Below are 55,084 nucleotides of genomic sequence, written 5' to 3' on the forward strand. Positions count from 1 at the left end.
GTTGCTGGAAGTTCATGGGGATCGCCGACGCCTAGCCGAGAAATGCCAATTGATTGCCGCTGGGATCCTTGACGTACATGACGCGCGGCGAAGCGTCCGGCAGCGAGCAGACCGGGTGATAGCCGGCGTCGCGCAGGCGCAGCAGAATGTCGTCGTAGGCGCGGGTGCGCAGGGCCAGGTAGTCGGCCCTGACCTCGCGGTTGACCTCGGCCACCGGCGACAGCGACAGGGTCGCGTCGCCCAGCGCGAACAACAGGCGCCCGTCCGGCACCGGCACTTCATCCAGCCCGAGGGTGCCGCGGTAGAACTCGCGCACGGCATCCAATTGCCGCGCCGCGAAGGAAAGCTGTACCGATCCGATCGAAGAAATAGAAGACATGCCCTGCCGCCAACCGTGGAACAAGGCAAATTCTAGACCCCGGGGGTACAACCGGACAAAGAGGTTGTAATTGCTTCTACATAATCAGAATCCCTAAGGAAACGCGGTCATTTGCATATGCTTCAGGCGCTGCGGCGCAGGCCGTCGCGGACCACGCCGAAGGCGCGGTCGAGATCTTCGACCAGGTCCAGCGGATGCTCCAGGCCGATGTGCAGGCGCACCACCTCATGGCCGCCCTGCCACACGCTGTGCTCGGCCAGCCGTTCCGGCGCCGCTTCCAGCGCCAGGCTTTCGTAGCCGCCCCAGGACGCGCCGATGGAGAAATAGCGCAGCGCGTCGATGAAGCGCGCCGCCGCGCCCGGCTGGCCGGCCTTGAACGCGAACGACACCAGGCCGCTGGCGCCGCTGAAATCGCGCCGCCACAGCGCGTGGCCTGGATCCTGCGGCAACGCCGGATAAAAGACCCGCTCCACGTCGCCATGGCGCGACAGGTATTCCGCCACGCTCAGCGCGTTCTGGTGGTGGCGCGCCAGGCGCACATCCAGCGTGCGCAGGCCGCGCAGCGTCAGGTAGGCGTCGTCCGCGCCCACCGCCAGGCCGAGCGCGTCGTAGGTGGCGCCGACCTGCCGCGCCAGCTCGGGGCTGTCGACCGTGACCACGCCCATCATCACATCCGAATGCCCGGCCAGGTACTTGGTGGCGGCCTGGATCGAAATGTTGGCGCCCAGCGCCAGCGGCTGGTAGTAGAGCCCGCCGCTCCAGGTGTTGTCGGTGGCCACCAGCACGCCGCGGCTGCGCGCCTGGGCCGCCAGCGCCGGCAGGTCCAGCACCTCGAACAGCAGCGAACTGGGCGACTCCAGGTACAACAGGCGGGTGTTGGGACGGAAACGTCCGGCCAGGTCGTCGCGGCCGGGCGAAAAATACTCCACTTCGATGCCGTAGCGCCGCAACAGCGCCTGGTCGACGCGCCGCACCGGCGAATAGACGCTGTCGGACACCAGCGCGTGCTCGCCCGGCGCCAGCGTGGCCAGCAGCACCAGCACGATGGCCGACAGGCCCGACGGCGCCAGGATGCTGCGATGGCCGCCTTCCAGCGACGCCACCGCCGCCTCCAGCGCCTGGTGCGTGTCCAGGCCGTGGCGGCCGTAGGTGGCGACGCGCTCGCCGGCGCCGCGCCGCGCATTCAGCGCGGCATGCGTGGCGGTGTCGGCGAAACGCACGGTGCTGGTGCGCACCACCGGCACGTTGACCGGGCCGGCGCCCTGCGTCAGGTCGGGGCTGCCGGCGTGCACCAGGCGGGTCTGCACCCGGGCGTGGTCGAGGCTCATGCGCGCTGCTCCTGGCCGGGTTTCATCTGGGTGGCGTTGTAGTTGACGATCTCGCCGGTGGCCAGATCGATGCCGATGCGGCCCGACAGCGTCTCCAGCGGCTGGCCGTAGAGGTGGAAATGCAGGGTCGGCGCGTCGCCGGTGACGTGGATGCTGTGAATGTCCTCGGGCAGGAACGACACCGATTGCCCCGGCTGCACCACCACCTCGCGCACCTGCTCCAACGTGGCGCGGCCGGGCTGCGAGCCGTCGTCGCTGCGGCGGTAGACGCGGTTCAGCTCCTGGCCCGACAACGCCACGATCACTGCCCAGGTGGTGTGGTTGTGCGGTAACGTGGTCTTGCCGGGGTTGATCGAGTTCAGATAGAGCGCGGGCGCGCCCGCCTCGTCGTCCGGGTTGAGACGGTAGCGGGTCGAGGCGCCCAAGCCCTGCCCCGCCGCCGGCGGCGCGAATTCGGCCGCGGGGAACAGCGCCCGCTGTTGCGCCAACTGCTCCAGGCGGGAGGTGACCTGCGCGAGCAGTTCGCGGGTCAGCGGCGCGGCGGCCAGCAGCTCGCGGATATCGCCCAGGGCATCTCGCACCTGCTGCCGGCGTTCATGGGAAACGGAAGATTCGGTCGTCATAGTCGGCTCCGGAAAGCACAAAGGGATCACACCGCGAGGCGCAGCGGATCGAAACTCAGATAGGCGTCGATCGGGTCGCGGCCGGCACGCCGCGGCGGCGGTTCGGCCGAGGTGCGTTGCAGGAAGGCGCGGGTGCGCTCGCTCGCCGGCTGGCCGAACAGGCGCGCCGGCGGCCCGTGCTCGACGATGCGACCGGCCTCGGTGAAGTACACCGCGTCGCTCACCTCCTGCGCGAAGCGCATCTCGTGCGTCACCAGCACACAGGTCAGGCCGTCCTGCACCAGGTCGCGGATCACCGTCAGCACCTCGCCCACCATTTCCGGGTCGAGCGCCGAGGTCACCTCGTCGAACAGGATCAGCTCGGGCCGCAACGCCAGCGCGCGGGCAATGGCCACGCGCTGCTGCTGGCCGCCCGACAGCTCGCCCGGATAGGCGTTTTCCTTGTGGTCCATGCGCACCTTGGCCAGCAGTTCGCGCGCCAGGGCCTGCGCCTGGGCGCGCGGCTGGCCATTGACCTTGATGGGCGAGATCACCAGATTCTCCAGCACGCTCAGGTGCGGGAACAGGTTGTACTGCTGGAACACGAAGCCGACGCGTTTGCGCAAGGCGATCAGTTCGGTCTCGGTCTTCAGTGCGTCGACGCGCACGCCGCCGACCTCGATGGCGCCGTGCCGCGGCCGCAGCAGGCCGGTGATGCAGCGCAGGATGGTGGACTTGCCCGAGCCCGACGGGCCGATGATCGAGACCGCGTGGCCCGGGCGCACCTCCAGGTCGATGCCCTTGAGCACCTCGGTCTGACCAAAGGCCAGGTGCACGTCCCGCAGGCTGACCAGCGGGGTCTCGGCGGCGGCCCGGCCGCCGTTGTCAGTGATGCGCATAGCGTCGTTCCAGATGGCGCGTCCAGCGCGCGATGGGATAGCAATAGGCGAAGAACAGCGCCAATAGCGTGAAATAGACCAGCACGGTGAAATCGCTGCGCGCCACCGTGTTGCTGGCCACGGTGGCGGTGTCGACCAGGTCGTGCACGCCCACCAGCGAGGCCAGCGAGGTGCTCATGGTGATGCTGGCGTACAGGTTCATCCACGACGGCAGCATGCGCCGCACGCACTGCGGCAACACGATCATGCGGAAGATCTGCGCGCGCCGCAACGCCAGCGACTGCGCCGCCTCCCATTGCGCGCCGGGAATCGACTGGATCGCGCCCCGGAAGATCTCGGCGACATTGGCGCTGGCCGGCAGCCCCAGCCCGATCACCACCTTGATCCAATCCGGGAACGGCAGGTTCCAGCCGCCCAGGTTCAGTTCGAACGGGAACACATAGGTGGTGAAATACACCAGCACCAGAATCGGGGCGTTGCGAAACGCCAGCACATACACGCGCATCAGCCGCCGCAGCAGCGTCGACGGCGACAGCGACAGCGCCCCCACCACCAGCCCCAGCGCCGTGCCCAGCGTCATGGCCAGCACGCTGATCTGCACGTTCATGCCCAGGCCGCGCAGCAGCGCCGGCGACCAATGCCACAGGTGGCGCACCGCCGCCGGCGCGCTGTCGGTCAGCGCCCAGGCGCTGCCCAGCGCGGCCAGCGCCAGCAGCAGCACCACCCACGGATCGCGCAGCAGCGCCAGCCAGCGGCCGCCCGCGCGGCGCGTCGCGGCCGCGTTCCATGCCAGGTCATTGGCCATAGCCGGGCATCCTCAGGCGCGCTTCCAGCCAGCGTCCGGCGACGCTCACCAGCCAGGTCAGCAGGCCGAAATACAGCAGGATCAAGAGCAACAGCTCCAGCACATTGTCGCGGTGCGACCAGATCATGATGGACTCGTAGGTCACATCGCCCACCGCGATGGCCGAGGCGATCGCGGTCATCTTCACCAGATCCACCAGGTTGTTCACCAGCGCCGGCAGGGCAAAGCGCAGCGCCAGCGGCAACTGCACCTGCGCCAGGATCTGGCGGCGCGAAAAGGCCAGCGAGCGCGCCGCCTCCAGCGTCACCGCGGGCACCGCCTCGATGCCGGCGCGCAGCGCCTCGGCATGGAACACGCCCTTGTGCAGGGCTACCACGATCACCACCCACATGAACGGCGTGACCGGGCTGCCGCCGCCCAGCTTCTGCGTGATCAGCATGTTCAGCACCAGGAAGGCGCAATACAGCTGCACCAGCGTCGGTGTGTTGCGGGTCAGCTCGACGAAGGCCTGCAGCGGCCGCGCCAGCCAGGCCCGGCCGCTGGTGAGCCCGGCCGCGATCAGCACGCCGAACAACAGGCTGACGGGGATGGCCCAGGCGCACAACTGCAACGTTACCCAAAGGCCGTGGCCGAACGCGGACAATTCGCCCGGATCCAGCACGAAACCGTAGTTCAGGCCCAGGGGCTTGAAGCACCGCACCCAGGCTTGCAATGCCTGTTCGATCATGCGGCCGCCTCCCGCGCCGCCGGCCGCAGGGCCGCCACCGCGCGGGCAATACGCGCGACGGCTTCGCGCAGTTGCTCGTCCGAGGCCGCGAACGACAGGCGCAGGTAGGGCGACAGCCCATAGGCCGCGCCGCGCACCACCGCCACGCCTGCGGCGTCCAGCAACCAGTCCACCACGTCGCCGTCGTCGGCGATGATGGCGCCATCCGGCCGCGCCAGGCCGATCAGGCCGGCCACGCCGATCCAGGCAAAGAACGCTCCTTGCGGCGCGCTCACGCTCAATCCGGGCACGGCTCCCAGGCCATCGACAATCAGCCGCGCGCGGCGTGCATAGGCCTGGCGCGCGTGCTCGACGAAATCGTCGGCCACGCCCTGCACCGCCGCCAGCGCGGCGGCCTGGCCCAGCGAACTGGGGCCCGACGACACCTGCGACTGCACCGCCTCCAGCACCCCGACCAGCGCCGCCGGCCCCACGCCCCAGCCGATGCGCCAGCCGGTCATGGCGTAGGCCTTGGACACGCCGTTGACGGCCAGCGTGCGCCCGGCCAGGTCGGGCGCCACGCGCAGCAGGTGCGGCGGCGCCTGCTCGAACCAGATCTGCTCGTACATCTCGTCCCACAGCACCAGCACCGCCGGACGCTCGCGCAGCACCGCCGCCAGCGCCGCCAGTTCATCCTGGCGGTAGACCGCGCCGGAGGGGTTGCCGGGCGAATTCAGAATCAGCCACTTGGTGCGCGGCGTCAGCGCCTGGCGCAGGCCCTGCGGCGTCAGTTTGAAGCCGTCTGCCTGGGCCGTCGGCGCCAGCACCGGCGTACCGCCGTTGACCCGCACCGCGTCAAGGAAGGTGGGCCAGTATGGCGTCGGCACGATCACCTCGTCGCCTTCGTCCAAGGTGGCGGCCAACGCCAGGAAAATGACCTGCTTGCCGCCATTGGAGATGATGACGTTGGCGGCCTCGGCCGGCAGGCCGTGGCGCCGCCGGTAGCCGTCGGCCACGGCGCGCCGCAGCGCGGCAGTGCCGGCCGTCGGCGTGTACTTGGTCTGGCCTTGCGCCAGCGCCAGCGCGGCGGCGTCCTTGATGGCCTGCGGTGTGTCGAAGTCGGGTTCGCCCGAGGTCAGCGCCACGATCGAGCGGCCGGCGGCCGCCAGGCGCGCGGCGCGCGCGCCGGCCGCGGCGATGGGCGACAGTTCCACACCGCGGGCGCGGCGCGAGAACACGCCGGGAAACAGGGATTCAGTCATGCGGAACGCTTCTCGAAGGTCGATGGAGGAAGGCGGGCCGGCCCGTTCAGGTTCAGGCCCGCCGCATCATGGCCGCGCCTGGGCCTCGGGCGGCGCGCTGTCGAACTTGCCGGCCTGCGCGTCGCGGTTGGCCTGTTTCAGATAGTCGGCCGGCACGCCGAACCTGTCGGCCTGTCGCACCAGCAGCCCGGAGCGGTGCCAGTCGCGGATCACGCCATCGACCAAGGCGCGGGTGTCGGCCTCATTGCGGCGGGTCCAGATCACCGTGGGCGACGGAATCAGCTGATCGGACGTCGCCAGTTCGAAGTCGCTCCACTCCTTGCCGTTGGGGCCGTGCAGCGTCTCGTACAGCGCCGGCTGGATGTGCACCGAGGCGTCGCAGCTGCCGCCCTTGAGCGCCAGCAGCGATTCCGGGATGTTGCGCAGGCCCTTGACCACCGCGCCGTAGGTGTCCTGCAGCGGCTTGGCGAAATTGCTGCCCTGGGACACGCAGGCCACCTTGCCCTTCAGGTCTTCCCAGCGCTTGATGCCGCTGCGCCTGGACACCATGGCCGCGCCGCCCACCAGGTTATAGGGCGTGGGCGCGTAGCTCAGGATCTCGCTGCGCTCCTGGGTCCACTGGATGTTGGCGATCAGCAGGTCGACCTTGCCGGCCTGCAGGAACTGCACCCGGGTCGCGGCGGTGACCGGCACCGTCTCCAGCGCCACGCCCAGGCGGTTGGCGATATCGCGGCCCAGTTCGGTCTGGAAGCCGCCCACCTTGCCGGTGGCCGGATCCAGCAGGCCGAACGGCGGGCTGGCGCCATCCACGCCCACCACCAGCTTGCCGCGCTGCTTGACGCGGTCCAGGGTGGCGTCGGCCTGCGCCGCCGTCGCCAGGCCGGCCAGCGCCAGCGCCGCGAGCCCTATGATTGCTTGTCGGTTCATCGGACTTTCCCCCCTTTGCGCCCCGGACTCAATTGCCCTGCTTGTATTTGTCGTGCAGCGCTTGCAGCAACGGCTGCGCCGGCTGGATGCCCAGGCGCTTCTCGGTGGCGATCAGCCAGCCGCTGCGGTGCCAGCCCTGGATCACCTTGTCGACGGCGGCGATGGTGTCGGCCTCGCCCTTGCGCGTCCAGACCACCGAGTTGGCGGGCAGCACCTCGCTGGCGATCGGCGCGTGGTACTCGGCCCACTCGGGGTTGTCGCGCAGCAGCGGATGGATCAGGGTCGAATCGTGCACGGCCGCCACGCACTGGCCGCCGCGCAGCGCCAGCAGCGAATCCGACGAGCTCTTGTAGCCCTTGACCACCGCGCCGTAGTCGGCCTGCAACGGGCGCGCGAAGCTGCTGCCCTGCGATACGCAGACCGGCTTGCCGCGCAGGTCTTCCCACGTGGCGATGCCGCTGTCCTTGCGCGTGGCGGCGGCCCCGCCCACGCGGAAAAACGGCGTCGGCGCGTAGCCCAGGATCTCGGCGCGCTCCGGATTCAGTTCCATCGAGGCGATCAGCAGGTCGACCTTGCCCGAGATCAGGAACTGCGTGCGCGTGGCGGTCTGCACCTGCACCAGCTCGGCCTTCACGCCCAGGCCCTTGGCCAGTTCGCGCGCCAGCTCCGGGTTCCAGCCCACCAACTGCTGCGTGGCGGGATCGATCGAGCCGAACACGCCGCCGTTGGCCAGCACGCCGATGGTGACCGTGCCGCGCTGCCTGATCTTGTCGAGCGTGGCGTCGGCCTGGGCGCTGGCGGCGGCGGCCGCCAACGCCAGCGCCAGCGCGCTCTTGAGGATCCAGCCCGGGGAATTGCGAGTTTTCATGTTGTCGTGTCGTCGGCATTGAACAGGGTTCCATGCTGCGGCCCGGCGCCGCCCAACACAACGAAGACTTTCAGATATGAATATGAAACCGCTGCCGCGACCCGCTATCGCCGCGGGCCTACTGGAGCTTGACATCGGCCGTGGCGATCACGCGCCGGTAGGTCGCGATGTCGTCGCGCACGGTCTGATCCACGGCCTCGGGCGTGCTGGCGGCGATGGCGAATCCCAGGTTCTCCAGCAACGCCGCCGTATCCGGCTCGCGCAGCACCGCCACCACGTCGCGATGGATGCGTTCGACCAACGGCCGCGGGGTGGCGGCCGGCACCACGAAGCCCTGCCAGCTCTCGACCGCGTAGCCGGGCAGCCCGGCCTCCTGCATGGTCGGCACCTCGGGCAAGGCCTTCGAGCGATACGGCGTGGTCACCGCCAGCGCCACCAGCTTGCCGGAACGCACGTTCTCGGTGGCCGCGGCCAGGGTGATCAGCATGGCATCCACGTGCCCGCCCAGCACGTCGAGCGTGGCCGGGCCGCCACCGGGATAGGGAATCTGGTTGGTACGCGCGCCGATGCGCTGGTTCAGCAGCTCCACCGCCAGATGCTGCAAGCTGCCATTGCCGCCAGGCAGGGCCAGCGAGATCTCGCCGGGCCGGCTGCGCACCAGCGCCACGAACTCCTGGAACGTCTTCACGCCCAGCCCCGGCCGCACCACCAGCAGTTGCGGATTGACTACCGCCTTGGTGACGCCTTGCAGGTCGCGCAGCGGATCGTAGAGCGGCTTGCCGGGCTGCAAGGCATTCAGCGATAACGCGTCGCCGCCCAGCAGCAGCGTGTAGCCGTCGCCGCGCGCATGCGCCACGGCGGCGTTGCCGATGGCGCTGCTGGCGCCCGGCAGGTTCTCCACCACCACGCTCTGGCCCCACCTTTCGCCCAGCTTCTGCGCCACGGTGCGCGCCAGCTTGTCGGCGCTGCCGCCGGCCGCGATCGGCACGATCAGCTTGACCGGCCGGCTGGGATAGCGGCTGGCCTCATCCGTGGCGGCCGGCGCCGCGCCCGTCCGGTTGCTCAACAGGCCCGCGCCCGCCAGCACGCCCGCCGCCAGGCCGAAGGTGGCCTTGAGTACGGCCCTGCGTCGATTGCCCATCATCCCGCTCCCTGCGCAAAAAAAACATGCAGGCCAGGATAGGAGCGCTTGCGGCGCGCACCAAATACCGATGCGCAATGTGGAAATACCGCGGCGTGCGCCGCCGCGTGGCGGCCTCAGTTGGCCTTTTCGTCCTCGCCGGCATAGCCGCTGATGTACGGCCGGCCCGAGCAGCGCACCATCGCCACGCAATGGGGCGAGCCGGTCTTGGCGCCGCACAGGTTGCGCGCCGCGTCGCGCGCGGTCTTGGGATCCGGATCCAGCGCGGTGAAGCTGGTGCCGCGCCCCTTGGAGCCCTTGGCCCAGGCCATGCCGACGCAACTGTCGCGGTAGGTCAGCACCTTGGTGCAGCCGGTGCATTCATCCCAATCCAGCAGTTGACGGAGCGCATCCTTCTCGTTGGGGTAGCCATCGGAGTAGGTGAGATCGCCCGATTCCTTTTCGGCCACGGCGCCCCAGTACTCGCGGTCGTTCAGCTTGGCGGACAGGGCCTCGAGCTGGGCCGGCGTGGCATTGCGTGCCGCCTGCACGTCAGCGGCGCTGTAGCCCGGCCCGACGCACAGCGGCAGGGTCGTCAGCCAGCACTTGCCGTTGGGACTGCCGGCGGTGCAGCGGCGCATCGCCTTCTTGGCGGCCATTTCCGGCGACACGCTGTTGCCGGGGAACAGGTCATTCGACGTGTTGCGAGCGTAGGTCATGCAACTGTCCGAAAACCAGCTCAGCGATTTGCAGTCCTTGCCGCCGCCCCGGCGGCAGGCCGCCAGCGCCGCCGCCTCGGCCGCCTTTTGGGAGTCCTCCGGCAAGGCCCAATAGACCTTGGCGTGTTTCCCGTCGGTGGCGATACCGCCATACAGGGCATCCGCCTGGGCCTGCGGCGTCCACAGACCCGCCATCAACGCCCACGCGCCGAGCGCCGCGCGGATAATCGGAGAAAATCGGGAAAATATCATTTTCGGTTTCCGGATCGGTGGATTCAGCGGCCACGATCTTAGCAAAGCGAATTACCCGGCCCGTCCCCTTGGCCGCCCCAGGCCCGGCATATTGCGTAACAAATTTCACCGCTGGCCGCGAGAAACCGCCCCCTTTTTTCGGTAAAAATGGCGGACATTTCGTAAGCCCGCTGTCAGTCTGTGATCCGCCCCGGGCCGCAGACGCAAGCCGCCGGGGCTGTCACGAAGAGAAACAAAACGCCTGGCGCAGCCGCCCCTCCCGGCGCCGCGCCCCACCGCCACGGAGCCCGACCGCACGCCATGACGTTTCCCCCGTTTCCCTCCCTTCGCCGTCCGCCGCTGCGCCTGGCCGCCGGCCTGCTCGCCGCCGCCGGCCTGGCTGGCTGCGCGCCGATGCCCACCGGCGGCAGTTCTTCGCTGCCGTCGCTGAGCCGGGTTTTCTCGGAAGGCCTGTCGTTTTCGCCCAGCGTCAACGTCGCCCGCAACATGCAGGGCCGCTCGATCGATGACGCCATCGCCGCGCTGGGCGAGCCGTCGCGCAAGCGCGCCGTCGGCAACACCATGGAACTGGAGTGGTCGGATTACCAGGCCGCCCCGTATCAGGAATGGGTGACCACCGGCACCAGCCAGCAGGTGGTCGGCATGATACCGGGCGGCCGCAACAGCGCGCCGACACCCGTGTTCCAGCAAAGCTCCAGCGGCTATTACCAGGGCCGCACCCGCATTTATGAATGCAAGGTGCTGATGCGCATGAAGGACAGTGTCATCGTCGATTCCACGGTCGACGGCAACGTCTGCCCCGAATTCATTGCCGCGCTGCGTAAATGGGCCGGCGAAAACGAGGCAAAGAACTATGTCGTGAAATAACCTCGCCGCCAGGCGCGGCGGCGCGCGCGGAATATCAATCCGGTGCGCGCCGGATATTCCCGGGCCTGCAATTGCCGCACGGCAATGGCCACAATTCATAATGTCGACAAAATGGGCATTGCGCCCTAAAAAAACGTCCATTAATGCAACGGCCGATTAATTTCCGGCCGCGCCTGCCGTTAGTCAATCTGATACTCCCCGGCACGTCTCATGGGCAGCCGTCGCCCGCCAGGAAGACCCCAGACATGACAACGATTTCCGCCTCCGCCCCGCTGCTCGTCATTGCCCCGCAGGCGCCCGCGACGGGCGTGTCCCGCGTTGCCACGGTCAACCGCGCCCCAGATCTGCCCGCCTCCACCTCGGTGACCCTGGGCCAGGCGGCCACGATGCTGACCTACTCCCCCGGCACGGTCGCGGCCAACGCGGCTGGCCAGGCGCAGGAACCCGACGCGCTGTCGTCGCTGATGTCCGACAACGTCCGCGCGGCGTCGCTGACCGGGCAGTTCAAGGGCCTGGCGGCGGCGCTGCTGGGCCGCTTGCAGGCCGATGGCGGCAACTATTCGCTGTCGATCCCCTCGGCCCGCGCCGCCGCCGTCGATGGCATTGCCGCGCCGCAGGGCCCGGCGCGGGCCGACAACGCGATCTCGCTGCGCATCACCACCGCCAGCGGCGCCCAGGTCACCGTCACGCTGGAAAGCAATGAAAAGGGCCTGGGCGTGCAGATCGACGTGGGCGACGCCAAGCTCTCCGAAGCCGAACGCAATGCCATCGCCGGCCTGTCCAAGTCGTTCCAGGAGGCCGTCGACGGCTTGGCCGCGGTGCCGCCCAAGCTGGCGCTGGGCGCGCTGGCCAAGTTCGACAGCGGCGTGCTGGCGGCGGTGTCGCTGCAAGCCTCGGTGGGCGCCGAAGGCCCCGACCGCGTCAGCTTCAATTTCCAGGCCGATGCCGGCCAGCGTTCGCTGACCGTCAAGACGGTCGCCGGTTCCGCGCAGATCAGCGTCGATGCCAGCAATCCCGCCCAATTCGGCAGCGCCCAGCAACAATCAGCCGCCATCGCCAACTACCTGTCCCGCTTCGACAGCGCGCAAAAGCGCGGCGAAGGCGATGCCAACCTGATGGCTCTGTTCAAGTCGGGCTTTGCCGACCTGCACAAGAGCTACGGCGACTGGGCGCCGCAAGGCAAGACCACCACGCGCCTGGGCCTGCCCGCCGACGTGCATCGCACGCTGCTGTCCGGCCTGGCCGATTTCTCGGCCTCGATCAACCAGACGCCGATCGCCTCCAATCCGCTGCAGCCGCGCGAGCTCGACAGCTTCTCGTACGAGACCTCGCAGAACACCCGCGCCAGCGGCAGCCCGCGCCTGGACCTGGCGATCTCGCAGCAACAGCAGTCGTCGCTGGCGGCCAGCTACCACCGCGCCCTCACGCCCGGCCAGCAGTTGAACCTGACCACCGATCCCGAGACGCAGAACTACGCCTTCCACCAGATCCGCGACAACAGCCACAACCAGACCGACATCGCCTACGCAGACGGCGAACTGGCCAAGGCCTCGTTCACCGAATCGAGCACGATGTCGACCCGGGTGAGCAAGTTCATCAAGGGCAAGCTGGTCGACCAGAGCAGCATCACGCCCACGACCCAGACGCGCACGCAAGACCTGATGACCCTGCTGCGCGCCGCCGACCTGAAGGCGCCGCTGGAGGACACCCGCACGCCGCGCGACCAGATCGAAGCCGCGCTGATCCGCAAGCAGGAAGACCTGGCCCAGGCCGTGGCGCGCCTGCGCCGCTGAGCCGGCAGCCGCGCCGTTCTGGCCGCCATCAGGCGTCTTGCGGCAGTTTCGCGATCACCTTGATCTCGAAGTCAAAGCCATACAGCCAGGTCACGCCCACCGCCGTCAGCGTCGGGTGCGGCGCCTGCCCCCAGTATTGCGGCACCACCTTCCAGATGGCCTCGAACTTCGAGGCCGGGTCGACCATGAATATGGTCACGTCGACCACGTCCTCGAAGCTGGCGCCAGCGGCCTTCAGGATCGCGTTCAGGTTGTCGAACGCTTGGCGCACCTGGGCCTCCAGCCCCGGCTCGGGCGAGCCGTCCTCACGGCTGCCCACCTGACCCGAGACGAACAGGAATCCGTTGGAACGGATCGCCGGCGAATACCGGTTGCGCTCGTACAGCGCCTGGCGCCCGGCGGGGAAAACCACATCACGTGTTGTCATGCTCTTGCTCCGGCTGCGGGCCGTGGCCCGGATTGATCGTGCAGGCACTTTACGGACACGCGGGCCGGCGATAAACAGGCAGGCCTGTCCATCACTGTTTGTAAAATGCAAACAATCCCATGAATCCTGGAGGGACGCGATGGATCGTTTCGACGCGATGCTGGCCTTTGCCCGCGTGGTGGAAACCGGCAGCTTCACCAAGGCGGCCGACACCCTGCACATGAGCAAGACCAGCGTCACCCAGTTGGTGCAGCAGTTGGAGGCGCGCCTGCGCGTGCGGCTGCTCAACCGCACCACCCGCAAGGTCAACGTCACCGCCGACGGTGCCGTCTATTACGAACGCGTGCTGCGCCTGCTGGCCGACATGGATGACGCCGAGACCAGCCTGTCCGGCGCCGCTGCCGTGCCGCGCGGGCGGCTGCGGGTCGACGTGCCGAGCCCGCTGGCGCGCATGCTCCTGGTGCCCGCCCTGCCCACCTTCCACGCGCGCTACCCCGACATCCAGCTCGACATGGGCGTGAGCGACCGCATCGTCGACGTGATCGGCGAGAATGTCGACTGCGTGGTGCGGGGTGGCGAACTGACCGACCAATCATTGGTGGCGCGGCGTGTCGGCGACCTGCGCTTGCGGGTCTACGCCGCGCCCGGCTACCTGCAAGGCGCCGGCGCGCCCGTCCATCCGCGCGACCTGGAAAACAGCCATCACCGCATCGTCGGCTTTCTCTGGTCGCGCAGCGGCAAGCCGCTGCCCTACGCCATGCGCCGCGGCGAAGAGAGCGTCCATGTGCACGGACGCTATATCGTCGCCGTGGACGACGGCAACGCCTACCTGGCCGCGGGCCTGGCTGGCCTGGGCGTGCTGTGGCTGCCGGACTACATGGCGCGCGAACACGCCGCGCGCGGCGAGCTGGTGGCGCTGTTCGAGGACTGGCAGCTCGACGCCATGCCACTGTACATCGCCTTCCCGCCCAACCGCCATGTCAGCGCCAAGCTGCGGGTGTTCATCGATTGGGTGGCGGAACTGATGGCCACGCATGCGCCGGTGGCCGCAGCGCGGCCGGCGTGATCGGGCCCGCGCCGGCATAAATTCGCTAGCATTCTCCGCCAACGCCAAACCACGAATCGAGGAACCATGAGCGAATGGAACGAGATCAAGGCGCGCTTCAAGCGCCCGCTGAGCGCGCTGTTCATCGCCGGCATGCTGCTGCTGTTTTCCCGCGGACTGTTCGACGCCGCGGACCGGGCATTCCTGCCGCCAGATCCCGCCACGCTGCACGCCATCACCGTGCGCGTGGACAAGACGGGCGAATGTCCCTACACGCGGACCTCAAGCCGGCGGCAGAACAGTACCTATAGCCCCGGCTGCTATCGCTCGAACGACTATCCCGGCGTGGCGTTCGAGAAGGCCGGTGCTGTCGCCGGCCTCGATATCGCCCTGCCCCAACGGCTGGAACTGCTGATCGACCGCGAGCCGGGCGACCTGAAGAACTTGTACGAAGGCCAGATGTTCAGCGTGTTCGTGCCCATCAAGATCCATGGGGTACGGCGCGAGGATGGCACCGTGCTGGCCGACCCCGCGGTCAGCTACGATAACTATTGGTCGTACAAGCAGCGCAAGAAGGCCTATGCCTGGATCGTGGTGCTGATCGCGCTGGGCTGCGCCGGTTACGCCTGCGTCAAGATCAGGGCGATCCTGCGCGATCCGCATCTATGACGTGATGGCCGGCCGTCCCGCCGGGTTCCGGCCGGCCTGGCCGGCCACACCGTCGCATGGCCGCAGCCGGCATCCCAGTGCAGATGGCGCGGAAAGCGCGCCCGAATACAGCTCGTATTAAGGCATGGCCCCTACAATCGCTCAGACTGCCCGCTTGCACTGATCCCTATCCTGTCCGTCGCTTTCCGCTTCGTATTCCATGCCGTCTTCCCCGCAGCAGCACCTTCCAGACCCGGGCGGAATCGTCATCCACGCCGCCGGCGCGCTGGCGACGACGCAACGCTTCCTGTCCGGCCTGGGTCTGCGCGCCGCCGCCCGGTGCCAGGCGCGGGCGGGCGCCGTCCCCGGCGTGCACGCCACGCTCACCCCCGGCTTCGCCACCCGCTACCTGCCCGGCCACGACACCACCGGCGTGGCGCGCGCGCTGAGCCTGCGCACCGACGCCGACGACGCCGACCTCGACCGCGAGATCCTGCTGACCATGCTGGCCAGCCCGGTCGCCTTCACCTTTCCCTCGGTCGCGGAACTGGAATCGGCCGTGCGCATCCGCCGCTACATCGTGCGCGCCGCCAGCAGGACGGCATTGGCCTTCGACACCGAACATGCCGAACGGCCGGCGGACTACTGGCGCTACGACGAGGCGCGCGGTTTCACCGTGCTGCCCGGACGCTCGCTGATCGACGGCTTGCGCAAGGCCACCCAGCCCGAGGCCTCGGGCCAGCTGTATTCATTCTCGTGCTACCGCGCCACCGAATACGTCACCGTGCTCGCCATCGCGCAGGAACTGCAGACGGCCAACCCCGACCTGGGCCGCCGGCTGCAACGCCAGTGGGAAACGCGCGCGGTCATGTCCGGCAGCTTCCACGACACCTTCCTGCGGGAATACGGCACGCTGGACGCGCCTCTGCCGCAGCGCTTTTACGTGCCGGGCGACCGCCTCTGGTTCCGCAATCCCGATGCCGCGTCGTCGGACGTGGAAGGCTACGAGGGCTCCTGGGTGTTCTACCTCGGCGGCGGCCTGTTCAACAATTTCTGGGAGCGCGGCGCGCCCTACACGCTGACCGCCAAATGCGTCGAGATCCACCACTGGCGCCACGGCCTGCGCAGCGACGCGGCCGGCAAGCCCTATATCGACGAAGCCGCCGTCAAGGCACGCGTGCAGCAGACCCTGGCCGATCCCGAGGCCACCGCCGCCGTCCTGGCGCGCATGATGCGGATCCGCGATCCGCAGGGGGTCTACGCCGAGGGCGGCTGCATCGACGCCACGCGCGAACGGGTACGTTGGGTGCGCCCGGGCCATAGCGACATCGTGCTGCCGGACTGCCCCGGCGGGGCGCACGGCCTGTCCATCGCGGCCTGAGCCGCAGACGCTGGCGCTGGCCATCCCCGGACTGGCCACCAACGCGGTGAAATATGGCGCCCTGAACTACGACACCGGGCGCCTGGACATCCCGTGGCACCTGGCGCGCCAGGACGCCCGCGAGCTGATCGAACGCTCTGTCAGCCCTTCGCCAGCCGCGCCGCCAGCGCCAGCGCCTGCGCCAGGAACGGCGAGGCGTCGTCCTTGCGGTAGCTGGCGATCACCGCTGACACGAAGGCCTCGGCGTCGATGCGCACGTGGGCCACGTCGCGCCGCTGCAGGCGCTGCACCGAGGCCGGCACCACCGTCACCCCCAGGCCGGCCGCCACCAGGCCGATGGCGGTCTGCAATTCGTTGGCCTCCTGCGCCACCTGCGGCGCATGGCCGGCGGCGCGGAACAGGCCCAGCACATGGTCGGCGAAATTGGGCCGCGGCCGGGCCGGATACAGCACGAACGGCTCCTGCGCCAACCTCTCGACCGAAACGCTGTCACAGCCGGCCAGCGGATGGTGCAGCGGCACGGCGGCCATCAGCGGCTCGGTCATCAGAATGCGCCGCTCGATGGCCGGATCGTCCAGCAGGATACGGCCGATGCCCAGGTCGATGCGGCCGGCCTTGAGCGCCTCCAGTTGCGGCAAGGTGGTCATCTCGGCCAGCCCGACCTCGACCTGCGCGTCGGCGCCGCGCAATTGCCGGATCAGCTCGGGCACGAAGCCATACAGCGTCGACGGCACAAACCCGATGCCGAACCAGCGGCGCCGCGCCTGGCCCAGCCGGCGCGTGCCTTCCAGCACCTCGTCCAGCCGCGCGGTGAGCAGGCGCGACTGTTCCAGCAGAAAGCGCCCGGCCTCGGTCAGCCGCAGGGCGCGGGTGGTGCGTTCGAACAGCGCCACGCCCAGTTCCTCTTCCATCTGGCGGATCTGGCGGCTGAGCGGCGGCTGGGCCATGTGCAGCGTTTCGGCGGCGCGGGTGAAGCTGCCCTCGCGGGCCACCGCCTGGAAGTAGCGCAGGTGCCTGAATTCCATGAATTATTCAAACCTTAAAGGTATCAATCCAGACCCATATAGTCTTGGACTTGGCGCCACGACGCAAGCGATACTGCGCTTCACGTCAAGAACCTGCTTTGGAAAGTATGAATCCGGTAACGATAAACTCGGTCGAGGCGATCCTGGTGGATCTGCCGACCATCCGCGCCCACCAGTTGGCCATGGCCGTGATGCAGCGCCAGACGCTGGTGATCGTGCGCCTGCGCTGCAGCGACGGCATCGAGGGCACCGGCGAAGCCACCACCATCGGCGGCCTGTCGTACGGCGAGGAAAGCCCGGAAGGCATCAAGCTGGCCATCGACACCTACCTGGCGCCGGCGCTGGCCGGGCTGGACGCGGCCAACATCCACGCCGCCATGCGGCGCCTGGAAAGCGTGGCGCGCGGCAACCGCTTCGCCAAATCGGCGCTCGAAAGCGCGCTGCTCGATGCCCAGGGCAAGCGCCTGGGCGTGTCGGTCTCGACCCTGCTGGGCGGCGCCGTGCGCGCCAGCCTGCCGGTGCTGTGGACCCTGGCCAGCGGCGACACCGGACGCGACATCGAGGAAGCCGAATCGCTGCTGGCCAGCCGCCGCCACAACACCTTCAAGCTCAAGGTCGGCCGCCGCGCGGTGGCCGACGACGTGGCCCACGTCTCGCGCATCAAGCAGGCGCTGGGCGAGCGCGCCCGCGTCACGGTGGACGTGAACCAGGCCTGGAACGAGGCCGACGCGGCCGGCGCCATCGCGCGCCTGGAAGCGGCCGGCGTCGACCTGATCGAACAGCCCATCGCGCGCGCCAACCTGGCCGGCATGGCGCGGCTGGCGGCGCGCTTCGTGGTGCCGATCATGGCCGACGAGGCCGTCAACGGCCCCGAGGACGCGCTGGCCATCGCGCGCCTGGGCGCGGCCGACGTGCTGGCGCTGAAGATCGCCAAGTCGGGCGGCATCCATGAAATGCTGCGCACCGCCGCGGTCGGCGACGCCGCCGGCATCTCGCTGTACGGCGGCACCATGCTGGAAGGTTCGGTCGGCTCGATCGCCTCGGCGCACGGCTTTGCCTGCCTGCCGCGGCTGTCGTGGGGCACCGAGCTGTTCGGCCCGCTGCTGCTCAAGGACGACATCGTCGCCCACCCGCCGCGCTACCGCGATTTCGAGATGGAGATCCCCACGGGTCCGGGCCTGGGCCTGGAACTGGACGAAGACAAACTGGCTTTCTATCGCAGGGACCGCTGACGCGCCCTGCCCCACGGTTGTTCCCGCGCGCCGGCCACGCATCGGCGCGCGGATAAATAATTCAAGCACACGGAGACTCACACATGCCTTTGCGCCACGCCTTCAAACACCTCGCCCGGGCCTGCATGGGCCTGGCCCTGCTCGGCGCCGCCGGCGCCGCCCTGGCCGACGGCTACCCCGACCGGCCGGTCAAGTGGATCGTGCCGTTCCCGCCGGGCGGCGCCATGGACAGCATCGCCCGCACCCTGGGCGAGTCGATGGGCAAGCAACTCAATACCTCGTTCATCGTCGAGAACCGCGCTGGCGCCGGCGGCAACATCGGCGCGGCCAGCGTGGCGCGATCCAAGCCGGACGGCTACACCATCCTGATCGTGGCCAACGGCATGGCGGTCAACCCGGCGCTGTACGCCGACCTGAACTACGACCCGATCAAGGACTTCGCGCCGATTTCGCTGCTGGCGGTGGTGCCGAACGTGCTGGTCACCAACCCGGCCCGCAACGACGTCAAGAGCGTGGACGATGTGATCGCCAAGGCCAAGGCCCAACCCAACCACTACACCTACGCCTCGGCCGGGGTGGGCACCTCGATCCACCTGGCGGGCGAACTGTTCGCGTCGATGGCCAAGATCGATATGCTGCACGTGCCCTACAAGGGCAGCGGCCCGGCCATCGCCGACCTGCTGGGCGGCCAGGTGGACTACATGTTCGACAGCATCACCTCGGCCAAGCCGCACATCGAGGCCGGCAAGCTGCGCGCGCTGGCGGTGACCACCGCCAAGCGTTCGGCCGCGCTGCCCAATGTGCCGACCGTGGCCGAAAGCGGCCTGCCCGGCTACGAACTGATGCCCTGGTTCGCGGCCTTCGCGCCGGCCGGCACCCCGCCCGAGGTGGTGGCCAAGCTCAACGCCGCCATGCGCCAGGCCTTGAACGAACCCAAGGTCAAGGCGACGCTGGACTCGATCGGCGCCGAACCGATCGGCGGCACGCCCGACGAACTGCGCGACCACCTGGCCAAGGAAACCGCGCAGTGGAAGGTGCTGGTCAAGGAACGCAACATCAAGATCAACTGAGTCTCGCGCGGACTCACAGCGGGCGCGCCGCGCGCCCAGAACGCCCCGAACGCCGGCCGGAAGTCATTCCGGGCCGGCGTTTGTGCGGGCAGGCGAGCGTCGCTCAGGCCGGCGCGGCCGTCGTCTCCAGCAGGTGATCGACGATGGCCAGGATCTGCCCGGCGGCCTCGGCGATGTGATGTTCCAGCGCCGCCTCGGCCTCGCTGGCGCGCCCCTGGCGGCAAAACGCGATCAAGGCGCTGTGCTCGTCGTGGGCCTGCTGGCGGATCGGCGCGTTGACGATCTGGAAGCGGAAATAGCGCTCGGATTTTTCATGCAGGGCCCGCACCATCGCCAGCGCCGCCGGCCGCTGCGCGGCGCGGTACAGCAACTCATGCAATTGCCAGTTGAGCCGGCCCCACTGCCGCGGTTCGGCGCTGTCCATCCGCGCGACAATGCGCGCCGCCTCGTCCAGGTCCTCGGGGCCGTGCCGCGACACCGCCAGCCGCAGCAGCCACGGCTCCAGCCGCAGGCGGATGTCGAAGAACTCCTGCACTTCGGCGCGCGACAGCATCGAAACGTACGCGCCGCGGTGCGCGATCATGTCGACCAGGCCTTCGGCGCTGAGCTGGCGGATGGCCTCGCGCACCGGCAGGCGGCTCACGCCCAGCTCCTCGGCCAGCAGTTCCTGGCGCAAGGCCGAGCCGGGCGCCAGCGCGCCGGACAGGATGCGGTCGCGCAGCGCGTCAACCACCAGGTCGACGGCGGTCTTGCGCACCAGGCGGCCGGCGGAACCGGCAGCATGATGGGATTGGGCAGCGGTGGCGGGAGCGGAATTCTGGGACACGTCACATCCGGTGGACAGTGCGCCCCGGCGGGCGCCGGGGGGCGGCGGGCGGGCGGAACCCGGCGCCACGCCCAGGAAAACCCCGAGAGACAGCCGGTATCCGCAGCCCGTTTAATGTGAGTATATTGGATCCATGATCCAGTTGATATCGCCACCCGAACCGGGTGGCGCTGCGAGGCCCCGTGCCTCTTTTTTCTGGCCTATTTATTTTGGATCCAATATCCAATTAATTCCCCGACGGTACCCACCGGACGGATCACGCTACAGGAGCGGCAGTATGAGCATTCAATGGCAAGGCGTATTTCCCGCGGTCACCACCAAGCTGAAACCCGATTTCTCGCTCGACCTGGACGCCATCCGTCAAGGCCTGGAGCGCCTGATCGCCAACGGCGTCGGCGGCGTGGTGATGATGGGCATGGTGGGCGAAAACGCCCAACTCGCCCCCGAGGAAAAACTCGAGGTGCTGCGCGCCGCGGTCGACACCGTGCGCGGCCGCGTGCCGGTGGTGTCCGGCGTGGCCGAAACCGGCACCGCGCGCGCGGCGGCGTTCGCGCGGCAGGCGGCCGATATCGGCGTCGATGGCCTGATGGTGTTTCCCGGGCTGACGTACAAGTCCGACGAGCGCGAAACGCTGGCGTTCTATCGCAGCGTGGCGCAGGCCAGCCCCCTGCCGATCCTGCTGTACAACAACCCGCGCGGCTACGGCGTCGACCTGACGCCGGATCTGGTGGCGCAGTTGCTGGTGGAGCCGACCATCGTCGCCATCAAGGAGGAATCCTACGACACCACCCGCGTCACCGACCTGATCACGCGCTTCGGCGACCGGCTGGCGGTGGTCTGCGGCGTCGACGACCTGGTGCTGGAAAGCGCGGCGCTGGGCGTTACCGCCTGGGTCTCGGGCATGGCCAACGCGGTGCCGAAAGCGTCGGTGGACCTGCTGCGGCTGGCGGTCGAGGGCGACTTCAAGCGCGCCCGCCAACTGTACGCGGCGCTGACGCCGCTGTTCCACCTGGATACCGTGGTCAAGCTGGTGCAGCACATCAAACTGGCCGAGCACCTGATCACCGGCAGCGCCGAAACCGTCAAGCCGCCGCGCCTGGACCTGGCCGGCGCCGAACGCGAACGCACCCTTGCCATCACCCGCCAGACATTGGCGGACCTCTCAGCCCTGGGCTACTGATACCGGAGCCACCATGACCCGCACCCGCTTGCCCGCGCTGGCCTTCAGCGCCCTCTCCTTCCTGGCGGCCGTTGCCGCCGCCCCCGCCGCGATGGCGGCCGACTACCCCAGCCGCTCGATGGAGCTGGTGGTCGCCTACCAGCCCGGCGGCGGCAGCGACAACACCGCCCGCGCCATCGCCGAGGCGGTGCGTCCGCCGCTGCTGGCGCAACCGACCGTAGTGATCAACAAGCCCGGCGCCAGCGGCTCGATCGGCTGGTCGTATGTCGCCAACGCCCAACCCGACGGCTACAAGCTGGTGTTGATGACGCCGGAAATGCTGGTGGTGCCGCTGATGGGCATCGGCAAGACCACGGTCAAGGACTTCCAGCCCATCGCCCGCTTCACCGACGATCCCTCGTCGGTCACGGTGCGCGCCGACGCGCCGTGGAAGACGGTGGAGGAGTTCCTGGACTACGCCAGGAAGAATCCGGAGCGGGTCGCGGTATCCAACGCCGGCATCGGCACCGTGCCGCACATGGCGGCCGCGGCGCTGGGCGAGCAGACCGGCGTGAAGTTCGTGCACGTGCCCTACCAGGGCTCGGCGCCGGCCATCATGGGTCTGTTGTCCGGCGACGTGCAGGCCACCACCGTGGCCTACGCCGAGCTGCAACAGCACGTGGACACCGGCAAGCTGCGCACGCTGGCGGTGATGGCGCCGAAGCGGCTGGACAACCTGCCGGACGTGCCAACCATGAAGGAGCGCGGCGCCGACCTGCAATTCAGCGTCTGGCGCGGTATCGGCCTGCCAAAGGCCGCGCCGGCCGACGCCATCGACAAATGGCGCGCCGCCGCGCGCCAGGTGGCCCAATCGGCGGAATTCCAGGCGCTGATGCGCAAGCAGAACCTGACGCCGTCATATGCCGACCAGCCGCAATTCGCGGCCGACGTGGCGCGCCAGGAACAGGCCTTCAATGCGCTGGTGCCGAAGCTGAACCTGAAACCCTGACGCGCGAATCGAAAGCGCGCAAAACAAAAACCCCGGCGCCAGGCCGGGGTGGGAATCAGGTCTTGCTTGATGGCGCCCAGGGCTCGCGCCCCGTGGCAGCCATCACTCCACCGTCGCCCCCGACTTCTTCACCACCTCGGCCCAGCGCGGGATCTCGGTGGCCATCAGGGCGCGCAGTTCGTCGGGCGTGCTGCCGACCAGTTCCATGCCCATGGTCTTGCCAAGCTTTTCCTGCACATCGGGCTCTTTCAGGATCACGGCGATCTCGGCGGCGAGCTTGTCGAGGATGGGCTTGGGGGTGCCCTTGGGCGCGTATACCGCCTGCCACGAGGCCATCTGGAACCCGGGCACGCCGGCCTCCTGCATGGTCGGCACGTCCGGCGCCAGCGCGATGCGGTCCTTGGTGGTCACGGCCAGCAGCTTGAGCTTGCCGGTCTGCAGCAGCGGCAAGGCGGCGGTCATCTGGTCGAACATGAAGGTCACCGCGCCCGAGGACACGTCGACCATGGCGGGCGGCGTACCCTTGTAGGGCACGTGCGTCAGCGGCACGCCGATCATGCTGGAAAACAGTTCCCCGGCCAGATGGGTGGAGGTGCCGGCGCCCGACGAGGCGAAGGTGCGCTTGGACGGATCCTTCTTGAGCAGCGCGATCAGGTCGGCCACCGAGTTCACGCCCAGGTTCGGATCGACCAGCAGCACATTGGGCAGATAGGCGATCAGCGAAACCGGCTCGAAGTCCTTGACCGGGTCGTACTTCAGGTTCTTGTAGAGGCTGGCGTTGATGGCGTGGGTGCTGATGGTGCCGCCGAACAGCGTGTAGCCGTCGGGCGCGGCCTTGGCCACATAGGTGGCGCCGATGCCGCCGGCCGCGCCGGGCTTGTTCTCGACGATGACGTTCTGGTGCAGCCGGTCGCCCAGCTTCTGCGCCAGCACGCGGCCGACCACGTCGGTGGAGCCGCCCACGGTGAACGGCACCACATACGAAATCGGCTTTTGCGCCGGCCAGTCGGCGGCCGTGGCCGGCAGCGCCCACGCGCCCAGTAGCGGTCCAGCCAGCAGCGCGGCCAGCGCGCCGCGACGTTGCTTGTTCATGTTTGTCTCCTGCCCTCTGTGTTTTACAGGCATGGGTCGCCGGCCGGATGGCCGGCGCCAAGGCTCAACGGCCCTGTTCCTTGCGCCACGCGGCGAACTTGTCCTTGGTGCCCGCATCGGTGGGCGGATACAGGCCCAGGATCGAGGCGCCGGCCTGCACCTGGCTGGTGACGAAGTCCTCGAACGCGGTCATCTCCACCGCTTCGGCGGCGATCTCGTCGGCCAGGTGCGCCGGGATCACCACCACGCCCTCGCGGTCGCCCACCACGATGTCGCCCGGGAACACGGCCACGTCGCCGCAGCCGATGGGCGCGTTGATGTCCAGCGCCTGGTGCAGCGTCAGGTTGGTCGGCGCCGACGGCCGGTTGTGATACGCGGGATAGCCGAGCTCGGCGATCTCGGGCGAGTCGCGGAAACCGCCGTCGGTGACCACACCGGCCACGCCGCGCTTCATCAGGCGGGTCACCAGGATCGAGCCGGCCGAAGCCGCGCGCGGATCCTTGCGGCTGTCCATCACCAGCACCGCGCCCGGCGGGCAGGTCTCGACCGCGGCGCGTTGCGGGTGGGCGCGGTCCTCGAACACTTTGATGGTGTTCAGGTCCTCGCGCGCCGGGATGTAGCGCAGCGTGAAGGCCGGGCCGACCATATTGGGCAGCGTGGCGTTCAGCGGACGCACGTCCTGGATGAACTGGTTGCGCAGGCCGCGCTTGAACAGCGCGGTGCACAGGGTGGCGGTGCTGACACCGGCCAGCTTGGCGCGGGTATCGGGATTCATGTCGGACACGGAAAACTCCAGGGGTCGTAGGTCGTGAAAGCGCAAGCGTCGCGGTCAGTAGATTTCCGGTTCCGGCACGGGCGCGCCGAAGCTGGTTTCGAGGAAGTCGAAGTCGCAACCGTCGTTGGCCTGCAGGATGTGTTGCGAGTACATCCAGCCGTAGCCGCGCTCGTAGCGCTTGGGCGGCGGCGTCCAGGCGGCGCGGCGCGCGGCCAGTTCCTCGTCACTGACGTTCAGGTGGATGGTGCGGGCCGGCACGTCGACGGTGATCAGGTCGCCGGTCTTGACCAGCGCCAGCGGGCCGCCGATGTAGGCCTCGGGCGCGGCGTGCAGGATGCAGGCGCCGTAGCTGGTGCCGCTCATGCGGGCGTCGGACAGGCGCAGCATGTCGCGCACGCCCTGCTTGACCAGCTTGGTGGGGATCGGCAGCATGCCCCACTCCGGCATGCCGGGGCCGCCCTGCGGGCCGGCGTTGCGCAGGATCATGATGTGGTCGGCGGTGACGTCCAGGTTCTCGTCGTCGACCGCGGCCTTCATGCTGGGATAGTCGTCGAACACCAGCGCCGGGCCGGTGTGCCGCAGGTATTGCGGCGCGCAGGCGCTGGGCTTGATGACGCAGCCGTCGGGCGCGATGTTGCCGCGCAGCACCGCCAGCGCGCCCTCGTCGTAGATGGCGGTTTCCACCTTGCGAATGACGTCGTCGTTGTAGACCTCGGCGCCGGCGATGTTCTCGCCCAGCGTCTTGCCGGTGACGGTCATGGCCGACAGGTCCAGGTGGCCGTGCAGCCGCGACATCAGCGCCGGCAGGCCGCCAGCGTAATAGAAGTCTTCCATCAGGTATTTGTCGCCGCTGGGGCGGATGTTGGCGATGACCGGCACCTTGCGGCTGGCGGCATCGAAGTCGTCCAGGCCCACCGGGTGGCCGGCGCGGCGCGACATGGCCACCAGGTGGATGATGGCGTTGGTGGAGCAGCCCATGGCCATGGCCACGTTGATGGCGTTGTGGAACGAGGCCGGGCTCAGGATGCGCTGCGGCGTCAGGTCGTCCCAGACCATTTCGACCACGCGGCGGCCGCACTCGGCCGACATGCGCATGTGGTTGACGTCGGCCGCCGGGATCGACGAGGCGCCCGGCAGCGTCATGCCGATGGCCTCGGCGATGGCGGTCATGGTGCTGGCCGTGCCCATGGTCATGCAGGTGCCGTAGCTGCGGGCGATGCCGCCTTCGACCTCGGTCCATTGTTCCTGCGTGATCTTGCCGGCGCGGCGCTCGTCCCACAGCTTCCAGGCGTCGGAGCCGGAACCGAGGATCTTGCCCTTCCAGTTGCCGCGCAGCATCGGGCCAGCGGGCACGTAGACACACGGCAGCCCGGCGCTGATGGCGCCCATCAAGAGGCCCGGCGTGGTCTTGTCGCAACCGCCCAGCAGCACCGCGCCGTCCACCGGGTGGCTGCGCAGCAGTTCCTCGGCCTCCATCGCCAGCATGTTCCGGTACAGCATGGTGGTGGGCTTGACGAACGATTCCGACACCGAGATGGCCGGCAATTCCACCGGAAAGCCGCCGGCCTGGAACACGCCGCGCTTGACGTCCTCGACGCGCTGCTTGAAGTGGCTGTGACAGGGGTTCAGATCGGACCAGGTGTTGATGATGGCGATGATCGGGCGGCCGGCCCAATCGTCCGGGCCGTAGCCCATCTGCATCATGCGCGAGCGGTGGCCGAACGAGCGCAGGTCGTCCTTGGCCATCCAGGCGGCGCTGCGCAGGCTTTCGTAGGTGCGTTTCATAGGCGGGTGCGGATCCACGGGTGTGGGAAATGAAATGGAAGAAATCATTGACCGGGCCATTTAAACACTAATACATTAGTGCGTCAGCTAGGTGAAAACCCGCTACACTCCGGTTCCAAGACCGCCCTTCACGCCCGCCCCTATCGAATTTCGCCCCGATGCCTAGCCACAAGCTCAGACTGGATCGCTCGCGGCACGCCGCGCCGCAGGTCTTCGAACATCTGCGCGAACAGATCATCTCGCTCGAACTGGCGCCGGGCGCGCCGCTGTCGCGCGTGACCCTGGCCGAGACCTACGGCCTGAGCCAGACGCCGATCCGCGATGCGCTCATGAAGCTGGCCGAGGAAGCGCTGGTGGAGATCTATCCGCAGCACACCACCGTGGTCAGCCGCATCGATATCGCCGCGGCGCGCCAGGCGCATTTCCTGCGCCGTTCGATCGAACTGGAAATCGTCCACCTGCTGGCGCAGAAACCCGATCCCCTGCTGATCCAGCGGCTGCAGGCCAGCATCGACCGCCAGCGCGCCAGCCACGCCGCCGGCCAGTACCAGCAATTCATGGATGCCGACCAGGCCTTCCACCGCGACATGCACATGGCCGCCGGCGTCAGCGCGCTATGGGACATGGAGCAGCGCTACAGCGGCCACGTCGACCGCCTGCGCCGCCTGCACCTGCCGGAAGCCGGCAAGGCCGAGCGCATCATGGACGACCACCAGCGGGTGCTGGACGCCATCGCCGCCGGCGACGCGCCGCGCGCGCAGCAGGCGCTGCGCGCGCACCTGTCGGGCACGCTCAGTCAGGTGGCCGAGATCTGCAAGCGCTATCCGGACTACGTGCTGGCCGATTAAGGCTCGCGCGCGCGCCTCACTCCAGCGCGTAGCGCACGATGAGCGTGCGGCCGTCGCGGTCGGCATGCACCAGCACCCCCTCGCCCGCCGCATCCAGCCCCAGCAGGCCGCGCTCCTGGTCGGGCGACAATTGGAACGGCCGCCAACTGCGGCCCTGGTCGCGGGTGTAGAAGTACGTGCGGGTGTAATCGCCAAACGCGAACAGGTGATCGGCGTAGGTCTGCACCACCCAGCCGTTGCGGCCGAACCAGGCCTGCCCGATCCAGCTGGGCCGGCCCCGCACCTCGGGCGTGGCGGCCAATTCGTGCCAGTTGCCCTGCTCCGGCTCCAGGCGAAAGATGCGGTTGCCGTGCGTGGCGTACTCGGTCTGGCCCAACACCGGCCGCGACAGCGGATCCTGGGCCGGCACCGGGGCCACGTCATGGGTAATGCGCAATGCCGGCGAGGCGCCGTTCTGGAAGCGCACCTCGAAACGCCGGGTCTCGCTGCGCCGCGCGCCACCGCCGGAGGCGACGCGCTCGCGCCAGCTCCAGCCGACCGCGCGGTCGGCCGCCACCGGATACAACGACCAGCCATAGGCCGGTTGCCCGCCCGCGCCGTCCGCCGGGCCGTGCAGAGCCTTGTCGTCGCTGCCGGCATCGGGCCAGACCTGCTCGCGCAACCACAGGCCCGCCCAGTGGCGCGCGCCGTCTTCGCTCACCAGCAGGCGCTCGCCATCCGCGCCGTCCTCCAGCGCCACGGCACGCGCGTCGCTCAGGAACATGGTGTGGCGCTGCGGCGGGCCCAGCGTCACCTCGGGGTCGTAGCGCCAGCTGGCGCCGTGGTCGTCCGAGCGCAGCACGTCCCATGCGGCCGGCGGGCCGTCCTCGCCCGCGCGGCGCAAGGTGCCGGTGACCAGGTACAGCGTCTGGCCCGGCGTGCCGATGAGGCTCACGCCGGCGTCGCCGCCAATGGAACCCAGCAGCGCGTAGCGGCCGTTGTCGCGGCCGCCATAGATCAGGTTGCGCACCTCGCGCGACGCCGCCCCGGCACGCAGCAGGTCTTGTGCCAGGTCGGCGGGGCCGGCGGCCAGCGCCGACGCCGCCGGGATGGCCGCCGCGCGCGGGCTGGCGTGGCCCCGCGCCACCTCCGGCACCAGCGCGTCCAGCACCGGCGCGCGCCCCAGCCCGGCCAGGTCGCGCTCGCCCGAGATCAATTGGCCGGTCAGGTACTGGTGCTCGCCATAGCGGTACAGGCGCGTGCGCGAATACCCGGCCAGCGGCGGCCCGACGAGCTCGCCGATGACCTCGCTGCGCGTCAACGGCTGGCCCTGCGGCACCAACTGGTACAGGCCGTGGGCCAACAGGCCGGTCACGGCGATCGCAGCCACGCCGGCGATCCCCCTGATGTTCATTGCGATCGTCTCTCTCCCGAAGCGGGCCGGTGCCCGCCGCTAGGGCGGCGACATCCGGATGGACGAGACTATACCCCCGCGGCGGCCGCGGCGCGGCGGCCGGGCTGTGAGCGGATCTTTCTCTATACTGGGACCACTGACACGGACGCCGCTCGGGAATCGCCCTCATGATCACAAGGCACGCGCTACTCACCCTGATCCTGGCCACGCAGGCCGGTTCGGCCTGGGCCCAGTTGGCCGCCGCGCCGGCCAACGGCTCGGACTGGCAGCCGTTGGCGCCGCAAACCATGCCGGGCGTGTTCTACGACGGCGCCTCGATCACGCAATTGTCCGAGCGGCCGGTGGTGATGCTGGCCACGGTTGCCTGGTTCTACGCCCAGCCCCGGGTTTCCGAGACCACCGGCCAGCCCTATGGCTCGGTGACGCAGGCAGTCATCATGAACTGCAGCAACAACACTTACACCGTCACCGAAACCCAGCACTACGCCGGCCCCAACGCCAGCGGCGGGGTGGTCGAATCGCTGCCGGTGGCCGGCATGTCGGACGCGCCGGTGGTGCGCGATCCGGTGCAGCGTTCGCTGCGCACCGTGATCTGCCCGGCCGACGGCAGCCGCGCCCGCCGCTAAGACGCGCCGCGCCCTACCCGCGCCAATAGCGATAAAGCGCGCGCGCCGCGGCGTCCAGCACGAAGCCCAGCGCCCCGATCAGCAGCACCATGGCCATCAGTTCCGAATAGGCCAGCCGGTCACGGGTGTCGAGGATGAAGTAGCCCATCCCCGCCGACACGCCCAGCATTTCGCACGGCACCAGCACGATCCACAGGATGCCGATGGCCAGCCGCACCCCTGTCAGGATATGGCCCAGCACGCCGGGCAGGATCACGTGGCGCAGCGTTTCCCAGCGAGTCGCGGCCATGCTTTGCGCCAGTTGCAGCCAGCGCGCGTCCAGTTGCTGTACCCCCGCCGCCGTGTTCAGCACGATGGGCCAGACCGCGGCAAAGGCCAGCAGGAAATACACCGGATCGTCACCCACCCCGAACACCATTACCGCGATCGGCATCCACGATAGCGGCGAGATCATGCGCAGAAACTGCATGGCCGGCGATAGCGCCGCCTCCAGGCGCCGGTAGCTGCCGATGGCCAGGCCCAGCGGCACGCCGATGGCCAGCGCCAGGCCCAACCCGACCGCCACGCGGCGCAGGCTGACCAGCACGTGCAGCGGCAGATCGGAGCCGGTCAGCAGCTGCCACAGGCTGACGAACGTGGCGCCGGGCGCGAAGCGCCGCGCCATGCCGCCGGCCGGCGCCAGCACCTCGGTGCCCAGCCACCACAGCACCAGCAGCGCCGCCAGGCCAGCCAGACCGAGCCCGGCGCGCACGGCCGGGCCGGCGCGCCGGGCGCGGGACGGCGCGACGGCCCCCGCTTGCGGCGCGGCGCCCGCCGCAAGCGACTCGCGCGCCGTCACGCCCGCACCATCTCGGCGCGGCTGTACGATTCGGGAAAGCCGAAGCGACCCAGTCCGCCGGCAGCCTCGATGGCGCGCTTGACGTAGCGGTCGTCGACCAGTTCGGCGGCCGCGCGCGCCGGATCCAGGTTGGCCAGAAAGCCCCGGTCGGCCTCGATCAGCGTGTCGCGCAGGCGCCGCACCAGTTCCTCGGTGTAGCTGGGGAACGGATACGGCTGGAAGTCGATGCGGCGCTCGTCCCAGTCGGCGTGGCGGATGGCGCCGCTGGCCAGGTACTGCTCGCGGTCCGAGGGCGGCGGCGCCAGCACCTTGCTCAAGGCCGGCAGGCCGTGCGGGGTGTAGCGGTTGATGCCTTCCTTGGACAGCAGCCTGGCGGTTTCGGCGCGATTGTCGCGGATCCACAGCTGCGCCTGGACGATGGCGTCGACCACCTTCTGCGACCATTCGGGTCGCTGCTGCAGGTCGCGCTCGTGCATGAACACCACGCAGCAGGCGTGGTTGCGCCAGATGTCGCCGGTAAAACGCAACACCTTGCCCACGCCCAGCGTCTCGGCCACGGCGTTGAAAGGCTCGGCCACGATGTAGCCGGCGATGCGGTTCTGCGCCAGCGCCGGCGGCATGTCGGCCGGCGCCATCACCACCAGATTGACCTCGTTGGCGGCCGGCGCGCCGTCCTTGCGCGACACCGGCGTCAGGCCATTCTCGCGCAGCAGGTACTGCAGCATGACGTTGTGGATGGAGTACCAGAACGGGATCGCCACGGTCTTGCCGCCCAGATCCTTGACCGCGTTGATGGCCGGCGCCACGGTCAGGCCCGAGCCGCCGACGTGGTTCCAGGCCACCACCTTGGCCGGCACCTGGCTGCCGAAGCGCGCCCACACCGTCATGGGCGACAGCAGGTGCACCACATTGACCTGGCCCGAAATGAACGCCTCGATCACCTGCGCCCAACTGCGCAGCAGCGTCGGCTTCTCGGCCTTGACCCCGGCCTTGTCGAACAGGCCATTGTTGTGCGCCACCAGCAGCGGCGCCGCGTCGGTGATCGGCAGGTAGCCGATGCGCACCGGCGCGTCGGGCTCGCTCTGCGCGCGCGCATTGAAGGCCGACAGCAGCGGCGCGGCGCCGCCCACCGTCAGCAAGGCCGAAAGTTTCAACCAGTCGCGACGCGACATGTGTTCAAGGCACATCGATAGACTCCTTGGCGGCTTGGCCGCGTGCGGCCCGCAGCGCGGCGCGCAGGCGGGTCAGGATTTCCAGGCGCAGCGCGCCCATTTCAGGCAACAGGTCGGCGCGCGGCTGCGGCAGAGCCACCGCCCACACGCCCAGAATGCGTCCGGGCGCCCCGCCCAGCAACACAATACGGTCGGCCAGCAGCAGCGCTTCGTCGATATCGTGGGTGATGAGGACGGCGGCCGTGTGAAAGTCCGCCACCACCTTGCGCAGCAGCGCCTGCATCTCGCCGCGCGTGACCTCGTCGAGCGCGCCGAAGGGTTCGTCCAGCAGCAGCACCGCCGGCTGCCGCGCCAGGCAGCGCGCCAGCGCGGTGCGCTGCGCCATGCCGCCTGACAGTTGCGCCGGCCGCAGGTGACGCGCGTGCGCCAGGCCGACTTCGTCGATGGCCTGGTCGACGCGCAGGCGCCGCTCGGCGGCGTCCAATACCGGTTGATGGGTGAAATCCAGGCCGAACGCCACATTGCGTTCCAGCGATAGCCACGGCAGCAGACTGGGGTCCTGGAACGCCACCGCCACGCGCGGATGCACGCCGGTCAGCGGCGCGCCTTCCATCAGCAGCGTGCCGGCGCTGGCCGGCTGCAGCCCCGCCAGCACCCGCAGCAGGCTCGACTTGCCGGCGCCGCTGGCGCCCAGCACCGCCACCACCTCGCCGCGATCCAGCGCCAGGTCCACCCCCTGGAACACGTCGGCGCTGGCGCCGGCGTAGCGCAGCGCCAGGCCGCTGGCCTGCAACACCGGGCGCGGCGGCGCGCTCATGCGGCGCCCTCGGCCGCCAGCCGGGCCTGGCGCTTGGCCAGCTCGGTCTTGAGCTGCACCAGGCTGGGGGTGACGATCGGCAGGAACGCCGCCTCGCGCCAGCGGCGCGCGAAGCCGTCGCCGGCCGGCCTCAAGTAGGCCGCGCCGCCGCTGGCCTGCAGCTCCAGCTGCACCGCCTGGCTGGCGATCTCGGCCAGCGCGATGCGGCTTTCGAACAACAGCCACGGTTCGGTGACGAAACGTTCGCCGCGCACGCCGTCGATCAGGCGCGCGGTGACGTCGTCGAGCTGCCGCCCCAACGCTCGCAGCGGTTCGCCCAGGATGCCCCGCGACGCCTGGCCCTGCCCGGTTTCCGTGGCGGCGCGCAGGGCGCGCCGCGCCAGTCCGATCGACAGACCGCATTGCAGCCCGGCGAAGGCCGGCCGCGCCCGCGGCAGGTACTGGCGCGCGTCCGGGTGGATCAGCCAGTGCGGGTCGATGCGCACCCCGCGCACCTCCAGCGCCGCGGTGTTGCTGGACTGCAGCGCCAGCAGGTTCAGGTCGGCGCTGCGCACCAGGCCGTCGATGTCGTGCGGCAGGGCCACCACCGCCGGCGTGCCATCCGGCGCCGAGACCGCCGCCGCCACCAGGAAGCCCTGCTTGCGCAGATTGGTGACCCACGGCATGCGGCCATCCAGCACCCAGTGCGCGCCGTCCTGGCGCGCGCCGATCTGCAGCGACTCGATGCCGCTGAGGAACTTCATGGCGTTCGACAGCGCGGTCGCGCCCGCCATTTCCCCCGTCAGCAGCGGCGCCAGCCATGCCTGCGCCAAGGCCTGGTTGGGACTGCGCAGCAGGTACTCGATGAAGACCCGTTGGCCCCAGGCCACGAAAGCGGCGGCCACGGAATGCTCGGCCACCTGCGACACGGTCTCGATGGCGTCGCCGATGTCGCTGCCGGACACGCCGCCGAGCGCGGCCGGCACACCCTGGCGGAACACGCCGGCCGCGGCCAGTTGCGGCAGGACGCCGGCGGCATCGACGCTGCCGTCGTCGAGCGCGCCGGCGTGGCGTTCGAGCCAGGCGGCCAGTTCCGGCGTCAGGCGATCGGAATGCCGCGTCGTCATTGGGCGCCGCTCCAGGCGTAGGCGCTGAGCTGCGCGTTCAGCGGCGTCTGCGCCAGGTTGTTGCCGAAATTGCAGATGGTCGCCAGCCCCACGCCGACGATCACCTCCAGCGCATTGCCATCGGTGTAGCCGGCCTCGCGCAAGGCCTGCAGCTCGGCGTCGCTGACCCGCCCGCGGGTGCGGATCACGGCTTCGGTGAAGGCGGCCAGCGCCTGCAGGCGCGCGTCCGGCAGCGTGCCCTGGGCGCGCAGCGCCTCGACCACCTCGGGCGACAGCTTGGCCTTGTTGCGCGCCAGCGCCGTATGGCCGGCCACGCAGAAGGTGCAGCCGTGGCGGGTGCCGGCCACCAGTTGCACCACTTCGCGTTCCTGCAGCGTCAGGCCGGCGCGGGCGTTGATCTGCGACAGCGTCTGGTAGGCCTCCAGCGCGATCGGCGCATTGGCCAGCACGCCCAGCAGGTTGGACAGGTAGCCGGCGCCTTGTTCGGCGGCCGCCAGGGCGGCGCGGGTGGACTCGGGAGCGCTCTGCGCGGTGTGGACAGGCAAACGGGCCATGACGGTCTCCAGGGAACGATCAACGAAAACTCGATTGTGCGGGCACCCCGCCGCGCGCGACAATGCACGGGGATCGCAAGCTGATGCTCGATCTTATCGACTTTCAGCTATGCGCTTATAACCGGGCGCCCCGCGTATCATCGCGCCAAACTGATCCGGTCGGGCCGCCATACCAGCGCGGCGCGCCACTTGCCTTGCCACCTTTGCCATGCCGCCCTCGCCCGCCCCGAACGCCGATCAAGCCGCCGTCGACGCCCTGCTGCTGTCGAGCCTGGAGGTGCAGTCCAGCTTGTATCACCTGGGGCAGTACTGCGGCAATTGGTCGGCCAGCACCAGCGGCCGCGCCCGCGCCCGCGCCAGCTTCCACCTGATCCTGCACGGCCGCTGCCGTGTCGACCTGGGGCCGGGCCAGGCACCGCTGACCCTGGCGGCCGGCGACGGCGTGTTCTTCCTGCGCGACCTGCCACACGCGCTGACGCCGCTCGATCCCCCCGGATCCGCCGCGCCCGTGTGCCGCGAGATGCGCCCGCTGCTGCCACGCCAGCCCGACGGCACCGGCCTGGCCTGCGGCTTTTTCCAGTTCCGCCCGGGGCTGGCCGACCTGCTGGCCGACACCCTGCCCGACGTGCTGGTGCTGCGCGCCGACGATGCCCGCTATGCCAGCGCGCGCGGCGTGTTCGACCTGATCCTGGGCGAGACCCGGCGCGACGGCGGCGCCTCGACCGTGGTGCTGGAACGGCTCACCGACATGCTGGTTTTTTTCATGCTGCGCCATCTGACGATCCACGACCGCCAGGCCCACGGCCTGTTCGTGCTGGCGCGCGACCCGGCCATGGCCGGCTTGCTGCAGGCGATCCTGGCGCGGCCGGCGGATCCCTGGAGCATGGACGACATGGCGCGCCACGTGCACATGTCCAAGGCCACCTTCCACCGCCGTTTCACCCTGCATAGCGGCACCACGCCGGCGCAATTGCTGCAATTGCTGCGCATGCGCGTGGCGCGGCGCCTGCTGGCGCGAGGCGTAGCCATTGCCGAGGCCGCCGAACAGGTCGGCTATCGCTCGCAGGCGGCCTTCAGCCGCGTGTTCCAGCGCACCGAGGGCGTGGCGCCATCGGCCTGGCGCAAGGGCGCGCCGTGGCCGGGCGCCAGCGCCTGACGGCGCCCGCGGCAGCTCCCCCCCTTACGACAGGCCCAGCAACACCTCGGCCAGCAGCTGCGGATGGGTGATGTGAGCTTCATGCGGCGCGGCGATGTCGATCCAGTTCCAGCCCGGCTGCGACTTCACCAGCTGGCGCGACTGCTCCAGCACCGGCAGCTCCGGCTGGGTGCAATGGATGTAGGTGCGCGGCCGGCCGTTGCCGATCGGATGCCTGAGCGTCAGCGGCGTGGTGTAGCTGGCCAGCGGATGCGGCGTCAGGCGGCGCTTGACCCAGGCTTCGTCGGCGCTGCCGGACGTGAATCCCCAGGCCGCCGGCAGCGGGTCGGGAATCGGCACGGCCAGGCCGTTGGTGGCCTTGGAGGCGGCCGCGATGCGCGCCTCGGCATCGGCCTTGGGGTACACCGAGAACGCATCCTGGCCGCTTTGCAGCACGATCGAATCGAAATACACCAGGTGCGCCAGCCGCTGCGGAACGCGGTCGGCCACGCCGGAGATCGGGATGCCGCCGAAGCTGTGGCCCACCAGGATCACGTCGTTCAGCTCTTCGCTCTGGATCACCTGAACCAGATCCTCGACGAAGGTGTCGATGGTGATGCCCTTGTGCAGCAGATGGGCGCGGTCGCCCATGCCGGTGAAGCTGGGCGCGTAGACGCGATGGCCGGCGGCCCGCAGCCGCTCGGCCACCGGCCGCCAGCACCAGCCGCCATGCCACGAACCGTGCGCCAGCACATAGGTCTTGGCGCGGCCGGCGGCCGGCTGGGCCGCGATGGCCGGCGCCGCCGCCAGGGCGGGCAGCCCGGCGGCCAGTTGCAGCAAGGTCCTGCGGGAGATCGTGTTCATGCCATTCACACCTGCGCCAGGGCCTGGTCCAGATCTGCCAGCAGATCGTCGATATGCTCGATGCCGATCGACAGACGCACCGTTTCCTCGCGCACGCCCGCCTTTTGCAGCTCTTCGGGATTGAGCTGGCGGTGGGTGGTGGACGCCGGGTGCGTGGCCAGCGATTTGGCGTCGCCGATGTTGACCAGGCGCGTGAACAATTGCAGCGCGTCCTGGAAGCGCGCGCCGGCCTCGCGGCCGCCCTTGACGCCGAAGGTGAACAGGCCGGGCGCCTTGCCGCCCAGGTACTTGCGCACCAGCGCGTGGTCGGGGTGGTCCGGCAGGCCGGCGTAGTTGACCCAATCGACCTTGGGATGCTCGCGCAGGTAGTTGGCCACCTTGACCGCGTTCTCGACGATGCGGTCGACCCGCAGCGCCAGCGTCTCGATGCCTTGCAGGATCTGGAACGAATTGAACGGCGAAATCGCCGCGCCGGTGTTGCGCAGCGGCACCACGCGGGCGCGGCCGATATAGGCGGCCGGCCCGAAGGCTTCGGTGTAGACCACGCCGTGGTAACTGACGTCGGGCTCGTTCAGGCGCTTGAAGCGGGCCTTGTGCTCGGCCCACGGGAACTTGCCCGAGTCGATGATGGCGCCGCCCAGGCTGGTGCCGTGGCCGCCCAGGTACTTGGTCAGCGACTGCACCACGATGTCGGCGCCGTGCTCGATCGGGCGCAGCAGGTACGGCGACGGCACGGTGTTGTCGACGATCAGCGGCAGGCCGTGGCGGTGGGCCAGCTCGGCCAGCGCGGCGATGTCGGTGATGTTGCCCAGCGGGTTGCCGACCGATTCGGCGAAGATGGCCTTGGTGCGTTCGTCGATCTGCGCCTCGAAGGCCGCCAGGTCGCCGGGGTTGGCGAAACGCGTGCTGATGCCGTACTGCGGCAGCGTATGGGCGAACAGGTTGTAGGTGCCGCCGTAGAGCGTGCTGGACGAGACGATGTTGTCGCCGGCCTCGGCGATGGTCAGGATGGCGTAGGTCACCGCCGCCTGGCCCGAGGCCAGCGCCAGCGCCGCGATGCCGCCTTCCAGCGCCGCCACGCGCTGCTCCAGCACGTCGGTGGTCGGGTTCATGATGCGGGTGTAGATGTTGCCCGCCACCTTCAGGTCGAACAGGTCGGCGCCGTGCTGGGTGTCGTCAAAGGCGTAGGCCACGGTCTGGTAGATCGGCACGGCCACGGCGCGCGTGGTCGGATCGGGCTTGTAGCCGCCATGCACGGCAATGGTTTCCAGCCGCCATTCGGGCTTCTTCGCTTCAGTCATGTAATGCTCCTCGAAATGCGATATCGGTAAGCGGATCAAGCGGCCAGCCCGCGCGTGGCGCGCAGGATGCGGTCGATGTCCCCGTGATTGTTATAGGCGCCGACGGACAGGCGCAGGTAACCATACTCCACAATGCTGGCCACCACGCCCGCGCCGGCCAGGTGCGCCAGCGCCGCGGCCGGGTCCGCCACGCGCAGCGCCGTGGTGGTGCTGCGCAACGCGGCGTCGGCCGGCGATACTACCTGCTGGCCCTGCGCGCGTAAACCGTCGCTCAAGGCCGTGGACAGTTCCAGCACCCACGGCTCGATGCGTTCGGGCCGCGCCCATTCGATCAGGTCCAGCGCCGCGGCCCAGCCGGCGATGCCGGGATAATTCAGGTTGCCGGTTTCCAGGCGGCGGGCGTCGGCGGCATCGGCCACGCCCACCTGCCATTGCAGGCCGGTCTTGTCGAGCGTGGTCACTTCCGAGGGCCCCACGTGCAGCGGCTCGAGCGCCTGGAGCAGGCGCGGCGACACGTGCAGCAGGCCCACGCCCAACGGCCCCAACAAGCCCTTGTGCGCGCCGCAGGCGAACGCGTCCACGCCCCAGGCGTCGACCTCGGCGCGCAGCAGGCCCGCGCCCTGGATGCCATCGACCACCAGCCAGATGCCGCGCCCGGCGCAGCGCCGGCCCAGTTCGGCAATGTCGGTGCGCAGGCCGGTACCGTACTGCACCCACGAGACCGCGATCAGGCGCGTGCGGTCATCGACGTGCCGCCACAGGTCATCGACCGTGTAGCGATGCGCGCGCGATGGCGGCACCCGCACCTGCACGCCACGGCGGCGCAGGTTGAGCCAGGGCAAGGCGTTGGTGGGGTGTTCCTGGTCGTCGACCACCAGGTTGTCGCCGGGCTGCCAGGCCAGGCCCTGCGCCACGGTGTTCAGCCCCTCGGTGGTGTTCTTGGTGAAGGCCAGCCGGCGCGCGTCGCCGCCGATCAGGCGCGCCAGCCGCGTGCGCAGCGCGCCCGCGTCGCGCAGCCATTGCGGCTTGTCGCTGCGGGCGTGGGTGATGCTGTCGAAGAAGGCGGCCACGCCCTCGGCCACTTTGGGCGCCAGCGGGCTGGTATAGGCGATGTTGGCGTACGCCTTGTCGCGAGTGATGGGAAACCATTCCCGGAATTCGTCCTGCCAGCTCATGCGCAACCTTCTTGATCCGTGCAACTTGGTATGGACGGATTCTAGGTATATGACGCGAATTTGGATAAGGCTAAGTTCTCATAACCATATGACGATACAGTCGCTGGCCAGGACGCGGCGCGGCCATAGAATTCATGCCTTTCTTGCATACAACGAATACGGGAACGGCATGCGGTTGATCTCTCTACTCAAGGCCGCCGGCGTGGCGGCGGCGCTGGCTCATGTGGGTATCTCCACGGCAGGCGCAGCGACGGCGGGCGTCACGGTCGACGCCATCAAGAAGCGCGGCGAACTGGTGTGCGGCGTGAGCCAGGGCTCGGCCGGCCTGTCCATCGCCGACAAGCAAGGCCGCTGGACCGGCCTGGACGCCGACCTGTGCCGCGCGCTGGCGGCGGCGGTGCTGGGCGATCCGGAAAAGACGCGTTTCGTGCCGCTCAGTTCGCAGCAGCGCTTCCCCGCCCTGCAAGGCGGCGAGATCGACGTGCTCAACCGCAACACCACCATCACCTCCAGCCGCGACGCGGGCCTGGGCATCGTCGCGGCCGGCATCGTGTTCTACGACGGCCAAGGCTTTCTGGTGCCGAAGAAGCTGGGCGTCAAGAGCGCCACCGAGCTGGACGGCGCGCAGGTCTGCGTGCAGCCGGGCACCGTCAACGAACAGAACCTGGTCGACTACTTCAAGAAGCACAAGCTCAGCTACCGCCCGGTGGTGATCGAGAACCTGGTCGAGCTGGAACAGGCCTTCTACGCCGGCCGCTGCGACGTCTACCTGTCGGATGCCTCGACGCTGGCCGCCAGCCGCGCCGCGCGCGCGGCCAACCCGGACGACTTCGTCATCCTGCCCGAACGCATCAACAAATCGCCGCTCGGCCCCTTCGTGCGCCAGGACGATCCCAACTGGACCGCGATCGTGCGCTGGACCGTGAACGCGCTGGTGGCCGCCGAGGAACTGGGCATCACGTCCAAGAACGTCGACAGCCAGGCGCAGAGCGGCGACGCGCAGGTGCGGCGCCTGCTGGGCCTGGATCCCGGCATCGGCAAGAGCTTCGGCCTGGACGAAGGCTGGGCCCGCAACGTGATCAAGGCCGTCGGCAACTACGGCGAGGTCTGGGAGCGCAACCTGGGCGCGGCCACGCCGCTCAAGCTCGAACGCGGCCTGAACCGGCAATGGAACCAGGGCGGGCTGCTGTACTCGCCGCCGTTCCAGTAAGCCCGCGCGGCCGCCAGCCGCAGGACGCCGCCAGGCGGGCCCCGGCCCGCCTGCGTCCTTTTGCCCGGCTTGTTTTCCCGTCCTCATTTTCGCCATCGGCCGGCCCCGCCGGCGCCGCCCCGGAACTGACATGATCGCTACGCATTCCACGCCCTGCAACGCCGCCTGGCGGCGCTGGCTGCCGCTCGCGGCCTGGACGCTGGGGCTGGGCGCCCTGGCCGCGATACTGCTGCAGCACATCGAGGCCACGCAGGCGGCGCGCGGCATCCGCGGCGGCTTCGCGTTCCTGCTGCAACCGGCGGGCTTTCGCATTTCGGAAAGCCTGCTGCCGGTGACGCCGGAAGATCCCTATTGGATGTCCATCGCCGCCGGCCTGGTGAACACGCTGACCGTGGCCCTGGTGGCGATACCGCTGGCAACGCTGCTGGGCATCGGGCTGGGCCTGCTGCGGCTGTCGTCGCAGCCGCTGGCCGCGCGCGCCGCCGCCCTGGTCATCGCGCCCCTGCGCAACACCCCTGTGCTGCTGCAACTGTTCGTCTGGTATGGCCTGTTGCTGCGCCTGCCGGACGCGCGCCAGGCCTGGACGCCGCTGCCGTCGGTGCTGCTGTCGAACCGTGGCCTGGCATTGCCGGCGCTGCACGGCTGGCTGCCCTACGCGCTGGTGGCGGCCGGCGCCCTGCTGCTCGGCTGGCGCGCCCGCCGGCGGCTCGGCCGGGCCGCGCCCTGGGCCGCGCTGGCGCTGGCGCTGACGGCCTGGGCGCTGTTGCCCGCCGTGCGCATCGACTTGCCGGTCAGGCGCGGCCTCGGCCTGCACGGCGGCTGGCAGCCCAGCATCGAATTCGCCGCGCTGGTGCTCGGCCTGGTGGTGTTCCATGCCGCCTACATCGCCGACATCGTGCGCGCCGCCGTGCGGGCGGTGCCGGTGGGCCTGGTGGAAGCGGGCCAGGCCATGGCGCTGACGCCCCTGGGCGTGCTGCGCCTTGTCATCGCGCCCTACGCCGCGCGCGTCGCCTTGCCGCCCTATGCCAACCAGTGCCTGGCGCTGGTCAAAAACAGCACCCTGGCCATCGCCATCGGCTACCAGGAGCTGATGGCCGTCATCAATACCGCCATCACCCAGACCGGGCTGGCGCTGGAAGGCATCACCCTGGCCGTGGCCGTCTACCTGGGACTGGCGCTGGCGCTGGGGGGCGCGCTGTCGGCCTGGAACGCGCGCCATGCCCGCCATGGCCCGGGCGACAGCCACGGCGCGCGCCTGGGCGAGCGGCCCGCGCTGCGTCTGCTGGGCCATGGCGCGCGCGGCCCCGGCGGCTGGCTGGGATCGGCGTTGGTGGCGCTGGCGCTGGCCGCCACGGGCTGGGCCCTGCTGGACTGGGCGTTGTTGCGCGCCGTCTGGAGCGGCAGCCCCGCCGACTGCGCCGCCGCGGCCGGCGCCTGCTGGGCCGCGGTGAGCGAGAACCTGCCGCTGCTGCTGTTCGGCGCCATGGCCCAGGCCGACCGCGCCCAGGCCCTGGTGGCGTGCGCCGCCCTGCTGGCCGGCGTGGCGGCGGCGCTGGGGGTCGGTCGTCTGCCGGCACGGCCGCGCCTGGCCTGGATCGCGCTGCTGGCGGCCATCGCGGCGGCCGCGCTGGGCGGTTGGCCGTGGGGCGGCAGCGCCATCGGCCCGCTACGCTGGGGCGGCCTGCTGGTGACGCTGATCCTGGCGATCGCGGCGCTGCTGGCGGCACTGCCGCTGGCCTTCGGCCTGGCGCTGCTGCGCCGGTCCGCCAGCCGCGGCGGCGCGCTCGCGGCGGCCGCGCTGATCGAGGCCGTGCGCGGCGTGCCGCTGGTGACCCAACTGCTGTTCGCCTCCTTTGTGCTGCCGCTGGTGCTGGGCGGCGGCGTATCCAAGTTCGGCATGGCCCTGGCCGCGTTGACGCTGCACACGGCGTGCCTGCTGGCCGAGGTGCTGCGCGGCGCGCTGCAGGCGATCCCGCCCGGCCAGATGATGGCGGCGCGCGCGCTCGGCATGCGCCCGGACGTCGCCTACTGGACGGTGATCTGGCCGCAGGCGCGCCGCATCGCCGCGCCGGCCGCGCTGGGAGTGTTCGTCGGCGCGGTCAAGGACACTTCGCTGGTCAGCATCATCGGCGTGTTCGACGTGCTGGGCGCGGCCAAGGCGGTGGTGGCCGGCACCGAGTGGCGCCCCTATCACGTCGAGGTCTACCTGGCGGTGGCGCTGCTGTACTTCACGGCCAGCCTGGCGCTGTCGCGGGTGGCGCGGCGCATCGAGCGCCCGGCCGCCGCCTGAGGCCGCGGCGGCGCGCGCCGGACGAGCCGACGCCTACCGGCCGCCGGCGCCCAGCCGCGCCAGCCATGCCGGCCGTGGCGCCGCGTCCAGCCAGTTCTTGACGATCAGGCCCAGCTCGGTATCGCCCGCGATGCGCAGGCGGCGTTGGAAGAACAGGGTATCGGCGTCGGTTTCGCCGCGTATCAGCGCCAGCAGCTCGGCCACCCCGGCGCCCAGTTCGAGCTCGCAGGCCGCGCGGTTCCACAGCGGCCGAAAGACCCCGCCGCGCACCGTGAAGCGGCTGCACAGGCCGAGATCCTCGATGGTGATGGCGAAGCTGCGGCCCTCCAGCTCCGGCGGCGGACTGAGCCAGTTCAGGCGCCGCGCCACCTCCAGCCCGGCGACAAAGTGCAGCGCCACCAGCGGCGCCGGCAGGCGCCGGCCCAAACGCGCCACCAGGCCGGGCACGACGGATTGGCGGGCGTTCATCGCCCCTCCTGCCAGGCGATGCCGGACTGGCCGTGGAAGTAACCGTTGCAGCGACCGATGCCCGCCGGCGGCTTCACCGTTTGCGGGGCGCGGCCGCCGCGCACCGCGTCGAGCGCGGCGATGGCGTCCAGCGTGCCGGCCGATTGCGGGCTGACGCGCAGCACGTCGGCGCCCATGTCCGCCAGGTGGGCCGCCTGATCCAGCAGGTCGAGACAGGCGGCCGACTGCACCTGGATGCCGTTGATGGCGAGGAACTCCTGCGATTCGCGGGTGCGCATGTCCAGCCCGTCCGGATGCTCGATGCAGCGAAAGCCGCAATCGTCCTTCTTCAGGCGGAAATGGCGCGCGGTGAAGCAGCGCGCCGAGAACGCCAGGGCCATGCGGCCCCACACCATGACCTCGGCCTGCAAGCCCGCCGGCCGCTCGGCCAGCAGCCGCGCCAGCGTGTTGACGTGCATTTCCAGCGGCGCGACGAAGCGGGTCGCGCCGCGCGCGGCCAGCCATTCCAGCGTGCCGCCATGGTAGGCGTTCATGTGCGGGCCGGCCACGAAGGGCCGCCCGCCCAGATGGCGCAGGGCGCCGGCCTCGCCGGCCTCGACCTGGAAGTCCGTCTGTTCGCACAGGCGCCGCAAGGCCGAGGCCTCGGCGCCGGTTTCGATCAGGGTGCGGCCGGACAGCACCACTTCCTTGCCGGTGGCCGCGAGGTCGCGCGCCAGGTCGAGCCAGTCGTCGGCGCGCAGTTCGTGGCGCCGGCTGCAGACGGTTTCGCCGATATAGAGGATGTCGGCCGGGCTGTCGGCCAGTTCCGCGTAGAACGCCAGCGTGCGCTGGCGCGGCCAGTAATACATCAGCGGGCCGACCGAAATGCGGAAAGCCTGGGGTTTCATTTCCATGGACGTTCGAATGCGCCTTGCGTGACTTGGGAACCCTCGGCATGGCGCGCCAGCATGGCGTTCCATTCGGGACGGGGAGAATAGCGATTGGGATCGGTGTGGGCGCTGTCGAGCGCGGCGCGCAAGGTGGACACCACCTGCGTGACATAGGCCGGGCTGCGCTGGCGCCCTTCGATCTTGATGGCCGCCACGCCCATCGCGGCCAGCTTGGGCAGCAGGCCGATGGCGTTCAGGCTGGTGGGTTCCTCCAGCGCGTGATCGGCGTGGCCGTCGACCTCGAAGCGGCCCTTGCACAGGGTCGGATAGGCCGCGGCCTCGCCCGGCGCGTAGCGGTCGATCAGGATGCCGTTCAGGCGCGCGTCCAGGCGGCCGTCCTGCTCGACCCAGCGCACCGCGCCGGCAGGCGAGCAGACGCCCTTGTTGTTGGGCGAGTCACCGGTGGCGTACGACGACAGCAGGCAGCGGCCCTCGGCCATGACGCACAGGCTGCCGAAGCCGAACACCTCGACCTCGACGCTGACGTTGGCGCAGATGCGAGCGATCTCGGCCAGGGTCAGCACGCGCGGCAGCACCACGCGCTGGATGCCGAATTGCTCCTTCATCAGCTCGATGGCGTCGGCGTGGGTGGCCGAGCCCTGCACCGACAGGTGCAGGCGCAGGTCCGGGTAGCGGTCGCGGGCGTAGGCCAGCAGGCCGGCGTCGGCCATGATGACCGCGTCCGCGCCCAGCGCGTGCGCGGCATCGACCGCCTGGCGCCATTCCTGGCCGCGCCCGGCCTGCACGAAGGTGTTGATGGCGAACAGCACCTTGCGGCCGCGGCTGTGCGCCAGGTCGACGCCGGCGCGGATGTCGTTTTCGGTGAAATTGAGCCCGGCGAAGTTGCGGGCGTTGGTGGCGTTCTTCAAGCCCAGGTAGACGGTGTCCGCGCCTGCCTCGACCGCCGCCTTCAGCGCGGCCAGGCTGCCAGCCGGCGCCACCAGTTCCAGGGGTGTGGTTCGGTTTTGCATGCCGGCCAGTCTAGGCGCGGGGGCCGCCGCCGGCCTTGTCGCAGATCAAACCGGCCGGCGGCGGCGCGCCCGCGCCGCGCGCTCAGACCGGATCGTCGCCGTGCAGCCCGTGCTCGACCGCGTAGACCGCCACCTGCACGCGGCTGGTCAGGTTGAGTTTCTTGAGCACGTTCTGCACGTGGATCTTGACCGTGCTTTCGCTGACGTCCAGCTCGCGCGCGATGACCTTGTTGCTGGCGCCGCGCGCCAGGCACTGCACGATCTGGCGCTCGCGCGCGGTCAGCCGATGGCGCTCGGCCTGCCCGGCCGGCGCCTGCGCCGCCAGGTTGGCCTGGTCGCGGAATTGCGCCACCAGCTTGGCCGTCATGCTGTCGGCGATCACCGGCTCGCCGCCGGCGGCGCGGCGAATGGCGGTGGTCAGGGCCTCGGCGTCGATGTTCTTGAGCAGATAGCCGCGCGCGCCATCGCGCAGCGCCTGGCCGAGTTCGTCGGCCTCTTCCGAGACGGTCAGGATGATGACCGCACAGGACGGCAGGTCCTGCGTCAGCAATTGCAGCGTTTCCAGGCCGGAAAGGCCCGGCATGTTCAGATCCAGCAGCACCACGTCGGGCTTGAGCTCCTTGGCGCGCTTGAGGCCTTCGACGCCGTCGCCGGCCTCGGCCACCACCTCGAAATCGGGCTGGCGCTGCAGCAACAGGCGCATCCCCGAGCGGAACAGGGTGTGGTCGTCGACGAGCAGGATACGGATGGGCATGATGTGGCAGGGGTCAGGCGGCCTGGCGTTCGGCGCCGGGCAGCGTCAGCGCGATGCGCGTGCCGCCGCCGGGCCGGGACTTCATTGTAATCAACGCATGCATGCGGGCGGCGCGTTCGCGCATGATGTGCAGGCCGATGTGGGCCTCGCCGCGCCGCGCCACTTCGTCCGCGTCGTAGCCCTGGCCGTTGTCGGCGATCAGCAGGTTGAAATCGCGGTCGTTGCGCACCACCACGTCGACCCGGTCGGCCTCGGAGTGCTTGCGCACGTTGGACAGGGCTTCCTGCAGGATGAACAGCACCTGCAATTGCTGCTCCGGCGCCAACGGCGCGCCCACGCCCTGGCTGAAGGCCAGCTCGGTGTGCACGCCGGTCTGGCGGCGGAACCGCGCGACCGTGTCTTCGATGGCGGTTTTCAGGTCGCCCTGCCCGAGCTTGTCGCGAAAGTTGGTCAGCAGCTCGCGCACATCCTTGTAGCTTTCGTCAACGCCGGTGCGCAGCAGCGGCAGGATCTCCTCGACCTCGGCCTGGTCGCCGCGCCTGACCGCCGCCTCCAGCAACTGCAATTGCAGGTTCAGGAAGTTCAGGCCCTGCGCCAGGCTGTCGTGCAGGCCCTGCGCCACCAGGCCGCGCTCCTGCACCACCGCGAGCTGACGCGCCTGGGCACCGAGACGGCGGTTGTCCAGCGCCACCCCCAGGTGCTGCCCCAGGGTCTCCAGCAGTTGCGACTCGGACGCGGCCAGCTTGCGCGGCTCGCGGAAATGCAGCGAATACGAGCCCAGCACCTCGTCGCGCGTGACGATGCGGAACACCGCCACGCTGGCGAAGCCGTCGCGCTGGCAGTTCAGGTCGGGCTGCGACGGCGCCTGGCGCAGGTCCTGGATGACGACGACGCCGGCCTGGCGGGTGGCCACGCCGCAATAGCAGTCATCGACCTGCATGCAATGCTCGGACTCGACCAGCGCCTCGGACAGCCCGACCGACACCACCAGGTTCAGCTTGTCGTTGTCGGGGTCGAGGGCGCGGATGCTGCCGCCCTCGGCGTCGAACTGCAACATCACGCGGCGCAGAAAGCCCTGGCACATCGCCTCGATGTCGTTGGGCTGGTTCAGGAACGCCGCCATGTCGTAGAGCGCGCCGATGTCGCGGTTCTGCGCCGCCAACTGCGCGGTCTTCTCGCCCACGCGCTGTTCCAGGCCGGTGTACAGGCTTTGCAATTCGTCGGCCATGCGGTTAAAGCCGCGCGCCAGCACGCCGAATTCGTCCTGGCTCTCGACCGGCAGGCGGGTGCTGAACTCGCGCGCCGCCATGCGTTGCAGGCCGTCGCGCAGGCGCAGCACCGGCGCGATGATCCACAGGTAAAGCAGGTAGATCATGGCCAGGGTGCCGGCGCTGGCGATGGCCGCCAGCACGCCCTGCGACAGCCGCAGCGAGGTGGTCTTGCCGGCGTTGTCCTGTTCGATCATGCGCACCAGCTCGTCGGCGCGGGCGACGAAATCAGGCAGCGTTTCGAGGTATTCGGCGGCGTCCTGGCGGGCGATGGCGCGCATCGCCGCCGGCCGCATGATGTCGCGCCAATAATCGGCCACGCCCAGCCAGTGCTGGCGGATAAGCGGGTCATTGGGAATGAACAGCGGCCGCGCCGGGTTGCCGCGCGCCAGGCGGGCGATGGTGTCGTCCATCAGCAGCACCTGTTCCTCGGTGCGCGCCTGGCGCCCGCTCTGCGGCCGCATCAGCTCGACCGCGACCCGGTTGGCGCGCATGCGCAGGCTGCCGGTGTCGTTGATGGCCGCGCCCGCCCCTTCCAGTTGCCATGACAGCCACAGCGTCAGGCCGATCATGCCCAGCACCACGATCAGCGCCAGCAGCGAACTGGCGACGATGCGCGTCGACAGCCGGTGGCGCGGCGACGGCAGCGCCTGGGCGTCGGCGGAGGGATCGGGCAGGGTCATGGGGAAAGGCTTGCGGGTGGGCATGCGTGACGGCGGGGCCGGGGACGGCCGCGCGCGGCGCGGCTCAGCCGGTCGAGTGTAGCCCTTTCACCCAGCCCTGCACCACCGCGTGGACGATGAATTCGGCCACCGCCGCCGGATCGTTCAGCGGCAGGCAGGGCAGATCCGTGTCCAGCGCCGCGTCGGTCACGATCGCCAGGAAGCTGGCGTCCTCGGCGTGCAGCGGCGGCTTGCCCAGCGCCGGACGGTAGACCTCGATGCGGGGGATGGCGGCCTGCTTGAACCCCTCCACCAGCACCAGGTCGGCCGGCATCAACCGCGCCACCTGATCCAGCAAAGGCGGTTCCGGCGCCCCGCGCAGCTCGTGCACGATGGCGTAGCGGAACGGCGAGGCCACCATCACCTCCTGCGCCCCGGCGCGGCGAAAACGCGCGCTGTCCTTGCCCGGCGGCTCCATCTCGAAATCGTGATGGCTGTGCTTGATGACGCTGACCTTCAGGCCGCGCGCGCCAAGCAAGGGCAGCATGGCCTCGATCAGGGTGGTCTTGCCGCTGCCTGAGCGGCCGGCAATGCCGAAAACGGGGGTCATGCGGTCTCCGTAAACAAGGGACAGACAATGGGCAGGAACGCGTCCGCCCGGGTCGAGTATGCCAGCAAAGCACCGGCCACCAGATCGAAGTACCAGCCATGCAGGGTCAGGCTCCCGGCCTGCAGGCGCCGCTGCACGCACGGCAGCGCCTCCAGGTTGCGCAGGGAGATGAGTATCGAGGCCTGTTCGCAGGCGCGCCGGTGGTCGGCCGCCGACGCCGCCGGCATCTGGTTCAGCACCCGCTGGCGCGCCGGCTCGGCGATATCCATCCAGCGGTTCAGGTAGTCAGGCTCGCCGTCGGCGCGCGCCGGCCGCTCCATCAGGGCGCGGATGCCGCCGCACTGGGCATGCCCCAGCACGATGATGCGGCTGACCGCCAGTTGCTCGACCGCGAACTGGATCGCGGCCAGCACCCCGTGGTGGCCCTGGTCGCGGTCCGGCGGCGGCACCAGGTTGGCGACGTTGCGCACGGTGAAGATGTCGCCCGGATCGCAGCCCAGCAGCATGGCCGGATCGACCCGCGAATCGCAGCAGCCCACCAGCAGCGTGCTGGGGTGCTGGCCATCGCGCAGGTTGCGATACAGCGAGGGCGCCGCTTCGTAGTAGCGATGCTGGAAGCGTTGGAAACCGTCCACCAGCCGTTCGATGTCACGCATGGTTCAGCCTCCCGTCTGCGACATGAAGCGCACGATGCGCTCGGGCCGGGTGCCGAATTCGTGGCGTTCCGGCTTGGCGGCGATGCCCGCCCGGATCGCCCGGGCCAGCTCGGCGTCGCTGGCGCCCGCGCGCAGCAGCCGCCCCAGCGGCACCTGGTCTTCCTGCCCCAGGCACAGGTACAAGGTGCCGTCCACGCCCAGCCGCACGCGGTTGCAGGCGGCGCAGAAATGGCGCGACATGGGCGTGATGACCCCCAGCACCGGCGCGCCGCCGCCGTCGCTCCAGTAGCGCGCGGGCCCACCGCCCTGCCCGGCCAGCGCCGGCACCAGGCCGGCCGCGGCCGCCAGCCGCGCGCCCAGCGCGCCGAGGTCGGCGTGCGCATAGCGGCGGCCGCAATCGCCCATCGGCATCGGTTCGATCAGGCGCAGAATGAAGCCCTGCGCCAGGGCGTAGTCCAGCAGCCGGCGCACCTCGGCCTCGGGCGTGGCGGCGTGCGCCACGCAGTTGAGCTTGATCGGCGCGAAGCCGGCATCGCGCGCGGCGCGCAGCCCGGCCAGCACCGCGTCCAGGCAATCGCGGCCGGTGATGCGGCCGAATTCGGCCGCGTCCAGCGTGTCCAGGCTGATGTTCAGGCGGTCCACGCCCGCCGCGCGCAAGGCCGCGGCATGACGCGCCAACTGGGTGCCGTTGGTCGACAGCGACAGGTCGGCCACGCCCGGCAGCGCGGCGATGGCGGCGGCCAGACCGGCCACGCCCCGGCGCAGCAGGGGCTCGCCGCCCGTCAGCCGCACGCGGCGCACGCCCAGGCCGGCAAACAGACCCACCAGACGCGCCATTTCGTCGTGGCGCAGCCAGTTGGCGGGCTCTTCGAAGCCCTTGAAGCCCTTGGGCATGCAATAGCCGCAACGCAGGTCGCAGCGGTCGGTGACCGAGACCCGCAGGTAGTCGATGCGGCGGCCAAAGCCGTCCACCAGGCCGCGCGGCGCGGCAGGCACGGCGCGCCCGCTGAGCGGCGGGGCCAGCGCGGCCGGCGCCAAGGCAGGCGCGCAGGTCATGACGGGCTCCCGAACACGCGGTCGTCCTCGGCCGCGCCCAGATCGATGCCGCGCACGTCGGCGCGCGCCACCAGCAGCCGGGCATACTGGCGCCAGGCGGTGTCGCGGCTGGCGGCGGTGAGCGCCGAGGCGATCGCTTCGCGCACCTGCTCGAACGGCAGCAGGCGGCCTTCGATGCGCCGCGTGACCCGCACGATGTGCAGGCCGTGGCGGCTTTCCAGCACCCGCGGCAGCAGGCCGCCGGCCGGCAAGGCGAACACCGCCGTCTCGAACTCCGGCACGGTGTCGCCGCGTCCCAATTGCCCCAGGTTGCCGCCCACCGCCGCCGACGGGCAGTTCGACTGCCGCCGCGCCACCTCGGCGAAGCCCGAGGGGTCCGCCAGCAAGTCGGCCAGCACGGCGCCGGCGTGCGCCCGCAGCGCGTCCAGGTTCACCCCCGGGGTGACCTGGAACAGGATGTGGTCGGCCTCGACCAGCTCGCCAACGATGAAGCGCTGCGGATTGGCCTGGTAATAGCGGCGGCAGGCCGCCTCGTCGGCCTCCGGCGCCGGCGCCAGGCGTTCCAGCAAGGCGCCGATGGCCGCGTCTTCCGAATCGGGGTCCGGCGCCGGCCCCAACCCCAGCCGCGCCGCCTCGTCCAGCAGCACTCGGCGCAGCACCAGCGCCGTGGTGGCGGCCCGCATCGGGTTGGCCGCGCCGGCGTGCCGCGGCAGTTCTTGTTGCATGTCGGCGTCGGTCAGTTCGACGCCATTGATGGTCACAGGCATGTCGACCTCCGGCTCGTTCAGCGCGGCCGCACCAGTTGCCAGGCGCGGCCCAGGTAGCCGACCGAGGCGAAGCCGCTCCAGACGTGCACCAGGCGCGTGAACGGGAAGATCAGGAACAGGGTCAGGCCCATGAACAGGTGCGCCTTGAACAGTGGCGGCACGTCGGCCACGAAGTCGGCGGCGCCGCTGCGGAAGGTAATGATGTATTGCGCCCAGTGCATCAGGCGCACCATCATCTCGCCGTCCATGTGGCCGGCCGACAGCGCGATGGTGGACAGGCCCAGCAGCAGCGTCACCAGGATCCACGCGAGCAACAGCTTGTCGCCGGGCCGGGTGGTCTTGCGGATGCGCGGATCGCTCAGGCGGCGGTGGATCAGGATCAGGAGGCCGATCAGACACAGCCCGCCCATGATGCCGCCGGCCACCATGGCGACCGTCTGCTTGAGCGTATGCGACACGCCCAGCGTGTCCCACACCACCACCGGAGTCAGCAGGCCCACCAGGTGGCCGAAGAACAGCCCCAGGATGCCGACATGGAACAGGATGTTGCCCAGCCGCAGTTGGCCGCGATGCAGCAACTGCGAGCTGTCGGACTTCCAGGTGTACTGCTCGCGCTCGAAGCGCGCCAGGCTGCCCAGCAGGAACACCGTCAGGGCGATGTAGGGATAGATGCCGAAGAAGAACTGGTTCAGGGAATTCATGATGCGTGTCCTGGAAGTTAGCGGGCCGCGGGCGCGCGGGGATAGAAGCGCACGGTCTGCGCGCCGTCGCCCGAGAACGGCCGCAGCAGCGGCTCGACGCCGTCGGCGCCGGGGCCGAAGGTCGCCATGGCTTCGTCCATGTCGCGCACCGGCGGCGCGGTCTGTTCGCGCGGCGTGACCCGCGACAGGCCGCGCAGCACTACGAAGACGCTGGCGTAGGGGCTGTCGTTGCGCGCCAGCCGCGCGCCGATGGCGGCCAGCACATGGATGGCCTCGTCCAGCAGGTCCTGCGCCACGGCCGGGTCGATCACGCCCAGGAACTCCAGGAACAGCGGCACGTGGTCCGGCAGTTCCGACACCACCGGCTCGAAGCCGTGCTGGCGGTAGGTTTCCAGCAGATCGACCATGGCCTGGCCGCGGTCGCGGCTTTCGCCATGCACATGTTCGAACAGGTGCAGCGAATGGGCGCGGTTGCGGTCGAAGGTGGCGACGTAGGCCTCTTGCAGCGCGATCAGGTCCTGGCTGGCCAAGTGGCCGATCAACGGTTGCAGGGTTTCCTCGGCGTCGGGATGATCGGCCAGCGCGGTCTCGACCTCGGTCAGGGCGTCCAGCAGCTCCTGCTCGGGGTAGCAGAGCAGCGCGGAAAGCAGGCGATAAAGGCTCATGTTGTTCTCCCGTCTCAGGCCGCGGCCTTCTTGCGCGACTTCGGCATCTCGATGAAGATCTCGCTGCCCTGCGGCTTGCGGCCGAACAGCGTGCCTTCCGAGACGCCGCCCGAGCAGCCGTTGCCGAAGGTGAAGCCGCAGCTGCCCTTCTCGTTGAAGCTGTCCTCGACGATCTCCTTGTGGCTGCTGGGCACCACGAAGCGGTCCTCGTAGTTGGCGATGGCCATGATGCGGTACATGTCCTGCACGGTTTCCTCGGACAGGCCGACCTGCTGCAGCAGATCCGTGTCGCGTTCGCCGTGCACGGTCTCGGCGCGCTTGTAGGCGCGCATCGCCAGCATCCGTTCCAGCGCCTGCAGCACCGGCGCTTCCTTGCCCGCCGTCAGCAGGTTGGCCAGGTAGCGCACCGGAATGCGCAGGCTGGCCACGTCCGGGATCATGGCGCGCTTGCCCAGCGTGCGCTGCGGCATCTTGCCGGCCTCGGCGGCGGTCTGGATCGGCGACAGCGGCGGGATGTACCAGACCATCGGCAGCGTGCGGTACTCCGGATGCAGCGGGAAGGCGACGCGCCACTGCACCGCCATCTTGTAGACCGGCGACTGGCGCGCGGCTTCCAGCCACGATTCCGGGATGCCCTGCTCGCGCGCGGCGGCGATCACCTCGGGCGAATGCGGGTCCAGGAACAGGTCGAGCTGCGACTCGTACAGGTCCTGCTCGTTGCCGACGGCGGCGGCGCGTTCGATCTGGTCGGCGTCGTACAGCATCACGCCCAGGTAGCGGATGCGGCCGACGCAGGTCTCCGAGCACACGGTCGGCTGGCCGGCCTCGATGCGCGGATAGCAGAAGGTGCACTTCTCGGCCTTGCCGCTGTGCCAGTTGTAGTAGATCTTCTTGTACGGGCAGCCCGAGATGCACATGCGCCAGCCGCGGCACTTGTCCTGGTCGACCAGCACGATGCCGTCGTCCTCGCGCTTGTAGATCGAGCCCGACGGGCAACTGGCGACACAGGCCGGGTTCAGGCAGTGTTCGCACAGGCGCGGCAGGTACATCATGAAGGTGTTCTCGAAGGTCGAGTACATCTCCTTCTGCACGCCTTCGAACAGCGCATCGCGGCTGCGCGCGGCGAATTCGCCGCCCAGGTCGTCTTCCCAGTTCGGGCCCCATTCGATCTTGTCCATCTTCTGGCCGGTCAGCACCGACACCGGGCGCGCGGTGGGCGGCGTCTGCGACAGCGGCGCGTTCTTCAGGTGTTCGTAGTCGAAGGTGAACGGCTCGTAGTAGTCGTCGATCTGCGGCAGGTTGGGGTTGGCGAACAGGTTGGCCAGGATGCGCAGCTTGCCGCCCTGGCGCGGTTCCAGCTTGCCGGCCGCCGTGCGGCGCCAGCCGCCCTGCCACTTCTGCTGGTTCTCCCATTCCTTGGGATAGCCGATGCCGGGCTTGGTCTCGACGTTGTTGAACCAGGCGTACTCGACGCCGTCGCGGCTGGTCCAGACGTTCTTGCAGGTGACCGAGCAAGTGTGGCAGCCGATGCACTTGTCCAGATTCAGCACCATGCCGATTTGGGCGCGTATCCTCATGATTGCTTCTCTTCCTGTTGCGTTTGGACGGCGGGGTCTTCGACCAGCGGGCCTTCCAGCCAGTCCACTTTCTTCATCTTGCGCAGCACCACGAATTCATCGCGGTTGGCGCCCACGGTGCCGTAGTAGTTGAAGCCGTAGGCCTGCTGGGCGTAGCCGCCGATCATGTGCGTGGGTTTCAGCACGGTGCGCGTCACCGAGTTGTGGATGCCGCCGCGCTTGCCGCTGGTTTCCGCGCCCGGCACGTTCACGATCTTTTCCTGGGCGTGGTACATCAGGCACATGCCGACCGGCACGCGCTGGCTCACCACCACCCGCGCGGTCAGCGTGCCGTTGACGTTGAACACCTCGACCCAGTCGTTGTCGACCAGCCCGGCCTGCTTGGCCTCGGCCTCGGACACCCACACGTGGGGGCCGCCGCGGCTCAGGGTCAGCATGCGCAGGTTGTCGGAATAGGTGCTGTGGATGCCCCACTTCTGGTGCGGGGTGATCCAGTTCAGCACCAGTTCCTTTTCGCCGTTGGGATAGCGGCCCAGCATCGGCGCGACGGTCTTGGTGTCGATGGCCGGCTTGTACACGCACGAGCCTTCGCCGAAGTCCAGCATCCAGCGGTGGTCCTGGTAGAACTGCTGGCGGCCGGTCAGGGTGCGCCAGGGGATCAGCTCGTGCACATTGGTGTAGCCGGCGTTGTAGCTGACCTCTTCGCTTTCCAGGCCCGACCAGGTCGGCGCCGAAATGATCTTGCGCGGCTGCGCCTGGATGTCGCGGAAGCGGATCTTGTCGTGTTCGCGGCCCAGCGCCAGGTGGGTGTGGTCGCGCCCGGTGACCTTGCCCAGCGCTTCCCAGGCCTTGACCGACACGTGGCCGTTGGTCTCGGGCGCGAAGGTCAGGATCATTTCGGCGGCGTCGATGGCGCTGTCCAGCCGCGGCCGGCCCTGGCTCACGCCGGGCTCGGTGACGCGGTCGTTGATGCCGCCCAGTTCGCCGACTTCATGCTCGGTGTTCCAGTTGATGCCCTTGCCGCCGTTGCCCAGCTTGTCCAGCAGCGGCCCGACCGAGGTGAACTTGCGGTAGATGTCGTTGTAGTCGCGCTCGACCACCGTCATGTTGGGCGCGGTCTTGCCCGGCACCAGGTCGCATTCGCCCAGCTTCCAGTCCTTGGGTTCGAAGGCCTGCCCCAGTTCCCCCGGGGTGTCGTGCATCAGCGGGGTCAGCACCAGGTCGCGGCGCTTGCCCAGGTAGGGGCCGCCGATGTCGCTGAACTTCCTGGCCAGCAGCTTGTAGATCTCCCAGTCGGTCTTGCTTTCCCAGAGCGGCTGCACGGCTTCGCTCAAGGGATGGATGAAGGGGTGCATGTCGGAGGTGTTGAGGTCGTCCTTTTCGTACCAGGTGGCCGTCGGCAGCACGATGTCGCCGTACAGGCAGGTGGTGCTCATGCGGAAGTCCAGCACCGTCAGCAGGTCGAGCTTGCCCTCGGCCGCGTCTTCCTGGTAGTTGACCTCGACCGGCTTGATGGCGTCGCCCTCGTCGCCGAATACGGCGTTCTGCGTGCCCAGCAGGTACTTCAGGAAGTACTCGTGGCCCTTGCCGCTGGAGCCCAGGATGTTCGAGCGCCACACAAACATGTTGCGCGGGAAGTTGGCGGGGTCGTCCGGATCTTCGCAGGACATGCGCAATTCGCCCGACTTGAGCCGCTCGACCGCGTGCGCCACCGGGTCCTTGCCAGCGGCTTCGGCCTGCGCGGTCAGGTCCAGCGGGTTGGTGCGCAGTTGCGGCGCCGACGGCAGCCAGCCCATGCGCTCGGCGCGGGCGTTCAGGTCGATCATGCTGAGGTCGCCGTAGCGGCCGCGGTCGGCGGTCGGGCCCAGCACTTCCTGCACGTTCAGCTTTTCATGGCGCCACTGGCTGGTGTGGGCGTAGAAGAACGAGGTGCCGTTCATCTGGCGCGGCGGGCGCACCCAGTCGGCCGCGAACGCCAGCGGCGCCCAGCCGAACTGCGGCCGCAGCTTTTCCTGGCCCACGTAGTGGGCCCAGCCGCCGCCGCTCTTGCCGACGCAGCCGCACATCATCAGCATGTTGATGATGCCGCGGTAGATCATGTCCATGTGATACCAGTGGTTCAGGCCGGCGCCGACGATCACCATCGACTTGCCTTCGGTATCGTGGGCGTTCTGGGCGAACTCGCGCGCCACCTGGATCACCTGCGCGCGCGGCACGCCGGTGTGCTTTTCCTGCCAGGCCGGGGTGTAGGGCACGTCGTCGTCATAGGACGTGGCCACGTTGCCACCGCCCAGGCCGCGGTCCAGGCCGTAGTTGGCCATCTGCAGGTCGTACACCGTGGCTACCAGCGCCTCGCTGCCGTCGGCCAGGCGGATGCGGCGCGCCGGCACGTTGCGCACCAACACTTCATCGTGCTCGGCGCCGAAGTACGGGAAGCCCACGCCGACCACGGCATCGGCGCCGTCCGCCAGGCTCAGGCGCGGCTCGATGTCGCGGCCGCTGCCGCCGTCGCGCGCTTCCAGGTTCCAGCGGCCGACCTTCTCGCCGCCGTTGACCGCGCCCTCGCCCCAGCGAAAGCCGATGCTGCCGTTGGGCGCCACCAGGTCGCCGCTGGTTTCGTCGAACACCAGCGTCTTCCAGTCGGGGTTGTTTTGCTCGCCCAGCGCGCCG

At 69.6% G+C, this 55,084-nt stretch carries 54 protein-coding genes (2 of these 54 only partly in view); 14 read left to right on the forward strand and 40 right to left on the reverse strand.

The features are described 5' to 3' along the window. From ACN6O8_RS20700 to ACN6O8_RS20755, 12 genes are all read right to left on the reverse strand, one after another. Window positions 1–16, reverse strand: partial view of a CysB family HTH-type transcriptional regulator gene (locus tag ACN6O8_RS20700; RefSeq protein ID WP_427992867.1) — the 5' portion only. The gene continues 914 nt to the left of window position 1, outside the view; 16 of the gene's 930 nt are visible here — the first part of the coding sequence; its start codon is at window positions 14–16; its stop codon lies beyond the left edge, outside the window. 15 nt (window positions 17–31) lie between these two features. Then, window positions 32–379, reverse strand: coding sequence for a VOC family protein (locus ACN6O8_RS20705; RefSeq protein WP_427992868.1), 348 nt, complete (start codon window positions 377–379; stop codon window positions 32–34). A gap of 122 nt (window positions 380–501) precedes the next feature. Further along, window positions 502–1,707, reverse strand: a complete 1,206-nt coding sequence (metC, locus tag ACN6O8_RS20710; protein WP_427992869.1) for a cystathionine beta-lyase — start codon at window positions 1,705–1,707, stop codon at window positions 502–504. After that, on the reverse strand, window positions 1,704–2,330 hold the full coding sequence (locus tag ACN6O8_RS20715; protein ID WP_427992870.1) for a cysteine dioxygenase: 627 nt from the start codon (window positions 2,328–2,330) through the stop codon (window positions 1,704–1,706). Before ACN6O8_RS20715 ends, metC begins: the two co-directional genes overlap by 4 nt. A gap of 26 nt (window positions 2,331–2,356) precedes the next feature. After that, on the reverse strand, window positions 2,357–3,208 hold the full coding sequence (locus tag ACN6O8_RS20720) for an amino acid ABC transporter ATP-binding protein (RefSeq protein WP_427992871.1): 852 nt from the start codon (window positions 3,206–3,208) through the stop codon (window positions 2,357–2,359). Then, window positions 3,195–4,013: an amino acid ABC transporter permease gene (locus ACN6O8_RS20725; RefSeq protein WP_427992872.1), complete on the reverse strand. Its 819-nt coding sequence runs from the start codon at window positions 4,011–4,013 to the stop codon at window positions 3,195–3,197. The genes ACN6O8_RS20720 and ACN6O8_RS20725 overlap by 14 nt, the downstream gene beginning before the upstream one ends. After that, window positions 4,003–4,740, reverse strand: coding sequence for an amino acid ABC transporter permease (locus ACN6O8_RS20730; RefSeq protein WP_427992873.1), 738 nt, complete (start codon window positions 4,738–4,740; stop codon window positions 4,003–4,005). Before ACN6O8_RS20730 ends, ACN6O8_RS20725 begins: the two co-directional genes overlap by 11 nt. Beyond that, window positions 4,737–5,981 (reverse strand): aminotransferase class I/II-fold pyridoxal phosphate-dependent enzyme, encoded by a 1,245-nt coding sequence (locus ACN6O8_RS20735; protein ID WP_427992874.1) that lies wholly within the window; start codon window positions 5,979–5,981, stop codon window positions 4,737–4,739. The genes ACN6O8_RS20730 and ACN6O8_RS20735 overlap by 4 nt, the downstream gene beginning before the upstream one ends. Before the next feature lie 66 nt (window positions 5,982–6,047). Then, a complete protein-coding gene (locus tag ACN6O8_RS20740) occupies window positions 6,048–6,908 on the reverse strand; it encodes a transporter substrate-binding domain-containing protein (protein ID WP_427992875.1) in 861 nt (286 codons plus the stop codon). A 28-nt stretch (window positions 6,909–6,936) separates the two neighbouring features. Beyond that, on the reverse strand, window positions 6,937–7,776 hold the full coding sequence (locus ACN6O8_RS20745) for a transporter substrate-binding domain-containing protein (protein WP_427992876.1): 840 nt from the start codon (window positions 7,774–7,776) through the stop codon (window positions 6,937–6,939). Window positions 7,777–7,894: 118 nt separating this feature from the next. Continuing rightward, entirely contained in the window at window positions 7,895–8,920 is a 1,026-nt protein-coding gene (locus ACN6O8_RS20750) for a Bug family tripartite tricarboxylate transporter substrate binding protein (protein WP_427992877.1), read from the reverse strand. A 113-nt stretch (window positions 8,921–9,033) separates the two neighbouring features. Beyond that, a complete protein-coding gene (locus tag ACN6O8_RS20755; RefSeq protein ID WP_427992878.1) occupies window positions 9,034–9,867 on the reverse strand; it encodes a DUF4189 domain-containing protein in 834 nt (277 codons plus the stop codon). 300 nt (window positions 9,868–10,167) lie between these two features. On the opposite strand from ACN6O8_RS20755, the gene ACN6O8_RS20760 reads away from it, so the two are divergent. Beyond that, entirely contained in the window at window positions 10,168–10,734 is a 567-nt protein-coding gene (locus tag ACN6O8_RS20760; RefSeq protein ID WP_427992879.1) for a hypothetical protein, read from the forward strand. 245 nt (window positions 10,735–10,979) lie between these two features. Beyond that, a complete protein-coding gene (locus tag ACN6O8_RS20765) occupies window positions 10,980–12,527 on the forward strand; it encodes a hypothetical protein (protein ID WP_427992880.1) in 1,548 nt (515 codons plus the stop codon). Between the two features lie 28 nt (window positions 12,528–12,555). Here ACN6O8_RS20765 and ACN6O8_RS20770 read toward each other — a convergent pair whose 3' ends face one another. Continuing rightward, window positions 12,556–12,954, reverse strand: coding sequence for a RidA family protein (locus ACN6O8_RS20770; RefSeq protein ID WP_427992881.1), 399 nt, complete (start codon window positions 12,952–12,954; stop codon window positions 12,556–12,558). 139 nt (window positions 12,955–13,093) lie between these two features. Here ACN6O8_RS20770 and ACN6O8_RS20775 point away from each other — a divergent pair, with 139 nt between their 5' ends. From ACN6O8_RS20775 to ACN6O8_RS20785, 3 genes are all read left to right on the forward strand, one after another. Further along, a complete protein-coding gene (locus ACN6O8_RS20775; RefSeq protein ID WP_427992882.1) occupies window positions 13,094–14,020 on the forward strand; it encodes a LysR substrate-binding domain-containing protein in 927 nt (308 codons plus the stop codon). A gap of 66 nt (window positions 14,021–14,086) precedes the next feature. Continuing rightward, the gene (locus ACN6O8_RS20780; RefSeq protein WP_427992883.1) at window positions 14,087–14,668 is read left to right on the forward strand and encodes a hypothetical protein; all 582 of its coding nucleotides are present in this window, start codon (window positions 14,087–14,089) and stop codon (window positions 14,666–14,668) included. 199 nt (window positions 14,669–14,867) lie between these two features. Further along, a complete protein-coding gene (locus tag ACN6O8_RS20785) occupies window positions 14,868–16,028 on the forward strand; it encodes a hypothetical protein (protein WP_427992884.1) in 1,161 nt (386 codons plus the stop codon). Window positions 16,029–16,168: 140 nt separating this feature from the next. On the opposite strand, the gene ACN6O8_RS20790 is transcribed toward ACN6O8_RS20785, so the two are convergent. Then, complete coding sequence (locus tag ACN6O8_RS20790; RefSeq protein ID WP_427992885.1) at window positions 16,169–17,053, reverse strand: LysR family transcriptional regulator; 885 nt, start codon at window positions 17,051–17,053, stop codon at window positions 16,169–16,171. Between the two features lie 107 nt (window positions 17,054–17,160). Here ACN6O8_RS20790 and ACN6O8_RS20795 point away from each other — a divergent pair, with 107 nt between their 5' ends. Together ACN6O8_RS20795 and ACN6O8_RS20800 are read left to right on the forward strand one after the other, a co-directional pair. After that, window positions 17,161–18,285 (forward strand): muconate/chloromuconate family cycloisomerase, encoded by a 1,125-nt coding sequence (locus ACN6O8_RS20795; RefSeq protein WP_427992886.1) that lies wholly within the window; start codon window positions 17,161–17,163, stop codon window positions 18,283–18,285. An 83-nt stretch (window positions 18,286–18,368) separates the two neighbouring features. Beyond that, on the forward strand, window positions 18,369–19,355 hold the full coding sequence (locus ACN6O8_RS20800; protein WP_427992887.1) for a tripartite tricarboxylate transporter substrate binding protein: 987 nt from the start codon (window positions 18,369–18,371) through the stop codon (window positions 19,353–19,355). A gap of 103 nt (window positions 19,356–19,458) precedes the next feature. Here the strand turns inward: ACN6O8_RS20800 and ACN6O8_RS20805 are convergent, their stop codons facing one another. Continuing rightward, window positions 19,459–20,181, reverse strand: a complete 723-nt coding sequence (locus ACN6O8_RS20805) for a GntR family transcriptional regulator (RefSeq protein WP_427992888.1) — start codon at window positions 20,179–20,181, stop codon at window positions 19,459–19,461. Window positions 20,182–20,458: 277 nt separating this feature from the next. On the opposite strand from ACN6O8_RS20805, the gene ACN6O8_RS20810 reads away from it, so the two are divergent. Next, window positions 20,459–21,361, forward strand: a complete 903-nt coding sequence (locus ACN6O8_RS20810; protein ID WP_427992889.1) for a dihydrodipicolinate synthase family protein — start codon at window positions 20,459–20,461, stop codon at window positions 21,359–21,361. Window positions 21,362–21,374: 13 nt separating this feature from the next. Beyond that, window positions 21,375–22,349, forward strand: a complete 975-nt coding sequence (locus ACN6O8_RS20815; RefSeq protein WP_427992890.1) for a tripartite tricarboxylate transporter substrate binding protein — start codon at window positions 21,375–21,377, stop codon at window positions 22,347–22,349. A gap of 102 nt (window positions 22,350–22,451) precedes the next feature. Here ACN6O8_RS20815 and ACN6O8_RS20820 read toward each other — a convergent pair whose 3' ends face one another. From ACN6O8_RS20820 to araD, 3 genes are all read right to left on the reverse strand, one after another. Further along, window positions 22,452–23,441: a Bug family tripartite tricarboxylate transporter substrate binding protein gene (locus tag ACN6O8_RS20820; RefSeq protein WP_427992891.1), complete on the reverse strand. Its 990-nt coding sequence runs from the start codon at window positions 23,439–23,441 to the stop codon at window positions 22,452–22,454. A gap of 64 nt (window positions 23,442–23,505) precedes the next feature. Then, window positions 23,506–24,216, reverse strand: coding sequence for a ribonuclease activity regulator RraA (locus ACN6O8_RS20825; protein WP_427993062.1), 711 nt, complete (start codon window positions 24,214–24,216; stop codon window positions 23,506–23,508). Between the two features lie 54 nt (window positions 24,217–24,270). Then, window positions 24,271–26,001 carry an L-arabinonate dehydratase gene (araD, locus tag ACN6O8_RS20830; protein WP_427992892.1) on the reverse strand — a complete coding sequence of 577 codons (1,731 nt, stop codon included), beginning with the start codon at window positions 25,999–26,001 and terminating at the stop codon, window positions 24,271–24,273. A gap of 158 nt (window positions 26,002–26,159) precedes the next feature. On the opposite strand from araD, the gene ACN6O8_RS20835 reads away from it, so the two are divergent. Continuing rightward, on the forward strand, window positions 26,160–26,849 hold the full coding sequence (locus tag ACN6O8_RS20835) for a GntR family transcriptional regulator (protein WP_427992893.1): 690 nt from the start codon (window positions 26,160–26,162) through the stop codon (window positions 26,847–26,849). A gap of 16 nt (window positions 26,850–26,865) precedes the next feature. Here ACN6O8_RS20835 and ACN6O8_RS20840 read toward each other — a convergent pair whose 3' ends face one another. Beyond that, a complete protein-coding gene (locus tag ACN6O8_RS20840) occupies window positions 26,866–28,242 on the reverse strand; it encodes a hypothetical protein (protein WP_427992894.1) in 1,377 nt (458 codons plus the stop codon). A 167-nt stretch (window positions 28,243–28,409) separates the two neighbouring features. Here ACN6O8_RS20840 and ACN6O8_RS20845 point away from each other — a divergent pair, with 167 nt between their 5' ends. Continuing rightward, window positions 28,410–28,868 (forward strand): surface-adhesin E family protein, encoded by a 459-nt coding sequence (locus ACN6O8_RS20845; protein WP_427992895.1) that lies wholly within the window; start codon window positions 28,410–28,412, stop codon window positions 28,866–28,868. A gap of 13 nt (window positions 28,869–28,881) precedes the next feature. On the opposite strand, the gene ACN6O8_RS20850 is transcribed toward ACN6O8_RS20845, so the two are convergent. The 5 genes from ACN6O8_RS20850 to ACN6O8_RS20870 are packed head-to-tail and all read right to left on the reverse strand — an operon-like array spanning window position 28,882 to window position 33,355. Beyond that, window positions 28,882–29,706 carry an ABC transporter permease gene (locus tag ACN6O8_RS20850; protein WP_427992896.1) on the reverse strand — a complete coding sequence of 275 codons (825 nt, stop codon included), beginning with the start codon at window positions 29,704–29,706 and terminating at the stop codon, window positions 28,882–28,884. After that, window positions 29,703–30,893 carry an ABC transporter substrate-binding protein gene (locus ACN6O8_RS20855; protein WP_427992897.1) on the reverse strand — a complete coding sequence of 397 codons (1,191 nt, stop codon included), beginning with the start codon at window positions 30,891–30,893 and terminating at the stop codon, window positions 29,703–29,705. The genes ACN6O8_RS20850 and ACN6O8_RS20855 overlap by 4 nt, the downstream gene beginning before the upstream one ends. After that, on the reverse strand, window positions 30,883–31,695 hold the full coding sequence (locus ACN6O8_RS20860; protein ID WP_427992898.1) for an ABC transporter ATP-binding protein: 813 nt from the start codon (window positions 31,693–31,695) through the stop codon (window positions 30,883–30,885). The genes ACN6O8_RS20855 and ACN6O8_RS20860 overlap by 11 nt, the downstream gene beginning before the upstream one ends. Further along, the gene (locus ACN6O8_RS20865) at window positions 31,692–32,801 is read right to left on the reverse strand and encodes an acyl-CoA dehydrogenase (protein ID WP_427992899.1); all 1,110 of its coding nucleotides are present in this window, start codon (window positions 32,799–32,801) and stop codon (window positions 31,692–31,694) included. Before ACN6O8_RS20865 ends, ACN6O8_RS20860 begins: the two co-directional genes overlap by 4 nt. Continuing rightward, window positions 32,798–33,355 carry a carboxymuconolactone decarboxylase family protein gene (locus ACN6O8_RS20870; RefSeq protein ID WP_427992900.1) on the reverse strand — a complete coding sequence of 186 codons (558 nt, stop codon included), beginning with the start codon at window positions 33,353–33,355 and terminating at the stop codon, window positions 32,798–32,800. Before ACN6O8_RS20870 ends, ACN6O8_RS20865 begins: the two co-directional genes overlap by 4 nt. Window positions 33,356–33,563: 208 nt before the next feature. Between ACN6O8_RS20870 and ACN6O8_RS20875 the strand changes: the two genes are divergently transcribed. Next, window positions 33,564–34,511, forward strand: coding sequence for a cupin domain-containing protein (locus tag ACN6O8_RS20875; RefSeq protein ID WP_427992901.1), 948 nt, complete (start codon window positions 33,564–33,566; stop codon window positions 34,509–34,511). 24 nt (window positions 34,512–34,535) lie between these two features. Here the strand turns inward: ACN6O8_RS20875 and ACN6O8_RS20880 are convergent, their stop codons facing one another. From ACN6O8_RS20880 to ACN6O8_RS20890, 3 genes are read right to left on the reverse strand one after another with little or no spacing between them, the layout of a single operon-like run. Beyond that, the gene (locus ACN6O8_RS20880) at window positions 34,536–35,354 is read right to left on the reverse strand and encodes an alpha/beta fold hydrolase (protein ID WP_427992902.1); all 819 of its coding nucleotides are present in this window, start codon (window positions 35,352–35,354) and stop codon (window positions 34,536–34,538) included. Window positions 35,355–35,359: 5 nt separating this feature from the next. Further along, window positions 35,360–36,655: an O-acetylhomoserine aminocarboxypropyltransferase/cysteine synthase family protein gene (locus tag ACN6O8_RS20885; RefSeq protein ID WP_427992903.1), complete on the reverse strand. Its 1,296-nt coding sequence runs from the start codon at window positions 36,653–36,655 to the stop codon at window positions 35,360–35,362. Window positions 36,656–36,690: 35 nt separating this feature from the next. Then, window positions 36,691–37,830: an aminotransferase class V-fold PLP-dependent enzyme gene (locus ACN6O8_RS20890; protein WP_427992904.1), complete on the reverse strand. Its 1,140-nt coding sequence runs from the start codon at window positions 37,828–37,830 to the stop codon at window positions 36,691–36,693. A gap of 169 nt (window positions 37,831–37,999) precedes the next feature. On the opposite strand from ACN6O8_RS20890, the gene ACN6O8_RS20895 reads away from it, so the two are divergent. After that, complete coding sequence (locus ACN6O8_RS20895) at window positions 38,000–39,040, forward strand: amino acid ABC transporter substrate-binding protein (RefSeq protein ID WP_427992905.1); 1,041 nt, start codon at window positions 38,000–38,002, stop codon at window positions 39,038–39,040. A gap of 130 nt (window positions 39,041–39,170) precedes the next feature. Further along, window positions 39,171–41,330, forward strand: a complete 2,160-nt coding sequence (locus tag ACN6O8_RS20900) for an ABC transporter permease subunit (RefSeq protein WP_427992906.1) — start codon at window positions 39,171–39,173, stop codon at window positions 41,328–41,330. A 33-nt stretch (window positions 41,331–41,363) separates the two neighbouring features. Here the strand turns inward: ACN6O8_RS20900 and ubiT are convergent, their stop codons facing one another. The 13 genes from ubiT to ACN6O8_RS20965 form a co-directional block, all read right to left on the reverse strand. Continuing rightward, a complete protein-coding gene (gene ubiT / locus ACN6O8_RS20905) occupies window positions 41,364–41,798 on the reverse strand; it encodes a ubiquinone anaerobic biosynthesis accessory factor UbiT (RefSeq protein WP_427992907.1) in 435 nt (144 codons plus the stop codon). Further along, a complete protein-coding gene (locus ACN6O8_RS20910) occupies window positions 41,795–42,685 on the reverse strand; it encodes a U32 family peptidase (protein ID WP_427993063.1) in 891 nt (296 codons plus the stop codon). Before ACN6O8_RS20910 ends, ubiT begins: the two co-directional genes overlap by 4 nt. Further along, window positions 42,682–43,698, reverse strand: coding sequence for a ubiquinone anaerobic biosynthesis protein UbiU (ubiU, locus tag ACN6O8_RS20915; protein ID WP_427992908.1), 1,017 nt, complete (start codon window positions 43,696–43,698; stop codon window positions 42,682–42,684). Before ubiU ends, ACN6O8_RS20910 begins: the two co-directional genes overlap by 4 nt. A gap of 82 nt (window positions 43,699–43,780) precedes the next feature. Continuing rightward, window positions 43,781–44,452, reverse strand: coding sequence for a response regulator (locus tag ACN6O8_RS20920; protein ID WP_427992909.1), 672 nt, complete (start codon window positions 44,450–44,452; stop codon window positions 43,781–43,783). Window positions 44,453–44,465: 13 nt separating this feature from the next. Continuing rightward, window positions 44,466–46,403: a type IV pili methyl-accepting chemotaxis transducer N-terminal domain-containing protein gene (locus ACN6O8_RS20925; RefSeq protein WP_427993064.1), complete on the reverse strand. Its 1,938-nt coding sequence runs from the start codon at window positions 46,401–46,403 to the stop codon at window positions 44,466–44,468. 64 nt (window positions 46,404–46,467) lie between these two features. Continuing rightward, window positions 46,468–46,992, reverse strand: a complete 525-nt coding sequence (gene mobB, locus ACN6O8_RS20930) for a molybdopterin-guanine dinucleotide biosynthesis protein B (protein ID WP_427992910.1) — start codon at window positions 46,990–46,992, stop codon at window positions 46,468–46,470. Then, on the reverse strand, window positions 46,989–47,648 hold the full coding sequence (locus ACN6O8_RS20935) for a carbonic anhydrase (RefSeq protein ID WP_427992911.1): 660 nt from the start codon (window positions 47,646–47,648) through the stop codon (window positions 46,989–46,991). Before ACN6O8_RS20935 ends, mobB begins: the two co-directional genes overlap by 4 nt. Window positions 47,649–47,651: 3 nt before the next feature. After that, a complete protein-coding gene (moaA, locus tag ACN6O8_RS20940; protein WP_427992912.1) occupies window positions 47,652–48,704 on the reverse strand; it encodes a GTP 3',8-cyclase MoaA in 1,053 nt (350 codons plus the stop codon). Further along, a complete protein-coding gene (locus tag ACN6O8_RS20945) occupies window positions 48,701–49,471 on the reverse strand; it encodes a peptidylprolyl isomerase (RefSeq protein WP_427992913.1) in 771 nt (256 codons plus the stop codon). Before ACN6O8_RS20945 ends, moaA begins: the two co-directional genes overlap by 4 nt. 17 nt (window positions 49,472–49,488) lie before the next feature. Further along, window positions 49,489–50,172: a respiratory nitrate reductase subunit gamma gene (gene narI / locus ACN6O8_RS20950; RefSeq protein ID WP_427992914.1), complete on the reverse strand. Its 684-nt coding sequence runs from the start codon at window positions 50,170–50,172 to the stop codon at window positions 49,489–49,491. A gap of 17 nt (window positions 50,173–50,189) precedes the next feature. After that, window positions 50,190–50,837, reverse strand: a complete 648-nt coding sequence (gene narJ, locus ACN6O8_RS20955; RefSeq protein ID WP_427992915.1) for a nitrate reductase molybdenum cofactor assembly chaperone — start codon at window positions 50,835–50,837, stop codon at window positions 50,190–50,192. Window positions 50,838–50,851: 14 nt separating this feature from the next. After that, on the reverse strand, window positions 50,852–52,414 hold the full coding sequence (gene narH / locus ACN6O8_RS20960; protein WP_427992916.1) for a nitrate reductase subunit beta: 1,563 nt from the start codon (window positions 52,412–52,414) through the stop codon (window positions 50,852–50,854). Continuing rightward, window positions 52,411–55,084, reverse strand: partial view of a nitrate reductase subunit alpha gene (locus ACN6O8_RS20965; protein ID WP_427992917.1) — the 3' portion only. The gene runs 1,082 nt beyond the window's last position; the window shows 2,674 of its 3,756 coding nt (coding positions 1,083–3,756); its start codon lies off the right edge, out of view; the stop codon is at window positions 52,411–52,413. Before ACN6O8_RS20965 ends, narH begins: the two co-directional genes overlap by 4 nt.

Source organism: Achromobacter sp. (genome assembly GCF_050285565.1).
In the GTDB taxonomy this organism is placed as follows: domain Bacteria; phylum Pseudomonadota; class Gammaproteobacteria; order Burkholderiales; family Burkholderiaceae_B; genus Achromobacter.

Coding starts and splice junctions, on each gene's coding strand:
- ACN6O8_RS20705 (WP_427992868.1), bottom strand. CDS start 379: ATGTCTTCTATTTCTTCGATCGGATCGGTACAGCTTTCCTTCGCGGCG.
- metC (WP_427992869.1), bottom strand. CDS start 1,707: ATGAGCCTCGACCACGCCCGGGTGCAGACCCGCCTGGTGCACGCCGGC.
- ACN6O8_RS20715 (WP_427992870.1), bottom strand. CDS start 2,330: ATGACGACCGAATCTTCCGTTTCCCATGAACGCCGGCAGCAGGTGCGA.
- ACN6O8_RS20720 (WP_427992871.1), bottom strand. CDS start 3,208: ATGCGCATCACTGACAACGGCGGCCGGGCCGCCGCCGAGACCCCGCTG.
- ACN6O8_RS20725 (WP_427992872.1), bottom strand. CDS start 4,013: ATGGCCAATGACCTGGCATGGAACGCGGCCGCGACGCGCCGCGCGGGC.
- ACN6O8_RS20730 (WP_427992873.1), bottom strand. CDS start 4,740: ATGATCGAACAGGCATTGCAAGCCTGGGTGCGGTGCTTCAAGCCCCTG.
- ACN6O8_RS20735 (WP_427992874.1), bottom strand. CDS start 5,981: ATGACTGAATCCCTGTTTCCCGGCGTGTTCTCGCGCCGCGCCCGCGGT.
- ACN6O8_RS20740 (WP_427992875.1), bottom strand. CDS start 6,908: ATGAACCGACAAGCAATCATAGGGCTCGCGGCGCTGGCGCTGGCCGGC.
- ACN6O8_RS20745 (WP_427992876.1), bottom strand. CDS start 7,776: ATGAAAACTCGCAATTCCCCGGGCTGGATCCTCAAGAGCGCGCTGGCG.
- ACN6O8_RS20750 (WP_427992877.1), bottom strand. CDS start 8,920: ATGATGGGCAATCGACGCAGGGCCGTACTCAAGGCCACCTTCGGCCTG.
- ACN6O8_RS20755 (WP_427992878.1), bottom strand. CDS start 9,867: ATGATATTTTCCCGATTTTCTCCGATTATCCGCGCGGCGCTCGGCGCG.
- ACN6O8_RS20760 (WP_427992879.1), top strand. CDS start 10,168: ATGACGTTTCCCCCGTTTCCCTCCCTTCGCCGTCCGCCGCTGCGCCTG.
- ACN6O8_RS20765 (WP_427992880.1), top strand. CDS start 10,980: ATGACAACGATTTCCGCCTCCGCCCCGCTGCTCGTCATTGCCCCGCAG.
- ACN6O8_RS20770 (WP_427992881.1), bottom strand. CDS start 12,954: ATGACAACACGTGATGTGGTTTTCCCCGCCGGGCGCCAGGCGCTGTAC.
- ACN6O8_RS20775 (WP_427992882.1), top strand. CDS start 13,094: ATGGATCGTTTCGACGCGATGCTGGCCTTTGCCCGCGTGGTGGAAACC.
- ACN6O8_RS20780 (WP_427992883.1), top strand. CDS start 14,087: ATGAGCGAATGGAACGAGATCAAGGCGCGCTTCAAGCGCCCGCTGAGC.
- ACN6O8_RS20785 (WP_427992884.1), top strand. CDS start 14,868: ATGCCGTCTTCCCCGCAGCAGCACCTTCCAGACCCGGGCGGAATCGTC.
- ACN6O8_RS20790 (WP_427992885.1), bottom strand. CDS start 17,053: ATGGAATTCAGGCACCTGCGCTACTTCCAGGCGGTGGCCCGCGAGGGC.
- ACN6O8_RS20795 (WP_427992886.1), top strand. CDS start 17,161: ATGAATCCGGTAACGATAAACTCGGTCGAGGCGATCCTGGTGGATCTG.
- ACN6O8_RS20800 (WP_427992887.1), top strand. CDS start 18,369: ATGCCTTTGCGCCACGCCTTCAAACACCTCGCCCGGGCCTGCATGGGC.
- ACN6O8_RS20810 (WP_427992889.1), top strand. CDS start 20,459: ATGAGCATTCAATGGCAAGGCGTATTTCCCGCGGTCACCACCAAGCTG.
- ACN6O8_RS20815 (WP_427992890.1), top strand. CDS start 21,375: ATGACCCGCACCCGCTTGCCCGCGCTGGCCTTCAGCGCCCTCTCCTTC.
- ACN6O8_RS20820 (WP_427992891.1), bottom strand. CDS start 23,441: ATGAACAAGCAACGTCGCGGCGCGCTGGCCGCGCTGCTGGCTGGACCG.
- ACN6O8_RS20825 (WP_427993062.1), bottom strand. CDS start 24,216: ATGAATCCCGATACCCGCGCCAAGCTGGCCGGTGTCAGCACCGCCACC.
- araD (WP_427992892.1), bottom strand. CDS start 26,001: ATGAAACGCACCTACGAAAGCCTGCGCAGCGCCGCCTGGATGGCCAAG.
- ACN6O8_RS20835 (WP_427992893.1), top strand. CDS start 26,160: ATGCCTAGCCACAAGCTCAGACTGGATCGCTCGCGGCACGCCGCGCCG.
- ACN6O8_RS20840 (WP_427992894.1), bottom strand. CDS start 28,242: ATGAACATCAGGGGGATCGCCGGCGTGGCTGCGATCGCCGTGACCGGC.
- ACN6O8_RS20845 (WP_427992895.1), top strand. CDS start 28,410: ATGATCACAAGGCACGCGCTACTCACCCTGATCCTGGCCACGCAGGCC.
- ACN6O8_RS20855 (WP_427992897.1), bottom strand. CDS start 30,893: ATGTGCCTTGAACACATGTCGCGTCGCGACTGGTTGAAACTTTCGGCC.
- ACN6O8_RS20860 (WP_427992898.1), bottom strand. CDS start 31,695: ATGAGCGCGCCGCCGCGCCCGGTGTTGCAGGCCAGCGGCCTGGCGCTG.
- ACN6O8_RS20865 (WP_427992899.1), bottom strand. CDS start 32,801: ATGACGACGCGGCATTCCGATCGCCTGACGCCGGAACTGGCCGCCTGG.
- ACN6O8_RS20870 (WP_427992900.1), bottom strand. CDS start 33,355: ATGGCCCGTTTGCCTGTCCACACCGCGCAGAGCGCTCCCGAGTCCACC.
- ACN6O8_RS20875 (WP_427992901.1), top strand. CDS start 33,564: ATGCCGCCCTCGCCCGCCCCGAACGCCGATCAAGCCGCCGTCGACGCC.
- ACN6O8_RS20880 (WP_427992902.1), bottom strand. CDS start 35,354: ATGAACACGATCTCCCGCAGGACCTTGCTGCAACTGGCCGCCGGGCTG.
- ACN6O8_RS20885 (WP_427992903.1), bottom strand. CDS start 36,655: ATGACTGAAGCGAAGAAGCCCGAATGGCGGCTGGAAACCATTGCCGTG.
- ACN6O8_RS20890 (WP_427992904.1), bottom strand. CDS start 37,830: ATGAGCTGGCAGGACGAATTCCGGGAATGGTTTCCCATCACTCGCGAC.
- ACN6O8_RS20895 (WP_427992905.1), top strand. CDS start 38,000: ATGCGGTTGATCTCTCTACTCAAGGCCGCCGGCGTGGCGGCGGCGCTG.
- ACN6O8_RS20900 (WP_427992906.1), top strand. CDS start 39,171: ATGATCGCTACGCATTCCACGCCCTGCAACGCCGCCTGGCGGCGCTGG.
- ubiT (WP_427992907.1), bottom strand. CDS start 41,798: ATGAACGCCCGCCAATCCGTCGTGCCCGGCCTGGTGGCGCGTTTGGGC.
- ACN6O8_RS20910 (WP_427993063.1), bottom strand. CDS start 42,685: ATGAAACCCCAGGCTTTCCGCATTTCGGTCGGCCCGCTGATGTATTAC.
- ubiU (WP_427992908.1), bottom strand. CDS start 43,698: ATGCAAAACCGAACCACACCCCTGGAACTGGTGGCGCCGGCTGGCAGC.
- ACN6O8_RS20920 (WP_427992909.1), bottom strand. CDS start 44,452: ATGCCCATCCGTATCCTGCTCGTCGACGACCACACCCTGTTCCGCTCG.
- ACN6O8_RS20925 (WP_427993064.1), bottom strand. CDS start 46,403: ATGACCCTGCCCGATCCCTCCGCCGACGCCCAGGCGCTGCCGTCGCCG.
- mobB (WP_427992910.1), bottom strand. CDS start 46,992: ATGACCCCCGTTTTCGGCATTGCCGGCCGCTCAGGCAGCGGCAAGACC.
- ACN6O8_RS20935 (WP_427992911.1), bottom strand. CDS start 47,648: ATGCGTGACATCGAACGGCTGGTGGACGGTTTCCAACGCTTCCAGCAT.
- moaA (WP_427992912.1), bottom strand. CDS start 48,704: ATGACCTGCGCGCCTGCCTTGGCGCCGGCCGCGCTGGCCCCGCCGCTC.
- ACN6O8_RS20945 (WP_427992913.1), bottom strand. CDS start 49,471: ATGCCTGTGACCATCAATGGCGTCGAACTGACCGACGCCGACATGCAA.
- narI (WP_427992914.1), bottom strand. CDS start 50,172: ATGAATTCCCTGAACCAGTTCTTCTTCGGCATCTATCCCTACATCGCC.
- narJ (WP_427992915.1), bottom strand. CDS start 50,837: ATGAGCCTTTATCGCCTGCTTTCCGCGCTGCTCTGCTACCCCGAGCAG.
- narH (WP_427992916.1), bottom strand. CDS start 52,414: ATGAGGATACGCGCCCAAATCGGCATGGTGCTGAATCTGGACAAGTGC.